Annotated in this window: 40 protein-coding genes (1 of these 40 running past the window's edge); 9 read left to right on the top strand and 31 right to left on the bottom strand. The window is 57.2% G+C overall.

What is annotated here, in order from left to right; genetic code table 11:
* Nucleotides 1-195 precede the first annotated feature (195 nt).
* Together BW950_RS12140 and BW950_RS12135 are read right to left on the bottom strand one after the other, a co-directional pair.
* Entirely contained in the window at nt 196-1,893 is a 1,698-nt protein-coding gene (locus tag BW950_RS12140; protein WP_076489565.1) for an SMP-30/gluconolactonase/LRE family protein, read from the bottom strand.
* Between the two features lie 45 nt (nt 1,894-1,938).
* Nucleotides 1,939-3,147 (bottom strand): class I SAM-dependent RNA methyltransferase, encoded by a 1,209-nt coding sequence (locus tag BW950_RS12135; protein ID WP_076489564.1) that lies wholly within the window; start codon nt 3,145-3,147, stop codon nt 1,939-1,941.
* A 105-nt stretch (nt 3,148-3,252) separates the two neighbouring features.
* On the opposite strand from BW950_RS12135, the gene BW950_RS12130 reads away from it, so the two are divergent.
* Nucleotides 3,253-3,924 (top strand): redox-sensing transcriptional repressor Rex, encoded by a 672-nt coding sequence (locus BW950_RS12130; protein ID WP_076489577.1) that lies wholly within the window; start codon nt 3,253-3,255, stop codon nt 3,922-3,924.
* A gap of 31 nt (nt 3,925-3,955) precedes the next feature.
* A complete protein-coding gene (locus tag BW950_RS12125) occupies nt 3,956-5,002 on the top strand; it encodes a class I SAM-dependent methyltransferase (protein ID WP_076489563.1) in 1,047 nt (348 codons plus the stop codon).
* Here the strand turns inward: BW950_RS12125 and tyrS are convergent.
* The 5 genes from tyrS to BW950_RS12100 all read right to left on the bottom strand — a co-directional run bounded on the left by tyrS (nt 4,975) and on the right by BW950_RS12100 (nt 11,645).
* Nucleotides 4,975-6,306, bottom strand: a complete 1,332-nt coding sequence (gene tyrS / locus BW950_RS12120) for a tyrosine--tRNA ligase (RefSeq protein WP_083943984.1) — start codon at nt 6,304-6,306, stop codon at nt 4,975-4,977. The genes BW950_RS12125 and tyrS overlap by 28 nt on opposite strands.
* Nucleotides 6,303-7,655 (bottom strand): glycine--tRNA ligase, encoded by a 1,353-nt coding sequence (locus BW950_RS12115; RefSeq protein WP_076489562.1) that lies wholly within the window; start codon nt 7,653-7,655, stop codon nt 6,303-6,305. Before BW950_RS12115 ends, tyrS begins: the two co-directional genes overlap by 4 nt.
* Before the next feature lie 185 nt (nt 7,656-7,840).
* A complete protein-coding gene (gltX, locus tag BW950_RS12110; protein WP_076489575.1) occupies nt 7,841-9,298 on the bottom strand; it encodes a glutamate--tRNA ligase in 1,458 nt (485 codons plus the stop codon).
* Nucleotides 9,299-9,401: 103 nt separating this feature from the next.
* A complete protein-coding gene (locus BW950_RS12105) occupies nt 9,402-10,670 on the bottom strand; it encodes a pyridoxal phosphate-dependent aminotransferase (protein ID WP_076489561.1) in 1,269 nt (422 codons plus the stop codon).
* Between the two features lie 30 nt (nt 10,671-10,700).
* Nucleotides 10,701-11,645: a hypothetical protein gene (locus tag BW950_RS12100; protein WP_143559234.1), complete on the bottom strand. Its 945-nt coding sequence runs from the start codon at nt 11,643-11,645 to the stop codon at nt 10,701-10,703.
* Between the two features lie 119 nt (nt 11,646-11,764).
* Between BW950_RS12100 and BW950_RS12095 the strand changes: the two genes are divergently transcribed.
* A complete protein-coding gene (locus BW950_RS12095) occupies nt 11,765-12,928 on the top strand; it encodes an HD-GYP domain-containing protein (RefSeq protein ID WP_076489559.1) in 1,164 nt (387 codons plus the stop codon).
* Between the two features lie 67 nt (nt 12,929-12,995).
* The gene (locus BW950_RS12090) at nt 12,996-14,669 is read left to right on the top strand and encodes a nucleoside kinase (protein WP_076489558.1); all 1,674 of its coding nucleotides are present in this window, start codon (nt 12,996-12,998) and stop codon (nt 14,667-14,669) included.
* On the opposite strand, the gene aat is transcribed toward BW950_RS12090, so the two are convergent.
* From aat to surE, 6 genes are read right to left on the bottom strand one after another with little or no spacing between them, the layout of a single operon-like run.
* On the bottom strand, nt 14,641-15,384 hold the full coding sequence (aat, locus tag BW950_RS12085; protein WP_076489557.1) for a leucyl/phenylalanyl-tRNA--protein transferase: 744 nt from the start codon (nt 15,382-15,384) through the stop codon (nt 14,641-14,643). The genes BW950_RS12090 and aat overlap by 29 nt on opposite strands.
* Complete coding sequence (clpA, locus tag BW950_RS12080) at nt 15,371-17,707, bottom strand: ATP-dependent Clp protease ATP-binding subunit ClpA (RefSeq protein ID WP_076489556.1); 2,337 nt, start codon at nt 17,705-17,707, stop codon at nt 15,371-15,373. Before clpA ends, aat begins: the two co-directional genes overlap by 14 nt.
* 6 nt (nt 17,708-17,713) lie before the next feature.
* On the bottom strand, nt 17,714-18,028 hold the full coding sequence (locus tag BW950_RS12075) for an ATP-dependent Clp protease adaptor ClpS (protein ID WP_076489555.1): 315 nt from the start codon (nt 18,026-18,028) through the stop codon (nt 17,714-17,716).
* Between the two features lie 33 nt (nt 18,029-18,061).
* Nucleotides 18,062-20,173 (bottom strand): hypothetical protein, encoded by a 2,112-nt coding sequence (locus tag BW950_RS12070; protein WP_076489554.1) that lies wholly within the window; start codon nt 20,171-20,173, stop codon nt 18,062-18,064.
* Nucleotides 20,170-20,838 carry a tetratricopeptide repeat protein gene (locus BW950_RS12065; RefSeq protein ID WP_076489553.1) on the bottom strand — a complete coding sequence of 223 codons (669 nt, stop codon included), beginning with the start codon at nt 20,836-20,838 and terminating at the stop codon, nt 20,170-20,172. The genes BW950_RS12070 and BW950_RS12065 overlap by 4 nt, the downstream gene beginning before the upstream one ends.
* A gap of 10 nt (nt 20,839-20,848) precedes the next feature.
* Nucleotides 20,849-21,595: a 5'/3'-nucleotidase SurE gene (gene surE / locus BW950_RS12060; protein ID WP_076489552.1), complete on the bottom strand. Its 747-nt coding sequence runs from the start codon at nt 21,593-21,595 to the stop codon at nt 20,849-20,851.
* Nucleotides 21,596-21,747: 152 nt separating this feature from the next.
* On the opposite strand from surE, the gene lnt (BW950_RS12055) reads away from it, so the two are divergent.
* Nucleotides 21,748-23,430 (top strand): apolipoprotein N-acyltransferase, encoded by a 1,683-nt coding sequence (lnt, locus tag BW950_RS12055; RefSeq protein ID WP_076489551.1) that lies wholly within the window; start codon nt 21,748-21,750, stop codon nt 23,428-23,430.
* A gap of 114 nt (nt 23,431-23,544) precedes the next feature.
* On the opposite strand, the gene BW950_RS12050 is transcribed toward lnt (BW950_RS12055), so the two are convergent.
* The 8 genes from BW950_RS12050 to rpsT all read right to left on the bottom strand — a co-directional run bounded on the left by BW950_RS12050 (nt 23,545) and on the right by rpsT (nt 29,462).
* Nucleotides 23,545-23,790, bottom strand: a complete 246-nt coding sequence (locus BW950_RS12050; RefSeq protein ID WP_076489550.1) for a type B 50S ribosomal protein L31 — start codon at nt 23,788-23,790, stop codon at nt 23,545-23,547.
* A 17-nt stretch (nt 23,791-23,807) separates the two neighbouring features.
* A complete protein-coding gene (gene rho, locus BW950_RS12045) occupies nt 23,808-25,373 on the bottom strand; it encodes a transcription termination factor Rho (protein WP_076489549.1) in 1,566 nt (521 codons plus the stop codon).
* Nucleotides 25,374-25,527: 154 nt separating this feature from the next.
* Nucleotides 25,528-25,971, bottom strand: a complete 444-nt coding sequence (locus BW950_RS12040; RefSeq protein WP_076489548.1) for a bactofilin family protein — start codon at nt 25,969-25,971, stop codon at nt 25,528-25,530.
* 33 nt (nt 25,972-26,004) lie between these two features.
* Complete coding sequence (locus tag BW950_RS12035) at nt 26,005-26,226, bottom strand: tetratricopeptide repeat protein (protein WP_076489547.1); 222 nt, start codon at nt 26,224-26,226, stop codon at nt 26,005-26,007.
* On the bottom strand, nt 26,223-26,966 hold the full coding sequence (locus BW950_RS12030; RefSeq protein WP_076489546.1) for a response regulator transcription factor: 744 nt from the start codon (nt 26,964-26,966) through the stop codon (nt 26,223-26,225). The genes BW950_RS12035 and BW950_RS12030 overlap by 4 nt, the downstream gene beginning before the upstream one ends.
* A gap of 31 nt (nt 26,967-26,997) precedes the next feature.
* Entirely contained in the window at nt 26,998-28,785 is a 1,788-nt protein-coding gene (lnt, locus tag BW950_RS12025) for an apolipoprotein N-acyltransferase (protein WP_076489574.1), read from the bottom strand.
* A gap of 90 nt (nt 28,786-28,875) precedes the next feature.
* Complete coding sequence (locus BW950_RS12020) at nt 28,876-29,178, bottom strand: HU family DNA-binding protein (protein WP_076489545.1); 303 nt, start codon at nt 29,176-29,178, stop codon at nt 28,876-28,878.
* Between the two features lie 17 nt (nt 29,179-29,195).
* Complete coding sequence (gene rpsT, locus BW950_RS12015) at nt 29,196-29,462, bottom strand: 30S ribosomal protein S20 (protein ID WP_200796830.1); 267 nt, start codon at nt 29,460-29,462, stop codon at nt 29,196-29,198.
* 115 nt (nt 29,463-29,577) lie between these two features.
* Between rpsT and BW950_RS12010 the strand changes: the two genes are divergently transcribed.
* From BW950_RS12010 to BW950_RS12000, 3 genes are read left to right on the top strand one after another with little or no spacing between them, the layout of a single operon-like run.
* Nucleotides 29,578-30,321 carry a lysophospholipid acyltransferase family protein gene (locus BW950_RS12010; protein ID WP_076489544.1) on the top strand — a complete coding sequence of 248 codons (744 nt, stop codon included), beginning with the start codon at nt 29,578-29,580 and terminating at the stop codon, nt 30,319-30,321.
* Nucleotides 30,318-32,060 carry an ABC transporter ATP-binding protein gene (locus BW950_RS12005; RefSeq protein WP_083943982.1) on the top strand — a complete coding sequence of 581 codons (1,743 nt, stop codon included), beginning with the start codon at nt 30,318-30,320 and terminating at the stop codon, nt 32,058-32,060. Before BW950_RS12010 ends, BW950_RS12005 begins: the two co-directional genes overlap by 4 nt.
* On the top strand, nt 32,057-34,186 hold the full coding sequence (locus BW950_RS12000) for an ABC transporter ATP-binding protein (protein ID WP_076489543.1): 2,130 nt from the start codon (nt 32,057-32,059) through the stop codon (nt 34,184-34,186). Before BW950_RS12005 ends, BW950_RS12000 begins: the two co-directional genes overlap by 4 nt.
* Here the strand turns inward: BW950_RS12000 and BW950_RS11995 are convergent.
* From BW950_RS11995 to BW950_RS11980, 4 genes are read right to left on the bottom strand one after another with little or no spacing between them, the layout of a single operon-like run.
* The gene (locus BW950_RS11995) at nt 34,104-35,024 is read right to left on the bottom strand and encodes a PSP1 domain-containing protein (protein ID WP_076489542.1); all 921 of its coding nucleotides are present in this window, start codon (nt 35,022-35,024) and stop codon (nt 34,104-34,106) included. The genes BW950_RS12000 and BW950_RS11995 overlap by 83 nt on opposite strands.
* A 53-nt stretch (nt 35,025-35,077) precedes the next feature.
* Nucleotides 35,078-35,599: a YaaR family protein gene (locus BW950_RS11990; RefSeq protein ID WP_076489541.1), complete on the bottom strand. Its 522-nt coding sequence runs from the start codon at nt 35,597-35,599 to the stop codon at nt 35,078-35,080.
* Nucleotides 35,600-35,606: 7 nt separating this feature from the next.
* Nucleotides 35,607-36,059, bottom strand: coding sequence for a bactofilin family protein (locus BW950_RS11985; protein WP_076489540.1), 453 nt, complete (start codon nt 36,057-36,059; stop codon nt 35,607-35,609).
* A 56-nt stretch (nt 36,060-36,115) separates the two neighbouring features.
* Complete coding sequence (locus BW950_RS11980; protein WP_076489539.1) at nt 36,116-37,111, bottom strand: M23 family metallopeptidase; 996 nt, start codon at nt 37,109-37,111, stop codon at nt 36,116-36,118.
* A gap of 218 nt (nt 37,112-37,329) precedes the next feature.
* Here BW950_RS11980 and BW950_RS11975 point away from each other — a divergent pair, with 218 nt between their 5' ends.
* Nucleotides 37,330-38,115 (top strand): TatD family hydrolase, encoded by a 786-nt coding sequence (locus BW950_RS11975; RefSeq protein ID WP_076489538.1) that lies wholly within the window; start codon nt 37,330-37,332, stop codon nt 38,113-38,115.
* A 190-nt stretch (nt 38,116-38,305) separates the two neighbouring features.
* Here the strand turns inward: BW950_RS11975 and BW950_RS11970 are convergent, their stop codons facing one another.
* From BW950_RS11970 to BW950_RS11945, 6 genes are all read right to left on the bottom strand, one after another.
* A complete protein-coding gene (locus BW950_RS11970) occupies nt 38,306-39,049 on the bottom strand; it encodes a TrmH family RNA methyltransferase (protein ID WP_076489537.1) in 744 nt (247 codons plus the stop codon).
* A 2-nt stretch (nt 39,050-39,051) separates the two neighbouring features.
* Complete coding sequence (locus BW950_RS11965; RefSeq protein ID WP_076489536.1) at nt 39,052-39,465, bottom strand: hypothetical protein; 414 nt, start codon at nt 39,463-39,465, stop codon at nt 39,052-39,054.
* A 115-nt stretch (nt 39,466-39,580) separates the two neighbouring features.
* The gene (gene dnaJ, locus BW950_RS11960) at nt 39,581-40,699 is read right to left on the bottom strand and encodes a molecular chaperone DnaJ (RefSeq protein WP_076489535.1); all 1,119 of its coding nucleotides are present in this window, start codon (nt 40,697-40,699) and stop codon (nt 39,581-39,583) included.
* Nucleotides 40,700-40,716: 17 nt separating this feature from the next.
* Nucleotides 40,717-42,663 (bottom strand): molecular chaperone DnaK, encoded by a 1,947-nt coding sequence (dnaK, locus tag BW950_RS11955; RefSeq protein WP_076489534.1) that lies wholly within the window; start codon nt 42,661-42,663, stop codon nt 40,717-40,719.
* A gap of 29 nt (nt 42,664-42,692) precedes the next feature.
* On the bottom strand, nt 42,693-43,400 hold the full coding sequence (gene grpE, locus BW950_RS11950; RefSeq protein ID WP_076489533.1) for a nucleotide exchange factor GrpE: 708 nt from the start codon (nt 43,398-43,400) through the stop codon (nt 42,693-42,695).
* Between the two features lie 91 nt (nt 43,401-43,491).
* On the bottom strand, nt 43,492-44,398 hold the 3' end of the coding sequence (locus tag BW950_RS11945) for a SpiroCoCo family coiled-coil protein (protein ID WP_076489532.1). The gene runs 2,978 nt beyond the window's last position; 907 of the gene's 3,885 nt are visible here — the last part of the coding sequence; the start codon falls outside the window, past its right edge — the gene reads right to left on this strand; its stop codon occupies nt 43,492-43,494.

The following is a 44,398-nucleotide window of genomic DNA, read 5'->3' as shown; positions in this document are numbered from 1 at the left end:
CTCAACTCATGGTTGGTTGCTCTCAGTCAGTGCACCGCATCACTGCCGTGCGAGGGTGAATCTATCAGCTCCCACTACTGCGCGTCAACTGCTTTCTCATCACTTTTTGAAAATTTCTTTTCTTCCTGTCCGGGGCTCGCTGCACCTGGTCCAGACATCTGCCATGCATCCCTGTTACAGCCTCCCTCTCCCGGATCATCCCTGGATCGATTCCAGAGCGAGGGCCGCCCTGTGAAGCAACCTCTCATTCTCAGGAGAAAGAAACACCCCATCGCGGCGGTCACTCAAGATATGAACAAGCTCGGCCAGCCCCGGCGCAAGAGTTTTCTGATCCCCTGCGGAAGAAGCGGAGAACCGGAGGTATCCTCGCTGAAGCGCCCCGAAATCATCGGCGCCGTAAAGCGCCAGCGCAGACATAGCCCGGGAAGCCACCCTCGCATCAGGATCATCCACAGCGGAGGCCAGAGCAGCTCTGCTGGGCCCATCGAGAAGACTTGCCAGAAGAGCCACAGCACGCAACCGGATCTCGGGAAAATCCCGCCCCCGACGAACTTCTTCAAGCGCTGTAATGGACATGCTCCGAAAGGTTGTCACGTGTCCCGATAGCCGGGCATCATCCAGGAGTTCCTGGCCAAGCGTAAAAAGTCGCTCCCGTTCGCCCCGCGCCCCCCCGGAGAAAACCGTTGAGGCCAATTGTGCAAGAGCTCCTCCGGCAGCACCCTCTGTGCTCCTCCAGGAGGGATGGCGCGGCATCTCCCTCACCTCTCCTGCCCCTGACCCTATGCGAAACACCTGTACCCGCCAATCCCGGTAGAGCACCACCAGCTGACCCAGCGAGGGCAGAAGGGTAATCTTTTCGGGACGGTGAGCAAGCTGAAAGGATGCATCCACCACACCCCGGGAGGTGAGCGTCAGAAGTCGGCGATCCTGATCGACCAGAAACGCCCGGCCTCGGTGAGAATCAAGGACAACCAGATCGGGATCAAGGAGATGGACCACCACAGACCCCCGAGACTCGCCCTCAGGACCCACTACCTGAAGCCGACCTCCCTCCAGATACCACAACCGACCTTCGTTGTCAAAACCAAGGAACCTGCTCCGTCCGGAAGAGGCGCGCCTCCATTTTTGCCGAATCACTTCCGGGTTCGGCCCATCGCTCTTCACCAGGGAAAGGGAACCATCGAAAGAGGAAGCTGCCATGAGAAGCCGTCCGCGGAAAACCGTTGCCGCAAAACTATCCAGAGGGAACGGAAAAGAGAAGAAAGAGGAGCCTCGTCCTGACTCGTCGAAGCGAAAAATGCGCCCGTTCTCCAGGGCAGCGAACAGAAACGGCCCCAAAGGGACCGCACCCGACAAGGACGCCGGCATGGAACGCATCCAGAGCAACTTTCCGGCAGCGCTTTTCTGAAATATCTCGCGATTCTCGCCAAAAACAAGAATATTCCCCGACGGATCCCGCCAGACAAAACGAGGAGCCTTTGCAAGGGAGGCCACGGGCCAGGTCAGGCCGCGTTCGAAAGACCCCCGCAGGACACGCCCGCGCGAATCAATCGCAAGAATCGTCCCTCCCGGCTCCTGAAAAAGATGCGTGGCTGATCGAAATCCCAGCCGCAGATCACGAACCATCTCACCCGTGCTGTCAAAGAGCCTCAGATGCCGATCCTCCGTCGACAGAGCCAGGGCATCGTTTCTGGAGGAGTCTCCGGGGCGGCGCGCTCCCGAGAGGTACCAGAAAGACCGAGGCTCGGCTGTCACCATTCCCGGAGCAACCATTTCCCAGGAAAACACCATGTGTTCATCCCAGCGAAAGCGCTCCTGCCCCTGCAGGCCTCCCGAAAAAAGAATCACCACACCGGAGAATACCAGCCCTGCACGAACAAGAAGGCGTCTCATGGCTACATATTGTATACCATTACCTGCAGAGGATCTGTGGGTCCCTCAGCTTTTCCCAAGCCGCAACTCGACAAACACTTCGATATGCGCTGTCTGGGGAAAGAAGTCAAGGATCGTTACATCCTGAATCATGTAGGTATCGGTCAGCTCTCCCAGATCCCTCGCCAGGGTTGAGCTGTTGCAACTCAAGTAGAAAAGGCGGGAAAAGCGCCCTTTCCGGAGCCATCGGCGCAACTCACCAGAAAGACCCGCCCTGGGGGGATCCAGTATGACCGCTACGGTGGCCGGATCGACATGAGCCAGAAATTTTCTGGTCGCCACAGCCCGTTCCGCGGTCTGGGGAATGACGCTGATCTGATGCGCCGCCAGACCCGCTCGCAGGAGATTTTCCTTAATGAATCGGGCATTTCTGCGGTCCGCTTCGACACAGAGCACGTTCCCGGCGAAGTCCCCTTCACCCGAGACAGCCAGCGCCCCCAGGACACCGGCGCCTGCGTAGAGGTCCACCAGGACACGGGGAGAATCTTTGGCAATTCGGGCACGCAGATCGTGAGCAAGACACTCCAGAAGATCCCGGTTCACCTGGAAGAAACTGGATGGGTCGAAGGAGAACGAGACTCCTCCCAGGGTACGTTGAGCTTCTTTCTTCTCCAGGGCAGTTATAACATCCCGGTCACCGGAAGCGCCCCGATCGGCCAGAGCCAGCGAAACCCGCCTCTCCGGCGGCAGGGCAACATCGCCCCGGGCCACCCCATCCAGAAAGCAATTGATTTCTGCAGCCGCCACGGGACAGTTCGAAACAGAAATGATCTCTCCCGACCGACGAGCCTTGAAGCCGGGCAATCCCCGGGAATTGGTATGGACCTGGACCCGCTCCCGGTAGCCCCAGGGCTCTCCGGACAGAACCGATATGACGCTCCTGTCAATCGAAAACTTGCCGATTCGGGCAAAGTCCTCGGCCACCACGTCCCGCTTCATTTCAAGCTGGTGATCATAGGAAGCATGCTGCCAATCGCAGCCACCACACCGGCCAGCCAGGGGGCACCGCGGCTCGCAGCGCGAAGGCGAGGGCTCAAGAACCTCCCGCAGAAGCCCCCAAAACTGTCGGGGCCGTTCCTGGGTGATCACAAAAGAGACCAGCTCTCCCGGCAAGACCCCCGAAACGAACCCCACTTTACCCTCAAGCCGAAGGAGGCCGTCTCCGCCGTGGACAACCTGTTCAACCCGGGCAATCTTCAGCTGATCGCCTCTCACCTGGCTGGAATCGGCACGTCCGGAAAAAATTTCGTCAGGTGTTTGTATTTTTTTATCGAAATGGGATATACTCGTTGCTCCATAGACAGGTTGCAGAGAGATTATATGAAGACTATGAAACTGGCAAGCATGCCCACCATCAAACGACTCCCGGGATACCTTCACGTGGTGGAAGCGGCCGCTCGGGAGGGTCACCCCTACATTTCCGGGACCACCATCGCCGAAGAACTGGAGCTGGAGCCGATCCAGGTACGAAAGGATCTGGCCGTGACAGGCATCATTGGCAAGCCCCGAATGGGATTCCCTGTTCCGGAGCTGATCAAGGCGATCAACGATTTCCTTGACTGGAACAGGAGCCATAACGCGATCGTGCTGGGAGCGGGGCATCTGGGCTCAGCTCTTTTGGGATACTCCGAATTCAGCCGCCACGGGCTCAACGCAATCGCCGCAATAGACACAGATCCTGCCGTAATCGGCACCGAGATCAACGGCATAACCATTGCGCCGGCGGACGAGATGGCCGCGATAATCAGAAATCACCACATCGAAGTGGCAGTTCTTACCGTTCCCTCCCAGCACGCCCAGGAGATTACCAATCAACTGGTAGAGTGCGGCATTCGTGCCATCTGGAATTTTACCAACTGCAAGATCAAAGTCCCCTCCAGGGTGATCGTGCAGCAAGAGGACCTCTCCAGCGGCTACGCCGTTCTCTCGGTAAAGCTCCGGGTACAACAAAACCAGGGGGATCAGGCTCCGGCAAAGGACGCGTCGGAATGATCCCGGCGCTCCTTACTGTACAAAGTTCTCTATGACAGACCACGAAAAAACACACGAGCAGAAGATTTTCCTGGCAAATCGCCTGAAAAAACGCTTTCGCCACCTCTGGAAATACGCAAAACGGGTCCAGACAACGGCCTTTCGCGTCTATCACCGGGACATTCCCGAGATTCCTCTGGAAATTGACTGGTACGACGGCCACTTGCACATCGCAGAATATCAGCGTCCCCACGACCGGGCGCCGGAAGAACACGATGAGTGGCTCCAGGAAATGGTGGACACGGCGGCGAGGACCCTGACAGTCCCGCCGGAACGGGTCTTCTTCAAACAGCGCGAACGCCAGCGCGGAAAGAGCCAGTACGAGCCCGTGGCCCGGCAGAACTACACCATCACTGTGGAGGAACAGGGCCTGCTCTTTCGGGTGAATCTCTCGGACTACCTCGACACAGGCCTCTTCCTGGACCACCGGATGCTCCGCATGCATGTGGCAAAGCGGTGTACCAACAAGCGGGTTCTGAATCTTTTTGCCTACACCGGAAGTTTCACTGCCTATGCCATCGCCGGCGGAGCCCGGTCAACCGTGACGGTTGACCTTTCCAGGACCTACCTGGATTGGGCAAAGGATAATTTGCGTCTTAACGGCCTCTTTACAGCAGGCCACGAGTTCAGGCGAGGCGACGTGATTCAGGAGATCGGACATCTTCGGAATGAAGGCCGTCGGTTCGACCTGATCATCCTGGACCCTCCCAGTTTTTCCAACTCAAAAAACATGGATGTCACCCTGGATATTCAACGGGATCACGTGCCGCTCATTATGGACTGCCTGTCCCTTCTGGACCCGGGGGGAGAACTTGTCTTCTCTACGAACAAGCGGAGGTTCCAGTTTAAGCGACAGGAACTGCAAGACCGGGGCGTGGAGATCAGCAGTCTGACAAAGCTGACCATGCCGGAAGATTTTCTTGGCACAAACATTCACCACGTCTGGAGCCTGAAGGGCGATGCCGGCCGGCTCAGCGGCAGGCCCGGACATCGCCACAAACCGGATCCTGATCAGGAGACCAGGCGAAAGCGGAAGTAGCGCTTCTTTCCCGCCCGGAGCAGAAGCTCCTGCTCGCCCTGGCTGCTCTCAAGAGCCCAGGAGGCGTCCACCCGGGATTCCACATCCCCGATTTTTCGATCGTTGATCACGGCGCCGCCCTGCTGGACCAGCCGTCTGGCCTCTCCCCGGGACGAGGCCAGGCCGGCCCGCACAAAGAGTTCCAGAACGCCAATCCCTTCAGAAAGCTCCTTCAGAGGAAGGTCTTCCCCGGGGATATCGGCTGCAGCACCGGCATCTCCCGACTGAAAGAGAGCCTGCGCCGCCTTGCGGGCCGCCTCGGCTTCGGCCTCGCCATGGACAAGAGCAGTCACCTCCAGGGCAAGCCGCTCCTTTGCGGCATTCAAAGCTGCTCCGGCCTCGCGGGTGAGCTCATCCACAACAGCCAGAGGCAAGAAGGTATACATCAACAGAAACTTTCGAACATCGGCATCGGCAACGTTCCGCCAATACTGGAAAAAATCATAGGGTGAGATAAGGGAAGGCTCCAGGAAAAGAGCCCCCTTCTCGGTTTTACCCATCTTCTTGCCGTCGCTCCGTGTAACCAGCGGGAACGTGAGTCCGCAGGCACGAGCCTCGCTTCCTTCCACGCGCCGAATGAGATCAACGCCAGCGACGATATTGCCCCACTGGTCGTCCCCCCCAATCTGGAGCTGGCAGTTCCTGGTCTGGAAGAGACGAAGAAAATCGTAACTCTGGAGAAGCTGGTAGTTGAACTCGATGAAGCTCAGACCGGTCTCAAGACGCATCTTGTAGGTTTCGAAGCTCAACATTCGGTTCACCGAGAAGTGACGCCCGATCTCCCGCAGGAAATCGATATAATTCAGGTTGGCAAGCCACTCGGCGTTGTCCACAAGATCGACAGGAAGCGACTTTTCCCGGGAGCCATCCCCTTCGGAACCTGCGGTAAAGGCCGAAGCAGCGCCCCTGCGGAGAAACCGGTCAATCTGGGAGCCGATTGACCGTGCGTTTTCGGCCACCTGCTCTACCCCGACAAGGCGACGCATCTCGATCTTTCCCGAAGGGTCACCAATGCGAGCCGTCCCGCCCCCCACGACCACGATCGCCTGATGACCAAACTCCAGAAGATGGGCCATGGCGTAGAGAGGAACCAGATGCCCTGCGTGAAGGCTGCTTCCCGTGGGGTCCACCCCTACATAGAAGGTCACCGGTTGCCGATCCAGGAGCTCTGCCAGGGCAGCCTCGTCGGTGCACTGGGCAAAAAAACCTCGCTCTTTCAGCCTTGCCAAGGCGCCTGGCTTCACCGAACCCGCTGCTTCGCTCACGTATCTGCTCTCCTGTAGGATTTGATCGCCTCCCGCAGCCGCTGGCCCAGTTCACCCAGAGAGACGCGCTCCTGCTCCATGGAGTCCCTGTGGCGGAGGGTTACCGTGCCCTGCTCCATCGTCTCGTAGTCGATCGTTACGCAGAAGGGCGTTCCGATTTCGTCCTGCCGGCGATAGCGACGACCGATTGCGCCTGATTGATCGTAGAAGGTAGAAAAATCTTCCCGCAGAGCCATCTCGATCTCCCGGGCTTTTTCTGCCAATCCGTCTTTCTTCACAAGCGGGAAAACCCCCACCTGTACGGGCGCGATCATGGGATGGAACCGCAAGACGGTGCGAACATCGTTTTCGCCAACTTCTTCTTCCTCATAGGCGTCGGAGAGGACCATCAGCACACTCCGGGTAAGTCCTGCCGAGGTTTCCACGATATAGGGGATATATCGCTCCTTGGTTTCCTCATCCAGGTAGTTGATTTCCTTCCCGCAGAACTCGCTGTGCCGGGCGAGATCGAAATCGGTCCGGTTATGAATACCCTCAAGCTCCTGCCATCCGAAGGGAAAGAGGTACTGGATATCAAAGGCGGCTTTGGCGTAATGGGCCAACTCGTCGGGGCCGTGCTCTTCGAAACGCAGATGATCCTGGCGAATGCCGAGCTTCTCGTAGTATTTGAGCCGCTCCGCCTTCCAGAACTCGAACCACCGGTCATCTTCCCCGGGTTTCACAAAATACTGCATTTCCATCTGCTCGAACTCCACCGTGCGAAAGATAAAGTTCTTGGTTACAATCTCGTTGCGGAAGGCCTTCCCTACCTGGGCAATGCCGAAGGGGATCTTCACCCGCGAGGTCTGGACGACGTTCTTGAAGTTCACATAGATACCCTGGGCTGTTTCGGGACGCAGATACACGGTACTTCCCGAATCGGAAGCGGGTCCCAGATGGGTTTTGAACATCAGATTGAACTCCCGGGGTTCCGAGAGGGGGTTGCCCTTGGGGCTGGTTTTTGTCTCCCGCTGTTCATCGGTGAGGTGGTCCCAGCGATAGCGTTCGTTTGTTACTGTGTCCTCCACCATGGTGTCGGAAAAACTGTCCACGTGGCCGCTGGCTTTCCACACCGTGGGATGCATCAGGATCGCTGCGTCAAGCCCCACTATGTTATCGTGAAGCTGGGTCATCTCGCGCCACCAGAACCGCTGAAGGCGGTTCTTTAGCTCAACCCCCAGAGGCCCGTAGTCCCAGGCCGAGGCAAGACCTCCATAGATCTCGGAGGAGGGAAAGATAAACCCTCTTCGCTTGCAGAGACTGACAATTTTTTCCATCGTCTTGGGATCTACGGTCGGCTCGTTACTCATGGCACTCAAACTCCTTCTTGTGATTCTTGCCAGGCAGCGTAGTGGCTACTGCCGCATCAAAATTTTCTGCATCGGGGAAGTTATATCACCTTTAATATCGATACAACACCCCTGTCATGGTTGTCGACGATCAGGAAAAGCTTCCTGGGCCTTAAGAAGCCCGAAAAAGCTTCCGGACCGGCCACCTAGGACAGCGCTGCTTCCAGCACCGTCCGGGCTCCGGCCAGACGCTTTCGGGCCCGCTCCAGCCCTAACTCCCGCAGCGATCCCACCAGCGGAGGAGAGACGGTTCCTCCCGTGAGAGCCACCCGCAAGGGCATGAGCAGATTTCCTACCTTCGTTCCAGCAGCATCGGCCGCTTTCCGGAAGGCCTCATCCAGTTTTTCCTGGTCCTCAAAACCCTCTTTCTCTACCACTGCCCATGCCTGGTCCAGCCACTCCAGGGCTTCCCGGGCCGAGGCTTTCTTCGGTGTCAATGCGTCTGCCTCCCAGGTGTCAACCTCCTGATAGAGGAACCGTGTGAGCGGAACCACATCCTGCAGAAGCTTCAACCGCTCCTGGATAAGAGGAATCAGCGCCAGGAGACGATCCCGGTCTGCCTCCGTGGCAGGGGTCGTGGCCCACCCCTCGGCCTGAAGCCAGGGAAGAAGTTCGTCCACCAGCCGATCCGGTGAGAGCTCTCGCAGGTACTGTCCGTTAAACCAGTCCAGCTTTCGGTAGTCAAAAACCGCAGGAGCCTTGTTTATTTTTTCTATTGCAAAGAGTTGTTCCAGATCACGGCAGGAAAAAAACTCCCGGGAATCGTCGTAGGACCAGCCCAGGAGGGTCACGTAGTTCATCACGGCCTCGGCAAGGTAGCCCTGGCGGCGAAACTCGATCACGCTGGTTGCCCCGTGGCGCTTGGAGAGTTTTGCCCCGTCCTTCCCCATCACCATGGGCAAGTGGGCAAAGCGGGGCGGCTCCCAGCCGAAGGCATCGTAGATGAGCAGGTGAATCGGCGTGGAGGGGACCCACTCCTGCGCCCGAAGGACATGGGTAATTTCCATCTGGTGATCGTCCACCACGTTAGCCAGGTGGTAGGTGGGGAAACCATCGGATTTCAGGAGGATTGGGTCCGGGGGGAGGTCCTTGTTTTTCCGCTTTATTCGCCCCAGCACCAGATCGTCGAACTCGGTCTTGCCCTCTTGCGGAACCAGGAGGCGCACCACGGGCTGAACCCCGGCGTCTTTGTAGCGCTGAAGGTCTTCAGGGGAAAGATTCCTGCCTTCAAAGGCATAGGGAGCCGCCCCCTGATCTCCCCGCTGGGCCGAAGTGTAATCCCGGTAGGCCCGCCCTGACGCAATCAGCTCTTCGGCGTACTTCTGGTACCGTTCCAGCCGCTGGGACTGAACGTAGGGGCCGAAATCACCCCCGTGATCGGGACTCTCGTCAGGTTCAATCCCGAGCCAGCTAAAGGTTTCATAGATGTCCCGGAGCGCATCTTCGTGAAAGCGGGTCTGATCGGTATCCTCGATCCGGAGAATAAAAGACCCACCCTTGCTCCGGGCAAAGAAATAATTAAACAAGGCGGTCCGGATACCGCCAATATGCTGCATCCCCGTCGGCGACGGGGCATAACGAACTCTCACCTGTTTTTCACTCATGACTGGGAGCGAGTATACCCCCCCGAGCAGGGTGGATTCAACCGCTCCCGGCCAACCGGGGGTGCCCCCTCCCGGACGGGACACGCCCGATCCGGCGACCCTTCTAGAGCTGCCGGTAGCTACTCAGAAAGTCACCGATCTCGTGTATGGCCTGGCGCAGATCCTCCCGATCGGGAAGAAAAACAATCCGGAAATGATCCGGTTCGGGCCAGTTAAAACCGGTTCCCTGGACCAGGAGAATTTTTTTTGCCACCAGAAGATCGTAGACAAACTGTCTGTCGTCGGTGATGTTAAACCGTTTGGTATCGATTTTGGGAAAGAGATAGAGCGCTCCCTTGGGTTTGACCGCCGTCAATCCCGGGATATCGCTGATGAGTTGCCACGCCACATCCCGCTGCTCTCGCAAGCGCCCGCCTGGCAGAATAAGATCGTTGATGCTTTGATAGCCTCCTAGAGCAGCTTGTATAGCGAACTGGGCAGGGGCGTTACTGCACAGGCGCATATTGGAGAGGATATCGAGCCCCTCGCGGTAATCCCTCATCATGGAGACGCGGCCGCTCAGAACCATCCACCCTGCCCGAAACCCTGCCGCACGGTACGCCTTGGACAAACCGTTCAGGGTAATGCAGGGGATATCACGACAGTACGTGGCAATCGAGACGTGCTCGTTATCGTCGTAGAGAATCTTGTCGTAGATCTCGTCGGCCAGAACCAGAAGCCCTTTCTCGGCGGCAATATCATGAAGTTCCTCGATCACACTGCGAGGATACACGGCCCCGGTGGGATTATTGGGGTTGATGATCACCAGAGCCCGGGTGCGGTCAGTGATTTTTGACCGGATATCTTTCAGATCGGGGTTCCAGTCGGACTGCTCGTCGCACCGGTAATGCACGGGCGTTCCCCCCGCCAGGTTCACCGCAGCGGTCCATAAGGGATAATCCGGTGCAGGGATCAGGACTTCATCGCCATCGTTGAGAAGAGCCTGCATGGTCATCACGATGAGCTCGCTCACGCCGTTCCCGATGTAGATATCCTCTACCTGGACATCCAGCATACCCCGGGCCTGGTAGTGTTGCATGACCGCTTTCCGGGCCGCAAAAATTCCTTTGCTGTCCACGTAGCCCTGGGCAGCCCGCAGGTTCAGAATCACATCGTGAACCAATTCGTCGGGGGCGTCGAAGCCGAAGGGGGCCGGGTTTCCAATATTCAGCTTGGTGACACGAAACCCCTCCTCCTCAAGCCGCTGAGCCTCTTCGAGAACGGGGCCCCGGATGTCATAACAGACGTTTTCAAGTTTTTTTGACTTATGAAGATTACGGGACAATCGAGCCCCGCCCGTCCCTGCTTTATTCTTTTCGGTATTTGACGACATAATTCTCTCCAGGCCGCAGCGTCGCGGACCTCAACCTCTCTCTACTGGTTTTTCGCGCTCTGCCGACCCATAGAGCCAACAGGCAACATCCTGAAGAAGCGTACCCAGAATGATCACATGGATCTCACCCTGGGAGGATTCGATCATCCTGTCCCATTTCTCACGGGGGAGGTTTTCCAGAAGATGCTCTCTTTGATCTCCTTCGGCATCCACCCCCGCTATCAGAGAATTCTCTAGCGAGTCATCCCGGGCAACCGGATCCTGCGCGTCGGAGGGGTTCTTTCCTGCTGAAGCATCCCCGGAATCGCCCTCGTAGGCGCTTAAAAGATAGAGCGAGAGAGCCTGAACGATTCCGGGAGAAGTCATACGCACGAGATTATCCAGAACAAGGCGAGCCTCGCCGGTTCGCCCCGTCATCAGCAGGCCGAAGGCATAGCACCACTCGATCCACCCTTCATCGGCGGTGAAACCCCGAGAGCCGCCGAGGAGGCCTTTTTTTTCTGTTGCCGGACGGAATTCCCGGAAGTAGAGCAGCACCTTTTCTCCGTCATTCGAAAGAAGATGAGGAATCCCGAAGCGCAAGGCGTTTCTGCGCACCAGGGAGGGACATTTTTTACGCAGGTCCTCCTCCAGCCTCTGGATTTCCTGGGGCTGGGATGATACCACGCAGGCGTTAACAAACAGTTTCACCGAAGAACGGCGAAACCAGGGACACCGGCGAAGACGCGCACCGAGAATCTCAGCGATCTCGGCCCACCGCTCCTGCTCCAGGGCCCCGAAAAACCGCCAGTTCGAGATGAAATACCCGTTCAGAAAACCAAGGGCCCCAATGAAGAGGAGCGCCATGTACCAATTTGATCTCCAGAACATTCGGGCCACATCGGGGCCCAAAAACAACAGAGGCATGATAAAAACCAGGAGGAAGGTGACTCCCACCACTACATTGAAAATAATGAAAACAGTTTTAAGCTTCACCCCACCCATCCATTTCACACCCCTTCACTTCAGGCTAAACTATTCACCCGATTTGCCGTTATAATACGTAAGGATAAAGTCTAATATGCGGCCGGAACAGGGTCAATGGTGAGGAGAAGATGAAAACAATCGCCACATCTCAGCTTTCCGAGGGGCTCTACATCACCAGAGAGGCCTTTCTTGATGAGAAATATATCCTCCTCTCTCCGGAAATACCTCTGGACGCATCCCTGCTTGAGCGGCTGGAGCAATGGCACTTTCAGGAGATCCAGAGCGAGGGAGAACTTGCGGAAACGCCCGCTCTCGGAAACGCCGGCCCGGTGGCAATGGAAGACGCCCCTCTTGCGGCAATCGATCACGGCCGGCGCGACGGCCGGGAGATGGGAAAAGCCCAAAAAAAATATGTCGCCCATCTGCATTTTGCCGAACAGCTTTTCGGCCACTACCTTCAAAACGGCATCCTTCAGACCAACCAGATCCACGAGAAAATCAAGCTCCTTCTGGAAGACCTGCGAAACCAGAAGCAATACCTTTTGCGCATACCCGAGCTGGGCGGCGTCACGGTAAACTACATTGTGGACCACGCCGTAAAAACAGCAATTGTCGCGATGGCCACGGGTTCCTCCATGAAGCTCCCCCCCCATCGGCTTATCGAACTTGGCACGGTGGGGCTCCTCCACGAGATCGGCATGATCCGACTCCCCAGCCAGCTCTACATGAGCAACCGGGAGCTGAATCCCCGCGAGAAAAAGGCGATCTCCACTCACCCCGTCCTGGGGTTCAAGATTCTGCGCCAATTCGATTTTCCTTTGCAAATTTGTCTGGGTGTCCTGGAATGCCGGGAAAACGTGGATGGCTCGGGATACCCCAGAAACCTTCCAGCCAACAAGATCTCGATCTACGGGAAGATCATGAACGCTGCCAGCACCTTTGCCGCCATGGCATCACCCCGTCCCTACCGGCCCGCCATCGACGGCCACACCATCATGAAAACCCTTTTGACGGGGGTGAATACCTCCTACGACAACACCGTTCTTCAGGCCATGATCGGAACATTTTCGCTCTTTCCCTACGGGACCTACGTGCAGCTTGCCTCGGGGCACCGGGCGATCGTCATTGACATCACGCCCGGCAAGGCACGAGCCCCGAAGGTACAGATCCTCACCGATCCAAAGGGAACGATCGTGCGGGAACAACCAGTAACGGAAACAGAAACCGAACAGTACGCCGTCACAGGCGTTCTCAGCCATCAAGAGGTAACGCGTCTCAAAAACGCTCTCTAGACCTGGCAATTCAGCGTTGCCCGACAGGTCATAATCACCCGGAAAATCACCCGAAAAAGGAGTTATAATGAACACCATCTCCATTGCTCTAGCCGGTTCTCCTGCCGTGACCCTTCCCCAGGGAACATCGGTAGAATCAGCATTGCTTCAGGCAGGCTACGTTCCGGATGAGGCTTCCCCGGTCATAGCAGCCTTTGTCAACAACGAAGTCCGGGCCCTCAGCTACCAGATTCATATCAACGCCACCGTGGCCCCTATTCTGCACGATGAACCCGAGGGACAGCGGGTCTACCGGCGCAGCCTCTGTTACGTCCTGGCTATCGCCGCGTCTCGAGCCTGCCAGGGTCGGCGGCTGCTCATCGGCCATGCCCTGGGAAACGCCTACTTCTATTCCTTTGACGGGGAAGCAGCCACCCCGGAACTGCTGGAGGCCCTGAAGAAGGAATTTTCCACGATCGTTGCCGACGACAAGCCGATAGAAAGAGGGGTAATCGCCTACACTGAAGCACTGACGTTCTTCAGGTCTCACCGCATGGAGGATGCAGCCCTTCTGGTGGAACGCCACAATTACAGCGAGGTGCCGGTGTATCGTTGCGGAGATTTCATGGACCTCTCCCACGGGCCTCTGGCTGCCCGTACGGGGGTGCTGCAACTCTACCGGATCGAGGCGTTTCACGACGGTTTCCTGCTGATCTTTCCCGGCTCACGCGCTCCCCGGGAGATTCAACCCGAACATCGCAGCGAGATGCTCTTCCAGATCTACCGGGAGTACAAGCAGTGGGGACGAATCCTGGGGATATCCTCGGTGGGGCAACTGAACCGCCTGACAGAGCAGGGCCAGGTCAAGGAGTTTATCCGCGTGGCCGAGGCACTCCATGACAAAAAGATCGCACAGATCGCCGACAGCCTTGCCGAGAGCATCCACGCCACGGGGGGCGCCGGCAAAGTCGCCCTCATCGCGGGCCCTTCCTCGTCGGGAAAGACGACTTTCACCAAAAAACTTGCGGTACAGCTTACCGTGGTGGGACTGGTACCGGTGGTGATTTCACTGGATGATTACTTTGTTCCCCGGGAGAAGACACCAAAAAACCCCGATGGCTCCTACAACTTTGAGCATATCGAGGCCATCGATATCGATCTGCTGAATCAGCACCTGCTGGCACTCTTTGCGGGGGATGAGATCGATGTACGAACCTTCAACTTCAAAACAGGTCAGCCCGAATACCGGGGGGCAAAACTCTCTCTCCCCGAGCGGGGAGTTCTCGTCATGGAAGGGATTCACGGGCTGAACGACGCCCTCACCCCGCGCATCCCCCGGGAGCAAAAATACAAAATCTATGTGTCGGCCCTGACTCAGCTCAATCTGGACGACCACAACCGAATTGCCACGACCGATAACCGCCTGATCCGGCGCATTGTGCGGGACCACCAGTTCCGCGGGCACAGCGCCACAGCCACGCTGGAGATGTGGCCCTCGGTGCGCCGGGGGGAGAGACAGAACATTTTTCCCTTCCAGGACTCAGCAGATTCCACGTTTAATACCGCTCTGGATTACGAGTTGGGGGTCCTGCGGAACCACGCTGAACCCCTGCTGCGCCAGGTCAAACCCACTGATTCGGTCTACCACGAGGCGGTTCGGCTGCAAACATTTCTGAAAAACTTCACCGTGATACCCCAAAAACTGGTGCCCCAGGAATCAATCCTCCGGGAGTTTATCGGGGAGAGCGGTTTTCATTACTAAGGGAAAGGCCCCGGGCAAGCGAGGAAGCGCCGTCACAGGAGCTCCAGCTTCTGCGGGGCGCCCCGCCCTGCCGCCCCCGAGCCTCCTTGAGGAAGGCCAGAAAGGTTTCCCGGGGCACCTGGCAGGCACCGAAGGATGCCAGATGAGCCGTTTCCATTTGGCAGTCGATGAACGAAACCGTCCACTGCGAAAGAAGTCCTGCCAGCGCAACCAGGGCGGCTTTGCTGGCATCACGCTCCCGGGAAAACATGGACTCTCCCGAAAAGCAGCCCCCCAGAGAGACCCCGTAGAGCCCCCCCACCAGGGCATCATCGTGCCAAACCTCAACAGAGTGGGCCCAGCCCAGACGATGGAGCTCTTCGTAGGCAGTCTGCATCTCCCCGGTGATCCAGGTTCCTTTCTCGTTCCGTCGGGGTTCTCCGCAGGCTGAGATCACCCCGGAGAAGTCCCGATCAAAGGATATTCGCCAGGGGGCATTCTTCAGGGTTCGGCCCAGGCGTTTTCCTGCATGAAAGGAATCGAGAAACAGCACGAACCGTGGGTTTGGCGAAAACCAGAGGATCGGCTCTTCCTCATACCAGGGGAACGCCCCCTGCTCGTAGGCCGAGAGCAAAAATCCCGGCGACAGGTTTCCTCCCACCGCAAGAAGCCCCCAGTGATCCGCCTCAGAGGGATCGGGAAAGCAAACCCGCCGGTGCTCGTCAAGGTACTCCATGAAGCTCCTCTTCAGGCGAATCTCCGCCAGGAAGAAGAGAAAAGCCGGAAAAATCTATCTCGATACAATCCTGACCAAGACCTACTCTGGCTTCTCCCCCCTGGGAAAGCGTGCCGAAGAGAACCTGATCAACAAAGGGCTCTTTCACCTGGGCCTCGACGATGCGGGAAATGTTTCTGGCACCGAACTCCTCGGAATAGCCCTGACCGGCGAGCCAGGCCACAGCCTCGTCGTCAACGGTGAGGGTCACCTGCCGCTCCTGAAGCTGTGCCGCAAAGAGACGAAGCTCCTTGCGGACGATCTCTTCCACCAGCACCTTGTCCAGCCGGGAGAAGAGAATGACCTGATCCAGACGGTTTCGGAACTCCGGCGAAAAAGTCTGGTCCACAGCCTCCTTCACGGCTGAGGCCGTTATGCTCCGTTCACCAAAGCCGATCAACGGGCGGCCAATTTCCCGGGCTCCCGCGTTGGATGTCATGATGAGAATAACATTGCGGAAATCGGCTTTTTTGCCGGCATTGTCTGTGAGGGTGGCGTAGTCCATAACCTGCAACAGAACATTGAAGATGTCCTGATGAGCCTTCTCGATCTCGTCCAGAAGAACCACCGCGTGGGGAGTTTTTCGGATAGCATCGGTAAGAAGCCCCCCCTCCTCGAAGCCTACGTACCCTGGCGGAGACCCGATCAACCGCGAGACAGCGTGTTTCTCCTGGTACTCGCTCATATCAAAGCGGTGGAGGACTATGCCCAGCTGATCCGCCAGCTGCCGGGCCAACTCGGTCTTGCCAACTCCCGTGGGCCCCACAAAGAGGAAAGTCGCCACAGGCTTGTCAGAACTGCGAAAACCCGCCCGGGAGCGCTTTACCGCGGATACCACGGAGTCTACGGCCTGATCCTGTCCGAAAATCTGTTCAAGCAAACGGGATGCCAAATCCTGAAGCTGCTGCCGCTCATCGCCCGAGACGGACCGAACCGGTATTCGAGCCATGCTGGAGACAACCTTCTCGATCACTTCCTCATCCACCTGGGCGGCTGGTGTCTGGTCTTCCCTGAAACGTTGCATCCGCAGGAAGGCCCCCGCCTCATCGAGAACATCAATAGCCTTGTCCGGGAGGAACCGCTCGTTGATATACTGTGCAGCCAGGCGCACCGCCGCCTCGATCGCCTCAGGAGTGTAGCGCACCTGGTGGTGTTCCTCGTAGCGGCTCTGGAGCCCCTGGAGGATCGCCACCGTCTCCGGGTGAGATGGTTCTTCCAGATCTATCCGCTGGAACCGGCGGGCCAGGGCGCGATCACGCTCGAAGAACTGCTTGTACTCGCTGAACGTTGTGGAACCAATGCACCGGAATGCCCCCGTCGAGAGAGGGGGCTTGAGCATATTCCCTGCGTCCATGGCGCCTCCGGAGACCGCTCCGGCCCCCACGATGGTATGGATCTCATCGATAAAGAGAATAGCTCGGGTTTCTTTTTCCAGCTCCTTGATAACAGCCTTCATTCTCTCTTCAAAATCACCACGATAGCGGGTTCCCGCGATCAGAGCCCCAAGATCGAGGGCAAAGAGACGGTAATCCTTGAGAAGATCCGGAACCTGACCATCGGCGATCCGCCAGGCCAGACCGTGGGCGAGGGCCGTTTTTCCTACACCGGGTTCGCCGATCAGAAGGGGGTTGTTCTTCATTCGCCGGCAGAGAACCTGAACCGACCGGTCAAGCACCTCGTCCCGCCCGATCAACGGCTCCAGACGTCCCTGGCGGGCCTCTTCCACCAGCTCCAGAGCGTACTGTTCAAGAGCCCGTTTCTGTTTCTTTCGGCGAGGGGTTTCTGCCTGGGTGAAAGGAGTTTCTTCAGGCTCTTCTTCTCGCGAATGAACCGGATCCTCCTCGTCATCTTCATCGTCCGGGGGGGCGCCATGGCTGATCACCTCAAGCAGAGCCAGGCGATGCACCCCGGCCCGGCGCAGGGCAAAACTGCTGTGGGATTGCTCCTCATCGTAGAGCGAAACCAGGAGATCGCCCAGATCGACCATGTCTTTTCCTGCAGCTTCGGTGTGAAAAACAGCCCGCTCGATCACCCGCTGGAATCCCAGGGATTGTTGCGGATCCTGCCCTTCTCCAACGGTGGACATCTCTTCGCGGAAATATATCTCCAGTAATTCCTGCATCTCCTCCAGGTGAGCGTCACTCTGGAGGAGAATCTTCCGGGAATAATCAAAAAAGAGCGCTGCATAGAGCAGATGCTCCGATGTAAGATACTCGTGAGAACGGTGTTTCGCCTCGTGATAGGCTGCGCTTAGCAGAGCCTGCAATTCTCGGTCAATGTCCATAACTCCTCAGGAGACCTCCTCGATTGTGCACTTTAGGGGATGCCCTTCCTGCTTTGCCAGGATGCGCGTTTGCTCCGCCTTGGTGGCGGCTATATCGTAGGAATAGATACCTACAATACCCTGCCCTTTCTTATGGACGTTCATCATGATCGCGTGGGATTCCACGGGAGATTTATGGAAGATACAGCGCAAGACCTCAACCACAAAATCCATGGTTGTATAGTTGTCATTATGAAGGACAACCCGATAGCGCTTTGGTTCCTGGACCAGCTCCCGGATTGCCTGATCTATTGCCCTGTCGGGTGATTCTGTTTTTCCCATACCGTTACAATTTAGTTCATAACGGGAGAAACGTCACCGGTCGGAGGGAGGGAAATAGCCCATCTCGTCACGACCACTGCGGACGAAGAGTCGTGCCTCGGCCGACACAGGCAGATAAACCCTGCCAAAATCGGAGTCAGCTTCGGATGTGTAGGTCAGCCAATAACGGCCGCTGGGATGATGCTGAAAATCACGGAGCATCGGAGCAAGCCCCTCGGGTTCGTACAGGTATCGCAGTGTTCCCCCTGTTTCTTCTACCAGAAAGCGGATCTCCGCAGCGGGGCTCCGGGACTCCAGGAGAACACAGTGGAAACGGATCGCGTTGTTGCGCAAAAAGGTAGCAACTTCCTGGAGACCATACTCGTCGAAGGCCGTGTCTGAAACCGAACCGTCTCCGACAAAAACGATGTTGCGACGCAATCCCCGCTCGAGAAGCGGAACCGCCGCCAGACGCAAGGCACTGTCCAGGGCGAGATTTCCCCCGACGGCATCACTTTTCCAGGAGTGCAATCCCTCCCGGGCACGCCTGAGGAAACGAGCCTCCGTGGCAGGCCTGGTCAGGAGAAGTTCGGGTGAGCTTCCGGCAATGTATAGTCCCAGGGGATCTCCCGCAGGCAGAAGAGCAAGAAGGTCCGATAGGGCCTGAAGGGAATCGTCCCAGAGATCCTCCTCCGCCAGCGGCTGGAGGATGACCGAGAGGTCCAGATCCCGCAGAGATGAGCCTGTCGCCTCGACCCGCAGATCCTGCCGGGGAACAGCCCGTTCAGAGATAACGAAGTTCTCCCGCGAGAGCCCCACCAGTGGCCGCCCGGCACGATCATGGACCGCCACCAGCAAGGCCACGCGAGGAAAGTTCCCCGCCAGAACCTGCTCTATCTGTACATCCAGACCACTGTAGAGGGTCCCTTCCGGCTCAAAAAGAGCAACTTCGCTCCCATCGATATCTCCCACCAGGATTCGGCCGTTGGCATCGACAGCAACGGGACCAACTCGCTTGCGCTCGGCGTCATCAATTACCGTTACAACATTCCGCTGGAGAGGATCAAAGAGCAATACCTGCCTGCCTGCCGCGACGAGAAGTCGTGATTCGTCGTACCAGGCAAGCCCCTCCACTCCCCCGCCAGCCACACCGGAAGGAGAAAAGTCTTCATCCTCCAGGGGAAGGGGGATTCGCTCAAGATGGTTCCCTGCTGTATCAAAGACAACCAGAGCTGCGCCCTCGGTGTCCCGATCGGCCACATAGACCCGCCCATCCCGGAGGGCGATTCCCGCAGGATAGTGCAGCCCCGAAAAGGTGTTTCCCGAAGGGCCTCCGAAAGACAGGAGATACTCTCCCTCCGGAGAAAAGACGCTCACCCGTCGCCGACCCCAGTCTGTAACATAGACGTGGCCATCCCCGTCCAGGGCCAGGTACTGAGGCCCCACCATTTGTCCTTCGCCAAGCCCTCTTTCGCCGAACTGCCCGATCCGGTTCCCCCGTTCATCCAGGATCGCCACTCGATGGGCCCCGAACTCGGTAACAAAGAGCTTCCCCTGGTGCCACTGCACATCGAAGGGACGGTTCAGGGATTGGAACCCTCCGCGAAAACGGCGCACCAGCCGCCCGTTGGGTGAGATTTTCAGGATCTCCTGGGTAGCCAGGGAGACAAGATAAAGGTTTCCTTCAAGATCGGTGGCTGCTCCGGTGGGGCGCTGAAAGAACGGGACATCCCCCCCGCCGGTTCGGGGCCCCTCGCCCCCCCGGATAAGGTGAGATCGCGAGAACCGGGGGTCGCTATCTTCAAAGGGAGCAATTCCGCGACGATATTGGAGCACCTCCAGGCGGGACAGGAGGTAAGCCCCCGCCGCATCGCGGTCTGCAAGGAGATCCCATTCGTTCACGGCAGCGTCTTCAAAGCCGCTGCGGAAAAAAGCCCGACCAAGCCACTCCCGGGCAAGAGGATCCTCGGGCTTGAAGGCCAGAGCCCGTGTGAAGGCTACTATGGCATCGCTGAAACGGGTTGCATGGTAGGCCTCTACTCCCCAGCGGAACTCTTCCTGTGCCCGCGCTGCATCCATATCGATCGCTTCGGCCCGGAGCCCTCCCAGAAGAAAGACCACGACCCCTGCCAGGGCCACAGGCAGCATTCTTCCGCGGGGCATCATATTTTCACCCCCGCAGAACGGAGCAGATCCTTATAGTGATCCACGATCTCTCTCATACCTCGGGAGAGACGCACTGCCCGTTCGTAGAGCTCCTTGGCTTGCTGCAGGTTTCCCGATCGACGATAGACCATGGCCAAAGAGTCCAGATAGGCCGGGTTTTCAGGATAACGCTGAAGAGCCCGAAGGCAGTATTCCCGGGCGGTCTCGATCTGAATGTTGTTCTCCGCCAGAATGAACCCCAGCGAGTTCAAGGCGTTGGCGTTCTCGGGATCGATCCGAAGGGCCTTCTCCAGATGAGCGATCGCCGGAGCCGTTTTACCTTGGGCGTAGATGGCGTAGGCCAGGGCAGCGTACACTTTTGCAGATTCGTACCCGTCCTCCAGGAGACGGTTCAACTCGAACTCCGCCAGGCGGTATCGCCCCGTTACTGCGTAGGCGTAGCCCATAATCATTCGGGCTTGATAGATATGGAGGAATCCAATATCAGACCCGACCACCTGCTCCAGGTATAAAAGAGCTTCGTCGTACTTCCCCAGGTGAGTATAACACAATCCCAAATAGTAACTCAGGAGCGACTCCTGAGCCGGTTCCACGGCGATTTCCAGGAAATGATCCAGCGCGGCGCGATACTTTCCTTGCTGGTAGAGGCGTATCCCCTCGTTCATGGCCCCTCGTTCACGACCCTTTGATCAGTCCGCTTGCCCGGTAGTGGCGTTCGGCCTCATGATTTACCGGATTCAGCATGATGGGACTTACTGAAAGGTTCCCCTGCTCAACGGCATACCAATCTGTTCCCGGCTCCAGTTCCCGCTGTTCGGGACGGCCATCCACAAAGTAATACGTGCCTCCCCGAGGAGGCTCGAAGGGCAGGAGTCTATCCTGATAGAGCCGCACCGCCGGTGTGGTTATCTCCACGGAACGGTAGGAGGTAAGGTTCGGGACGTTTATGTTGATAAAATGGCCGTCATCCCAGAGATTCATCAACTCGGAAAGGTGGCTGACAAGAAACTCGCAGACCGGATCGAAGTGGAATGGCTGATGAAAACTGTTCAGGGACACGGCGATTCCCGGGATGCCCTTGTACGCCGCCTGTCTCGCCCCGGCGCAAGTTCCGGAATAGACGATATCCGACCCCAGATTTGCTCCGATGTTTATACCAGACACGACCAGGTCCGGCATGACAGGAATGGCTCCCAGAGTGGCAAGGATGACACAATCGGCGGGGGTACCACTGATCGCGAAGGAGCGCTCCCCCACCTGGGTACAGCGAATGGGTTCCGAGAGGGTAATGCTGTTGGAAAAGCCGCTCCTCTCCCCATCGGGGGCCACAACCCAGACGTCGTGGTTCTCCGAGAACACATCCTCCAGCGCCTTCAGGCCGGGACTAAGAATGCCATCGTCGTTGGTTAGTAGAACAGTCACACCGGAACTGTAGCACCGGCGCAGTCCTGTGTCAAAGCCTGAATCTTCGAACTGCTCTTTGAGATCGGCCCGGAGGGAGATATCTTCTGAGAGTTCCCACCAGGAAGAGCGGCTCCATACACATTTTTTCCTTCTTTCGCTATGCTGAAGGGGTGAATCTTCTACTGACACTTTTTTCGGCGGCCCTGCTCACGCTGGCGCTCCCGAACGAGCTTTTTGTCTGGGGCAGTCCGTTCCTGGGCCTGGTGGCGCTGATTCCGGTCTTTCTTGCCCTCTACCGGAGCAGCTCCCGCAACAAAGCGGCTCTCCTGGGCGTCGTCTTTGGCGCAGCGAGTACCGCCGGGGCCAACTACTGGCTTGCCTTCTTTGGCGAGTTCTCCATCTGGACTCTGGGTGGAGCCATGGCGGGTTACGCAGGGTATAACTATCTGCTTTTCACCTTTCTCTTCGATGCGATCCACCGGGGGTCGCCCCGGCCCCGATCGATCCCGGGAGAGAGAGCCCTGGCAGGAGAGGGGCTCCTCCCAGGGGAGAGCTGGCACAGACCGCTTCATCTGGCGCTTCTCTGGACCGGTTACGAGTTTCTCAAATCAGTTGGCTTCCTGGGATATCCCTGGGGGCTCATCGCCTACCCTCTCTCGCTCTGGACCGGCCTGGCACAAAGCGCAGAACTGGTTGGCCCCTGGGGGCTCTCCTTTCTTGCAGCCTGGATAAATGCAATTGGCGCGGAATTGCTGTTGCAATACCGGAGTGAGGGGGTCCTGGTTGCCCTGGCAAAGCGCCTGCGGGCCAGACCATTTCTGACCAGACCCCTGGACCACCACGTGGTCGCTGCGGGAGCACTCGTGCTGGTTCTGGGGGGATTCGGCCACTATCGACTGGCCACCCTGGGCCCTGACGATCATCATCGGAGCGTTCACATCCTCCTGGTGCAACAAAATATCGACAGCTGGCAACCGGGGCTTTTTTCTGAAGCGCTCCTGCAGGCTCAGGATCTTACCCTGGAGGCGCTCCAGGAACATCAGCAAACATCCCCGGAGGCTGTTGATTTTGTCTTGTGGAGCGAAACGGCCCTGCGCCGTCCCTACCGGCAAGATGACTCGTTCTACGAGGAGGTGCCCGATCAACTTCCCTTCCGCGAGTTCCTTCGGCGCCTGGATATTCCCTTGCTTACAGGAGCTCCTGCGGCAGCAGGGGAAGGACAAGAACCAGAGGACTATCACAACAGCGCTATTCTGATCTCTCCCGAGGGGACTCTTCTGGCCTCCTACGGAAAGCAACAACTTGTGCCCTTTGCCGAATCAATCCCGTTCTGGCACGTTCCGGCGGTCCAGCGTTTTTTTCGAACCGTGGTGGGACTCTACGGCACATGGGTTCCTGGAGGAAGCAGTGCCCCCGTCAAGATTCCCGCAGGAGACACGATCCTTCTGGCGGGGTTACCGATCTGTTTTGAAGATGCCTTCGGGTGGGTTCCGCGAGAGATGGTCCTTGAGGGAGCCGAGATCCTGATTAATCTGACCAATAATTCCTGGAGCCGCCAGGATTCTGCCCAGACCCAGCATTACCTGGCAGCCCGGTTGCGCACGATCGAACTGCGCAGACCCCTTGTCAGGGGGACCAACAGCGGCCTCACAGCAGTGATAAACCGGCGAGGAGAAATGGCGCAGGCCATGCCCATGTTCGAGAGCAACGCCGCTGTCTTCTCCGTCCCCATCCCCCCCGGGGAGTGGACTCTCTACCAGGCGATCGGTGATCTCCTGGGAAAAGCTGCCGTGGCCTGCGCTGCGCTGGTCCTGTTCCTCCGGGAAAAATCGGGAAAACCCGAAAGGCAATAGGCTGCCAGAAAAAAAAGCGGAGCTCCAGAGAACTCCGCTTTCCACACCCGGCCTGGCAGGCTCGGGATAGTTCCCGGCAATATCACCCCACACAGGGTAACGCCGGGTAAACCATCAGCTCTTGATGTTGTACATCTTCCGGAACCGCTCGACACGCCCAGCCGTATCAACCAGCTTCTGCTTTCCTGTGTAAAAGGGATGAGAAGCGCTGGAGATTTCCACCTCGTAGAGGGGATATTCCTGGCCATCGTCATACTTCACAGTCTGGTTTGTCTGTACCGTGGAACGGGTAAGGAACATTGTTCCACTGGCGGTGTCCTTGAAGACAACATCTCGGTAATTAGGGTGTATATCTCTCATTGAATCCTCCGAAAATCTCAATCAGCACCTGATGTATTCATCGACTGAAGGAAGTCGCTATTATTCTTGGTTTTGTTCATCCTGTCAATGAGCAACTCCAGGACTTCCAGGTCATCCATGGGACTTATCACTTTACGCAGAACCCACATTTTCCGGAGCTCTTCCTCGGTAAGGAGAAGGTCTTCCCGACGGGTGCCGGATTTCTTCACGTTTATCGCAGGGAAAATACGCCGGTCTGCCAGGCGCCGGTCCAGGATAATCTCCATGTTACCCGTGCCCTTGAACTCCTCAAAAATGACCTCGTCCATGCGGCTGCCCGTCTCGATCAAGGCTGTGGCAACCACCGTGAGGCTTCCGCCATCCTCGATGTTCCGGGCCGCTCCAAAGAAGCGTTTTGGCTTATGCAGGGCGTTGGAGTCGACACCTCCCGAGAGAATCTTTCCCGAGGTCGGCACGGTCTGGTTGTAAGCCCGGGCAAGACGGGTTATCGAGTCCAGAAGGATAACCACATCCTTTCCGTGTTCGACCAGACGCCGGCTTTTCTCCAGAACCATCTCGGCAACCTGGACATGACGCTGGGCCTGCTCATCGAAGGTTGAGGCAATCACCTCGGCCTTTACGTTGCGCTGCATGTCCGTCACCTCTTCGGGACGTTCATCGATCAGCAAAACAATAAGGTATGCTTCGGGATGGTTCTCTGTGATCGCGTTGGCGATCTTTTGCAGCAACACCGTCTTTCCCGTTCGGGGAGGAGAAACGATCAGTCCTCGCTGGCCCTTTCCGATGGGACAAAAGAGGTTGATCATGCGCGTTGAGCTGTCACCCGACCGGGTTTCCATATCGAGGCGTGCGTCGGGATAGAGGGGGGTCAGGTTGTCAAAAGGTATCCTGGTCTGGGCAACCGAGGGGTGGTCAAAGTTCACCGTTTCCACACGGAGCATGGCAAAGAACCGCTCACCCTCTTTTGGAGGGCGTATCTGACCGTATACGGTGTCCCCGGTCTTCAGGTTAAAGAGGCGAATCTGCGACGGCGATATGTAGATATCGTCGGGACCGGAAAGGTACGAGTGCTGAGGACTGCGAAGGAAACCGTATCCGTCGGGGAGAATCTCCAGGGACCCATAGGCAAAAATTGTCCCGTTCCGTTCGGTATGAGCCTTCAGGATGGCAAAGATAACCTCCTGCTTTTTCAAGGCAGGCAAATTATCGGGAGCTATTCCCATTTCCTCAGCCAGATCGCGAAGGAGCTTCATGTTCATCATGGTGAGCTCATTTATGCTCAGGCTCTTCTCGTCGCGGGGATGAGAGAAATCGACGTTCCCTTCATTGCCTTGTCCGTTTGTCCCCGAAGGCATCCGGCCGTTTTGTCCGGCGTCACCGGAATCACGCCCTGCGGCCCGATCTCCACCGGTGTCACCATCTTTCACGAGGGCTACTCGGACCCGCTTTTTCTTTACAGGAGGGCGCCGTGGTGCCCGCACCTTGGGTGATTCCGATTTTGACTGATTCCGAGATTGCTCAAGATCGTCACCGTTTGTTTCTTCTCTGGGAGAAAGTGCTTGCTGTTCGTCGTTATCTGACATGGATGACTCCATTTATACAATTTACCAAAGAGGCAGGTTAACTTGCAGAATACAGAAAGAACTCAGAAATCTTTGTGCTATACTGATTTTTCCACTTGTTTGTAGAACCAAAACTATACTCATTCCAAAAAATGGTGTCAACCCGGCGGGGAGATCACCCTTTTTTCTGTTGCGAAATCGGCTCGATCACCGGTATCGCCTGCTTCCGGAGCTGCTCCAGAGACCCGGAAAAGACATCAAGAGAATCGCTGTTCCGAACCATTTCACAGCGCCCCTCAAAGACAACACCCTCGGCGATGCGGACCTTCCCCGCCCGGACATTCCCGTAGACCACACACCCGGGAAGCATCTCGATCTCTGCTGTAGCCTCGATGTTTCCGTGCACCGTCCCGCCAACGATAATGTTTTTTGCGCGAACGTCGGCGCGAACCGAAGCCTCGGCAGCGATATAAAGAAATCCCTGGGCCTCGATCTCACCCTCATACTCCCCGAAAAGCGTAACCGACTCCTTGAATCGAAGCGTTCCGGCAAAGCGGGTGCCCTTTCCAAGACGGCTTACCGTCTCCTGTATGGATCTGGGATCAATATGATGAGCCATGGTGCTTCCTTTGCTTACTGGTCGTGCCTGTCGTTACTTGCTGGTCATGACGAAGACTCCGTCCCAGTCTTCCGGAGGAGGATTGTCCTCGTAGAGAAGACACCTCTCCAGGTACACTCGGGAAGGCCCGTCTTCGGGATCAACCTCCAGAGCCTGGGAAAAGAAATCCTTCGCGGCAGAAAACTCCATAAGCTTATAAAGCTTTCTGCCCCGCGAGAAGAGATCCAAAACGCGCTGCTTCTCCTCAGTGATCATTTCACCTTCCTGGCGGGAACTCCCTGAACAGCCATAGCCGCGTGTTTGCGGAACTTGCTCTCCAGGTCTTCCAGAGATATCTCCTTCGACTTCAGCTCGTCCCCTTGGGTCTGCAATTCCTGAACTTCATCCTCCAGGCCCTCCACAGTAGCCAAAGCCTCGGCTGTCTGAGCCAAGACCAGCTCCACAAAGGACCGGACCGTCTCGGGATTTGTCACATCGAGTGCTTTGGCAGCATCGTTCAGACCCTGAATCGGGTTCTTGATGTGTCGCGTAAAATAGGCGAGCGAGTTATTCAGGGAATCAACCAGGGCGAGTCGTCGCTCCCGCCGGGCAACCTGGCGCGAGAGTTCCCTCTGACGAAGAACTGCCTGGATTCGCGCAAGGACTTCGGAAAAATTGTAAGGCTTTGTAATGTAGTCTTCAATACCGAGCTCAAACCCCTCAATTTTGTCCTCTACCTCGTCCATGGCAGAAAACATGATGATCGGTGTGGCCGATACCTCGGCGTAATCAGGATTCTGCTTTACCAGCCGGGTTACCTCCCAACCGGTTCGGCCAGGCAGGATATTGTCCAGCAGCACCAGATCCGGCTTCTCCCGAAGGATCTGTTCCAGGGCCTCGTCACCGTCCCCGGCAGTTACAACGGTGTAGCCCAAACGGGAAAGCATCACCTCAAAAAAATCAACGTTTATGTGCTCGTCATCAACTACCAGGATTTTCGGTGTATTCTGCGCCATGGCTCATTGTCCTACGTTCATCTGCGATTTGTCAATCTTGCTGTAGCCGGCCGCGCTCTGACCGCAGGCGCTTCCGGTGCAGCCAGAAGGAGGCCCCCATCGCCGGAGGAGTCAGAGCAAGGAAGACCCAGGCAAGCCAATCACCCCAGGCGGTGTAGAGAGTTGTCCGTTCGTAATATACAGGAACATCTCCCGCCAGAAACCCCTCCACGAAGGGAGGATAGAGATCCAGGAGCACTCCATTGGGATCAATAATGGCGGTCATACCGCCGTTGGTACTACGTACCATGCTGCGCCTGTTCTCCACAGCCCGAAAAACCGCCATTCCCATGTGCTGCATCGCCGAGGGCTCCGAGTAGGACCAGAGATCGTTGGTCAGATTGACGATCACCTGGGCCCCCTCCCGGACAATCTCCCGTGAAAGATACCCAAAGGTATCTTCAAAGCAGATGGGGGTGGCAAAGCGGACCCCATCACTCTCGAAGACCGTCCACTCCTGCCCCTGCTCCCAGAAGTTCGTATTGCTTTCTACCAGCATGCGGTGCATCCAGGGCAACCGGTCCTGGTAAGGAAAATGTTCCGTGAAGGGGACCAGATGTATTTTTCGATACGTTCCGAGGAGCTCGCCGCCGGGAGCAAAATGCAAGACGGCGTTGTAATCCTGCCGCTCCATCTCCCCCCGGGGTGTGCGAACCAGCTGCCCGTCGCTATTCCCTATCACGAAGGGAACGCTCTGGCGAGACAGGTACCGCCGCAACTCCCGCACCAGCTCGTAGCGTTGCTGATCCTGGCGATAGCGGGTATGAAAGTCGATGGAAGGGACAAAGGAGGTCTCCGACCAGACCACGATCTCCGGATCAGCTTCGGCGATTGCCCGGTCGCTCTGGCGGAGAAGAATTTCCAGGCTCTCCTCGTAGACACGAAACCCGCCTACCCAGGGATCGACATTTTGCTGGATCAAGGCGACCTTCCACTGTCGCACGCCGTCGTAGTTCACTGGCGAGAAGATGCCATAGACTAGGGAAACCACCATCAAGAGCGCGTAACAGAGCAACTCGGGACGACGGGCTCGTCCAGCCCGGACAAGACTGCGGGAGAGCGAGAAGCGAAGACGATGCCAGCCAGGAAGCCCGGCACCATCACCCGCACCCCCCTTCCGGACAGAAAAATCCCGAAAACACTGGGCAAGAAAAAACGAGGGCATCACCACCAGAAGGGAGACGATCCAGACCCCCCCCAGATCGGCGATCTGAATAAGCAGCGGTGCGGGAAAGAGGGCGTACCCCATAATGCCGTAGGCATAGCCGAGAAACCCCTGGGTTCGCAGATACTCATAGGAAAGCCACAGCAGGGTCTGGAGAAGAAAGGTCATTCTCCCTCCCCAGCGGTCGGCTACCCAGAGGGCAGGAAAGAGAAGAAAGAAATACCCGGCATAGATAACGGGAACGATAAAGATTGCCAGGGGATGAAACGTGGCAAGCCAGTAATTAAAAAGCGCGTAGGCGAGAAAGCCGTAGAATACCCCATAGAGTGGCGTGAGCCACCATTTCATTCGGTGGACGGCAACGGCCACAGGGACCAACGCTACAAAGGCAAGGGGATACGCGCCGAAGCGGACAAGAACGTTGGGAAAAGCCGCCGCAAAGAGGACCGCCCCCAGAACCAGAAGCCCGGTAATCTGACCATGATGCTTCCAGGCGACGGCATCCTTTTTTGGGGAGGCGCCTCTCGAGAGAGCGCTTTTTGAGGAAGAACCTTTCGAAGCGCCCCCCCTCAAGCCGGGGCCTGCCGGGCGGGAGGTTTTCTTTTTCTTTGGCACGATGTTTCTACCCACAAGAGAAGTGCTAAAATTTGCAAGGTGTTGGCGAACCCCGTCAAGAACCGCTGGTCGCAGCCAGCGACGGTACAATCAGCTCCTGAGAGGCCAGCTCGCCTCTTTCAACTCTTTCCCCGGACGAAAGATTACAACGCCGTGGTTTTTTACCGCCACGGGCTCCCCCGTTTTCGGGTTCCTCGCGTGCTGGCGCCCTTTCCGGGTGCGGATTTCGAACGTTCCAAAGCCACGGAACTCTATCACCTTGTCGCTCACCAGGGCAGTCTTTACCTCCCCGAAAAACGCATCAATGATTGAGTGAATATCTTTTTTGCTTACATCCACCGTCTCGCTTATCCGCTCGACGATTTCTGCCTTGGTGACCTTGGAATCCGCCACAACCGCCCCCCTGCCGCTTAGGCCTGGAGACTGTTTACTTTGCGTGCAAGGCGGGATTTTTTCCGTGCCGCCGTGTTTGCGTGGTACACACCTTTGCCGGCAGCGGTATCAACGAGCTTGGCGAAATCCCGCAAGGCCCCCTCTGCTGCTGCCTGATCATTCTGCTCAACTGCGTCCAGAACCCGCTTTACGCTTGTCCGAACCCGACTCCGTACACTCTTGTTCAATATGCGCCGCTTTTCGCTCTGACGATAGCGTTTTGCGGCGGAACCCTTTGCGATCAAATGATGTATCCTCCGGATAAAATTGGGTAATCTAGGAGACCGTAGCAAATATCGGAGGGACCTGTCAACTTCAACCTTAACATAGCAGCTCCTTTCCTTGTAGAATGATCCCCCGATGGCCACTATTCTACTTCTTGTACTTGTCTTTGCCCGCCTGCTCTGGTGGGATCTGGGTGACAAAATTCGTATTTGCCTGAGCTGGAACCTCGCCAGGCGGCACATTGACCGCCACGTCTCGGAAAGGGCACGCAAACTCTTTTCTTTGGCCCGTTTCACCTTAGGCTTGAAAATGGATCTGGATTTCGATGATTCCAGGCTACCCGATCAGATGATCCTTCTGGCTAACCACCAAAGCGTGATGGATATCGTGATCATTATGGCTGCCTTCCGCCACCACTCGGTGAAGTTCGTCGCCAAAGGCGAACTTCGGCGCTGGTGCCCCACCGTTTCGCGAGTTCTCCGGATTCAGCGTCACGCCCTGATCCCGCGCAAGGGAGACTACTCCCTGGCAATGAAAGAGATCGACCGCATGGCAGGATCACTCCGGGGCCGGGAATGCCCGGTAATTTTCCCCGAGGGAACCCGATCCCGCGATGGAAACCTTCTGCCGTTCCAGAGTGGAGCGGTCCGGCGCATTCATAACCGGGCACCCCTGCCGCTGGTAGCCCTCGCTCTTGAGGGAGGCGGCCGCTTCTCCCGGGTTCAGGATGTCCTGACCATGCCCCGAGGCCACCGCTACCGCATCACTGTGGCAAAGGTTTTTCCGCCGGCTCAGGGAAAGAGAGAGATCCTCGCCCAGGTTGAAGAATCCCGGCACGCCATCGATCAGATCCTGCGGAACTGGCGGAGCCAGGATTGATCAAGGAGTTCAGAACCCTCACCCCCCTGTTGCGACGCTATCGCAGGGCCTACGCGGCAGGAGTTCTTTCTCTCCTGATCACCAGCGGCGCCCAGTTGCTGATCCCCTTCTACGTGGGAAGTTCAATCGACCTGCTCCTCGATGGCGGGGGAGCAGGTGCAGTCGCGCGACCCATGGGGCTTCTTCTGATCACCGCCATAATAATCGCCATCACCCGGTTCGGTTGGCGCTTTTTCATTCACGGCAGCAGCCGCCGAATCGAGGCAGAACTCCGGGAAAACCTCTATCAACAGCTTTTATTGCTTTCACCGGAGTTCTACAACCGAACGAAGACGGGCGATATTATGGCACGGGCCACAAACGATATGAGAGCCATTCGCATGGCCACGGGCATAGCCCTGGTAGCCTTTATCGATGGACTTTTCATGACCGTGGCCATTTTGGCGATCCTCTTCAGCCGGAACCCCCGGCTCGCCCTGGTCACAATCATCCCCCTCCCGATCATCACGGGTCTCATCATTTTCCTGGGAGAGCGTATTGGAAAAGGATTTCGCGCCGTCCAGGAAGGATTCTCCCATCTAAGCGATCAGACCCAGGAAGTTCTCAGCGGCATTCGTGTCGTTAAAGCTTTTGGGAAGGAGCCCTTCTTCCTCTCCCGTTTTGCCGATGCGAACGATCGATACCAGCAGCAAAACATGAACCTTGTCAAAATCTGGGGGCTCTTTTTCCCTCTGGTAAGCTTTCTCTCGGGCATGACCCTCCTGATCCTGCTCTGGTTCGGAGGAGAGGCTCTTCTTGAAGGGTCTCTCACGGCGGGCGACTTCGTGGCAACCCTGGGATACCTGCAAATGCTGACCTGGCCCATGCTTGGGGCAGGCTTTACGGTAAACATGCTCCAGCGTGGAGCGGCCTCGCTCTCCCGGATCAACGAAATTCTCCACACCACGCCAGACATCGCATCTCCGCCGGGAGGACGATCGACCTGCCCCGAGGGGTCACTCTCGGTGCGAAACCTCTCCTTTTCCTTTCCCGATCAGGAATCACCCGCACTCCAGGAAATCTCCCTGGAGCTACCTGCGGGCGGAATACTCGGCATACTGGGTCGCACAGGAAGCGGAAAGTCCACACTCATAAGCCTCTTCCCGCGCCTGCTCTCCCCTCCTGAGGGAACGGTCTTTCTCGACGGGACCGACGTGACGCAGTACGACCTGAACACCCTTCGGGGTTCTTTCGGGATCGTCCCCCAACGGACGTTTCTCTTCTCGGCGACGGTGCGCGAGAATATCCGCTTTGCCCGACCCCATGCATCGGATGCAGCGATCCGCCATGTGGAAGAGCTGGCCGCCCTGGATCAGGATATCGGCGAATTCCCCCAGGGGTGGGACACCCTGGTGGGAGAACGAGGAGTAACTCTCTCAGGGGGGCAACGCCAACGGATCGCCATAGCCCGGGCCCTCCTGCCCGACCCCCCGATTCTTGTTTTGGACGATTCCCTCTCGGCGGTGGATACCCGCACGGAGGAGCGACTCCTTCAGCGGATACTCCAGGAACGTCAGGGGAAAACCACCATTATTGTCTCCAACCGCATCTCCACCCTCAAGTTTGCCCGGGAAATCCTCGTCCTCGAGGATGGGCAAGTTTCGAACCGGGGGTCTCACCAGGAACTTCTGGCCATCCCCGGCTTATACCGGGATATCGCACGGCTCCAGCAACTTGAACATATCGGGGAAGGCCCATGATTCACCACCAGGACGAGACGATAATCGCCAGCTACGACTTTGGATTAATCCGGCGGATTGCCCGCTACGCAGCACCCTTTCGGGGCCTCATAGCCGCTACCCTGGTCTGCCTCGTGGTGGCTACGGCGGGGGAGGTCCTTCTGCCGGTGATCATTCAGAGGACGATCGATCACCATATCATGGAGCACTGGAACCGCCTGGACGAATCAGCGCTGGGGCAGATCGCTTCACCCGGAGAAACCCGCACCATAAACGGAGCGATCTATCTGCGGGAAGATCGCCTTGACAGGATACCCCGGGCAATCCGCGATGATTTACGCGAACAGGGCCTTCTCTCCCGGGAATCCTTCACCCTTATTCCCAAAGACGTGGCGAAAGAACACCCGGAGATTCTGGAGGCCCTGGGCCCTTCCCTGCGAGACAGCGATCACCGATGGATATCCTTCCCCCGCAGTGCTCTGGAGCCCCTCTCGGCCCGGGAACGCCGGGCACTCCTTCAGCACCAGATCCAGGGCCTTCACCGCCAGGGCCTGCTCTTCCTGGGCGTATTGCTGGCAGTCCTCGTCGGCGCATTTGGCCAGGTCTACCTCACAGCCTTCACAGGCCAACTGGTGATGAAAAAACTTCGCCATGACCTCTTCAGCCATACCCTGGCGCAGCACCTGGGGTTCCTGGGAGATCAACCTGTGGGCCGCCTGGTCACGCGCATTACGAACGACGTCGAGACGATCAACGATCTCTTCACCTCTGTCCTGGCGGAACTGGCGCGCAACGTGAGCCTTATGTTCGCCGTGGTGGTGACCATGTTTGCCCTCAACCCCCGTCTGGCCACAATAACACTGGTCAGCATGGTTCCGGTTCTCTTCATCACCGATATCATTCGACGGAAGGCCAGGGAAGCCTACCGGGCGGTACGCCATGCCGTGAGCGACCTGAACGCCTACCTCTCGGAACACGTTTCAGGGATGGAGATTGTCCAGATCTTTGTCCAGCAAAAACGAAGCAACCAGGAGTTCACCCGGAAAAACGAGACCCTCACAAAGGCGAATCTCGCGGAGATGCAGGTCTTTGCCGTGTTCCGCCCTCTGGTGGATTTCATGTCCAGCACGTCCCTGGCAGTGGTGATCTTCTTTGGAGCAACTCTTCTCCAGGCCGAGATCGTCTCCCTGGGTGTTCTGATCGCCTTCACAAATTTGATCCGGCGATTTTACATGCCCGTCATGACCATATCGGAGCAGTTTACGCTACTTCAAAGCGCCATGGCGGGAAGCGAGCGGGTCTTTGATCTTCTTGATCAGGACCAGCGGATTCCCGATACCGGCAACAGCCCTCTTCCGGTACAGTCCGTTTCCGGGGCTGTAGAGTTCAGGGATGTCCACTTCTCCTACCGGCCGGGCGAACCCATCCTGAAAGGTGTTTCCTTCAGGGCACGCCCGGGAGAATTAATCGCTCTGGTGGGCTCCACAGGGTCGGGCAAGACGACTGTCATCAACCTTCTGACTCGTCTCTGGGATGTGACCGGGGGATCGGTCCAGCTCGAGGGACGGGATGTGCGGGATTACCGTCTGGCGGAGCTCCGACAGGCCGTGCAGCAGATACAACAGGATGTTTTTCTCTTTAATGACACGATCCGCAACAACATCACCCTTGGGAAGGATGTCGCCGACGAAAAAGTACTGGAGGCCTGCCGAGCCGTGCAAGTAGCGGCCTTTATCGAGGGGTTACCCCAGGGCCTCGATACGCCTCTCACCGAGGGGGGGAGCAACATCTCCGCCGGGCAACGCCAACTCCTGGCCTTTGCCCGTGTCCTGATACACGATCCACCCGTGCTGGTCCTGGACGAGGCGACCTCCAGCATCGATAGCGAGACCGAGAAAAAACTTCAGCAGGCCGTTGATACGATCACCCGGGGACGGACATCCCTGGTTGTAGCCCACCGCCTTTCGACGATTCAACACGCCCATCGTATCCTGGTGCTCTCCCGGGGCGAGCTTGTCGAGTCAGGAACCCACCAGGAACTTCTGGATCGGGACGGACTCTACGCTACACTCCATCGATTTCAATTTGACCATCCATCTCATCAGCAGAGAGGGCCTGCGCCGCCTCGGGACACCCCTCAGGATTAAGGACCCACTCCACGGAACGTCGACGATCTTTTTTCTTGCCCTGGGGAACACTCTGACGGTGCAAGGAACAAACAGGAACGGTGAGATGCTGCCCTTCGGTCCCGGAAAGCCGGACCTGGCCATTGAGAATGTTGATCTCCTGGACCTTGAGAACCGCCTCGTCAAGCTCCACCAGCGCCCCTTCCCGGGGATATTTTCGGCGCTCTTCTTGATAAAACTGGTGCTCGTAGGAGAGACAGCACAGAAGACGGCCACAGGGGCCGGAGACTTTCATGGAGTTCAGGGAATAATTCTGATCCTTGGCCATGCGGATCGACACCGGCGGAAGCTTGTCTGATATGCCGTTGCAACAGAGCCGACGCCCGCAGATGCCCATCCCTCCGATTATTCTCGTCTCATCGCGCACGCCAATCTGACGCAACTCAACCCGCACCTGAAAGATTCCCACCAGGTCGCGGACGAGCATCCGGAAATCGACCCGGTGGTCGGAGACAAAGAAAAAGAGCAACTTTGACTTATCCAGGGTATAATGGGCGCTCACAACATGCATATCGAGCTTATGGGATTCAACCCGTTCCGCACAGGTTCTGGCTGCGTCCCTGGCCTGCAAATCCTGCTCACGATAACTTTCAAGATCCCGCTCCTGGGCAACTCGTACCGCCTTGAAGCAATCCTTGTACTTTTTCCGCGTTCCTTCCTGGACCGTCCCCAGGACAACACCGAGATCTATTCCGTAACGCCCCTCGTAGACAATCCTGGTTTTTGGTTCTACGGGAAGATCCCCACAATCGCAGAGATCGGTTTCGCGACTGTGCATATTTCGCACGACGTAATCCATCGAATACTCCTCACATTTTCCTGCGCTACTCACGGCCGGACCCTTGACCGGTGTCACTGAAAGAGATCGACCAGCATTCCCTCGATCTCCTCAAGACGAGAGAGGATCTCGAGTTGCTGAGACTGGGTCCGCTGGAGCCCCTCCAGAAGCCGCTCCACGGAACGATTGATCTCTGTAATTAGATAATATCGTTTGCGGGAAATCAACCCCGGACCGGATTCGTGGATCTCAACACTATTGGCCTGAGCAAGAACTTTGCCGACAAAGCGGCGAACAGCCTCCCGATATTGCTGCACGGCCGAATAGGTCCGTTCGTCGAGAAGCCGTTGCCCCGCCAGATGAACCGCATCGAAGAGTTCTTCCGTGGGGGCGTCGACCCCGGGCAACCCCGCAAGCGGATGAGAACCTCCTGCCTGGTCGACTTCGGAGGCCGGAGGTTGCTCCAGCCCCCGTGCGGCCTCGGCCGCCAAGTGCCGATCAAAGGACTGTTCCCCAACCTCTCCCTTTCCGGAAGAAGCGGTTCCACGCAGACGGCGCCGGGAAGAGACCGGTTGCTTTGGCCGAATCGGTTCCATAGGCCTGTCAGAGGTTTCCCACGGGAAGACGGCGACGCCCGGAGCGACGCTTTCTTCGGTGAGAACCTGCCTCGGAGACGGTCTTTTCGCCAGCCGGCACGGTCTGACGGGGATCTTTCTGCTCGACTCCGCGAAGGTGCACAGCCCCGTCCAGGATAACCCCTGAATCCGCGATAAGGCGGGGAGCAAAAATGTTCCCGAGAACCATGGCGGTCTCCAGAAGGATCACTTTCTCACTGGCGTAGATGGTACCACGAAAGACACCGCCGATTACCACGGTAGCCGCATCGATTGTGCAATCTGCCCTGCCCCCGCGACCGACGATGACTCTTCCCGAGGTCTTTACGCCTCCGCTGAAATCGCCATCGATTCGCAGGAGTCCCGAGACATCAATCTGCCCCTTGAAAAAGGTGCCTGCGCCGACGATGGAGTTTACCAGAGTTGATTCAGTTACCGCCATGTCTCCTGCCTTTCCCCGCGAGCTCTTCCACCGTCATCATAATGTTCTCCAGCTGATCACATTCTCCGGCGATCAAGGCGGCTTCGTATCTTGAGGAACGCCGCAGGATCAACCACATCGGTACCGATTTTCACGACAAAGTCCAGGCCGGGCTCTGGTGAAAGACCGCTGTTTCCCACAGAACCGATCTCCTCTCCCTGAAGGAGGTCTTGCCCCTCCCGAACGGCTACCCTCTGAAGGTGGGAATAGCGCGTCCGAAAGCCGTATTTATGACGAAGATAGACGTAGAGTCCGTATTCCGGATCGTAGCCCATCTCTACAACTCGACCGTTGGCGCTGGCTACCACAGGACTTCCCGGAGGAGCAGCAATGACCGTGCCCTTATGAATATACCAGGCGCCGGTTATGGGATGAATGTTCGGACCGAACTCTCGCAGAACCCGGCCAACTCCGCCCCCCACGGGCCAGAGGTTGGGAATATCCGATAACAGTTCTTCCCGGGATCGAAGAACCCGCTGAATTTCCCGCAGGGGTTCCAGAGAATCGCCCAGCCGCTCCGACAAGTTCCGTAAATCCTGGATTTCCCGGGCTCTGTCGTCGGCCACCACCTGCAAATCCGAGAACTCTGCCAGATCCCCCCGGGTGACGCCCGAGGTCTGAGCGGCATCGTGTCGTTCCACTCCCAGGCTGTTCAGGGTGTCGACCATCTCCTCATCGAAGGCATGGGCCACGCGAAGCACTTTCTGGATCTCCCGTATTGTTGTTTCCAGATCAACCTGGCTTTGGGAGATCTCTTCTGCCTGGGATTCCACCATTGCCCCGGTGCCGATACGGACACTGGAAAGATAGAGAAAAGAGGCAACCAGGAACAGGCCCGCCAGCAAAAGAGTACCCAGAGAGACAAGAGATATTTGAAAGTTGAAGACGCTCCGCTCCGAGTGAGGGATAAGCATGATCGTAAAACGTTGCGTCAGGATTTTCCGGAAACGCCAACCTCCCTTTCCGGGGCCCCTCTGGATTCGGCGGTTTTTTCGGCTGGTATCGTGTGCCATGCAAATATGTTCCGTTGCGCTACGGTACCACAGGGGCCCGGTACCGTCAATCTTGCCACCTGTCCGCCGGCACGGCCGCCCCGAGCCTCTCGGGGTTATGGATTTCTGCCAGGATCCGCCGGAAGAGGTTTTTTTCCGGCAGCTTGACCTTGCCCGCTGCCGGTGCTATGGTTGCCGTGTCCATCAGGACAAATATCTTTTTTTTTTAGGTACCCAGTATGAGATTATTTGATACTCATGCTCACATCGGGTTGATCGATGAAGACCCGATAGAGCAATTGATCGTAGTACAGGAAGCTCGCCACGAAGAGATTGAGGGAATTCTCAGTATCTGTAATAACGTGCGTGATTTTTTCGGCATCTACGAAAATCTGAAAACAGCCTCAAATGTTTACTTTGCCGTGGGGGTCTCTCCCTCGGAAGTGACGAATCCAGGCCGTGACTGGGAATCGCAGATCGAGAAAGGGCTGGAGCTTCCCCGCGTTGTTGCGGTGGGAGAAACTGGCCTGGACTATTACCGCAGGTTCGGCAACAAGGATTCCCAGATCGAGCTCTTTGTGCAGCAACTGGAGCTGGCCGATCGTCTGGACAAACCTGTGGTGGTCCACAACCGGGATGCGGGGAACGATGTCCTGGAGATCCTCCAGCAGAAAATTCCCTCTCGCGGAGCGGTCCTTCACTGTTTCTCGGAAAACTGGAGCTACGCCCAGAAAGCGCTGGAGTTGCCAATATACATCTCGTTTGCCGGGAACGTGACATATCGGAACGCCCGGAACCTCCATGAGACCGCAAAAAACATGCCTCTGGAACGGATGCTCATTGAGAGTGAGAGCCCCTTTATGGTGCCCGCCTCCCACCGGGGAGAGCGAAACCGCCCCTCTTACCTCCCGGAAACAGCACGCTTTCTGGCAGACCTTCGAGGAATATCGGAAGAAGAGCTCTCGGAAGCCCTGTACCAGAACAGCTGCCGCTTTTTCGGAATCGATCCTGCCCAGGGCCGCTGAGGCCTGAAGGCGATCCCTTCTCCGGGAACCCTGTTGCGGGCCGGGGAAGGGGTTCCTTGATCCCTCACAGTTTCTGATCTGTCACATCTGAGGGTATATCTCCCTTCTCATCAGCTATTCAGCTATGGCTTCTCGTAGTGATCCTGTAGCAGGGGAGGGATCCCCCCGAGGCGGGTGTCCAGCGAAGAATCTATTCAGGCTGGACCGTTCGGAAATACTCGTAGGTAAGAATCCCGGCAGCCACGGAGACGTTGAAGGAATCCACTGTTGTTCCTCCAGGGGCGCGGTCAGGGATGCTGACCGTCAGATCAGAAAGAGCCGCTGCGCCCGGGGAGACGCCCTTCCCTTCAGCTCCGAGAAGGAGAACGGCCGCAGAATCGAAGGGAACCTCCGGCAGGGGCGTTCCCCCCGCATCGGCGGCATAGACCCACCATCCGGCACGCTTGCACTCTCTCAAGGCGGAGGCAAGATTGGGAACGACCGCCACGGGAACTTCGTCCGAGGCTCCTGCGGAACTACGCCGCACCCCATCGCTGTCCAGGACGCTTCGGCGCGCTGGAACAATCACCAGCGGAACACCCATGAGATAGGCCGTGCGCAAAATTGCTCCCACATTATGGGGATCTGTCACATGGTCCAGCGCCAGGATAGGCCCGGTGCTTCCCGGCGGGGTGCGCCGAAGCCAATCCTTGAGCGAAACCACGCTGCTCCGGGAAGGGCTCTCGCCGAGTTCCAGGGCCGCTCCCCTTGCGGAGGAACCTGCCCGCTTGCGCAACCACTCCCCCGAGACAGTTTTTACCCCCACCCCCCGAGATCGCGCCAGTCGCTGAAGATCGCCATTCCGGCCACGCAGATCGGTAAGATAGAGAACTGCCCCGGGCGCTTCGCGCTGGAGAGTCGCCTCAATAGCATGACGGCTGGTAATCCAGGACATATTCAGTTCTCTCCGTATCGGCGGACCAGATCCACCTGGCCGTCATGATTGGTATCCCGATCGAAACCTTTTACGTGAACACCATCGTCCATAAAGACCCACAAATCGATGTTGCCATCAAAGTTGGTATCAATCTCCTGCCGCTTTAGCAACCCCTGGGAGTAAAAATAAAAATTATCCATGATTCCATCGTGATTGTGATCCACTGCCTCGTACTTTTTCTCACCCGAGTCATCAAGTCGCAAGGCATAGTCGGTGACACCGTCGTTGTTCCGGTCTCCCAATATCCATCCTGAGCCATAGTCCTCTGGAAGCCAGAGAGGAAACTCACCATCACCAGCAGAGAGAAAGCCCGAAGCAATGACAAGGAAAAAAATTGCCAGGACCGCCACCAAAAGACTTTTTCTATACTTCACTGTGCCCCCTGGTGCGCATTATCGGACGTTTCCTCGGGGCGGTTGAGCGCCCCCGCCGCCAGACGGGGGGCACACCCTCGCTCGGGCGGGCTTGCAAAGACCTCGCCCCGAAACGCTAGAGCTCTTTCAGGGGAATCGGTTCGGGCTGGAGCTCTTCTCCTTCAAGGCGGGAAAACTCGCGGAGGAGTTCCTTTGCCTTGCTGGACATCCGTGCAGGCACAACAACGCGCAACTTGATATACATATCCCCTCGCCGGTTGGCACTGTTGGGAACGGGGATACCCTCGTTGCGCAGACGAAGGATCTTTCCATCCTGGGTTCCTGCAGGAACCTTAACTTTTACGCGTTTTCCGTCCAGAGTCGAGACCTTGAGTTCGGCCCCCAGAGCTGCCTGGGTGATGCTGACAGGAACAGCACAATAGAGATCATAGTTATCTCGCTCGAAGTGTTTATGAGGCTGGATATGGATCACCACGTGAAGATCGCCAGCCTCCCCACCGCCCCGGGGCGCATCGCCCTGACTGGGGATGGTAATCCTCTGACCGTGAGACACGCCAGCCGGTATGGTCACCTTGATCCGCTGCCGCTTTTTCTTGACGCCCGATCCGGCGCAACTGCTGCAGGGTTCTTCAATGACCGTTCCTGCTCCCTGGCAGGACGGGCACACCGAAGCGACAGAGAAAAAGCCGCTGCTTCGCCGGACTTGCCCCGCACCTCCACAGGTGGGGCAGGTCTTGCGCCCGCTTCCCGCCGAAGCCCCCGAGCCATTACAGACATCGCAAGATGCCTCGCGTTCGTAGAGAATCTCTGCCTTTGTTCCGAAAGCCGCATCGGTAAAGGGAATCTGGAGGTCGTAACGAAGGTCAGCCCCACGGGACCGCCCCCGGCCGGAAGAACGCCCACGGCCTCCTCCTCCGAAAAAGGAACCGAAGATGTCCGAAAAATCACCAAAGACATCCTCGAAATCCCGGGAGGAAGAGAACCCTTGAGGCCCTCCTCCGCCAAGGCCATCCACACCGGCAAAACCGAACTGGTCGTAGGCCTGTCGCTTTTCAGGGTTTGCCAAGACCTCGTAGGCCTCGGCAGCTTCCTTGAAGCGCTCCTCGGCCCCGGCATCCCCGGGGTTTCTGTCGGGATGGTTCTGAACGGCAATCTTGCGATAGGCTTTCTTCAAATCTTCTACCGAGGCGTCCCGGCTTATGCCGAGCACCTCGTAGTAGTCACGTTTTGCCACAGACCGCTCCGCTTGAATCAGCTTTTGGGATCGTCATCGTCGACAACTTCGTAGTCAACGTCCTCGACGTTATCGGAGGATGTACTGGAAGATCCACCGGAAGCACCATCACCCGCAGCTTCGGCCCCTTCACCGGCAGCTCCGGCATCGGCCTGGCCTGCTTTATAGGCCTCTTCTGCAAGCTTGTAGGCGGCCTGCTTCAGCTCCTCGATCTTTGCCTTGGTAGCCTCTACATCGTCACCGTCCACCACATCTTTCAGGGCCTGAATCGCCTGCTGGATTGTATCCTTGTCCTCCTGGGATACCTTGTCCCCGAAATCGCCAAGGGATTTTTCGGTGGAATAGATCAGGCTGTCGGCTTCGTTTTTGGCGTCGATCTTCTCTTTCAGCTTTCGGTCCTGCTCGGCATTCTCTTCAGCGTCCTTCACCATCCGATCAATTTCATCTTCCGAGAGACCACTGGAAGACTCGATACGGATCTTCTGCTCCTTGTTGGTAGCAGTATCCTTGGCCGAGACATGGAGAATGCCGTTAGCGTCGATATCGAAGGCAACTTCAACCTGGGGAACTCCCCGGGGTGCCGGAGGGATACCCACCAGATCAAAACGCCCCAAGGTCCGGTTCTGACTTGCCATTTCCCGCTCACCCTGGAGGACATGAATCGACACGGCCGTCTGGTTATCTGCAGCGGTGGAGAAGATCTGACTCTTCTTTGTGGGAATGGTGGTATTTCGCTCGATCAGTTTTGTAAAGACACCACCCAGCGTCTCGATACCCAGCGAGAGAGGCGTCACATCCAGAAGGATCATGTCCTTCACATCTCCGCCCAGAATTCCTCCCTGGATTGCTGCACCCATGGCAACGACCTCGTCGGGGTTTACACCTTTATGGGGATCCCGCTTGAAGATTTCTTTCACGATCTGCTGGACCGCAGGTATCCGCGTTGAGCCGCCAACCAGGATCACCTCGTCGATGTCCTCCGGCGAGAGGCCGGCATCCTTCAGGGCCTGCACGCAGGGACCTTTTGTTCGCTGCACCAGGTCAGCAGCCATCTTTTCGAAGGCGGCTCTGTTCAGCGTGTACTGGAGGTGCTTCGGTCCGCTCGCGTCGGCGGTGATGAAGGGGAGGTTTATGTCAGTGCTCTGGGTGCTGGAGAGCTCACGCTTTGCCTTCTCGGCTGCCTCCTTGAGCCTCTGGAGGGCCATGCGGTCCTTGCTCAGGTCGATCCCCTGCTCGCTCTTGAACTGATCCACGAGCCAGTCGATGATCTTTTGATCGAAGTCATCCCCACCCAGGTGGGTATCTCCGTTGGTGCTCTTGACCTCGAAGACTCCATCTCCGAGTTCAAGAATGGAAATATCGAAGGTTCCCCCGCCAAGATCGTAGACAGCAATTTTTTCTTCTTTGGCCTTGTCGCCAAAGCCGTAGGCCAGGGCAGCCGCAGTGGGCTCGTTTACGATCCGTTTCACATCAAGGCCAGCGATCTTTCCGGCATCTTTTGTTGCCTGACGCTGGGAATCGTTAAAATATGCCGGGACGGTGATAACCGCCTCGGTCACGGTCTCGCCCAGGTAGTCCTCGGCGGTCTCTTTCATCTTCTGGAGGATCGCTGCCGAGATCTCCGGCGGAGAGAGATGTTTTCCGTTCACATCGATCCGGACGCCGTCGTTAGCGTCTTTCTGGACATGGTAGGAGACCATGCCGATCTCTCCCGACACCTCGCTGTAGCGACGCCCCATGAAGCGCTTGATCGAGAAGATGGTGTTTTCCGGGTTGGTAACCATCTGGTTTTTGGCAGGCTGCCCCACGAGGCGTTCCAGGGAATCACCTTTTTTTGTGAAAGCCACCATGGATGGCGTTGTTCGCTGGCCCTCAGCGTTCTGCAGGACCTCAGCCTCCCCGCCCTCAATCACTGCTACACAGGAGTTGGTCGTACCCAAGTCAATTCCAATAATCTTGCCCATACACGTATTCTCCTCAAGAGTTCTAAAAATCAGCCTTTACCCGGCGTCGAAACTTTCACCCTGGCTGCCCGCAACACCCGATCATGAAGCATATACCCTTTTTGGTACTCCTCCAGGACCATCGATGTCTCGTCCTCATCGCGAGGCTCTGCGGTTACCGCCTCATGCTTCTGCGGATCAAACTCCTGACCCTCCGAGTCAAGCCGCTTCAAACCCCACTTCCGCTCAAGCATGTTGACAAGTTGCTTCTCTATGAGCACAACTCCATCGTGAAAGGCATCGTAATCACGGGATTCCTCCGCCGAGGCAATCGCTCTTTCAAAATCATCAATGACCGCTGTCAAGTCAAGCAACAACTGCTGGTTTGCAAAACTGACGGCGTCTTCCTTGTCACGAATCATCCGTTTCCGGTAATTCTCCGTGTCAGCCTGCTTTCGCAGATACTGATTCTTTAGTTCAGAGTTTTCTTTCTGAAGCTCTTCCAGTTGCTTTTTCAGTTCCGCTGTTTCCTTTGCGTTCTGATCCGCTTTCGGATCTGCTTCCTGAGCTGCTTCCTGAGGGGCATCGCCCTTCCCGTCGGCACTGTGGAGGTCTTCCCCGACAGGTCGTTCTGCGGAAGAGGCATCCCCGGAAGAAGGTTGCGTCTCCTGCTGCGACGGATTTCCTGTAGTCTCTCCGGCCTCCTGAAGAGGTTCCTCCTGAAGGTCTTGAGCGCGCAGGCTCTCCTGATCTGACATATTTCTTCCTCTGGTGTGTTCTATTGATTAGGGGAGAAGATACAATTTGAAAAGGGTACCGTCAAGTTTTCTCCACCTCTCCCGCGGCGATCTAGCGCCGCCCCGAGAGTTCCAGAATCAGCTCCACCTCACCTTTACTCATTTTGGTGGCCCGGGCGATTTCATCGACCTTCCACCCCTGGTGGGCCAGCTTCTGCACCGTTTCGCGGGCGCTCAGCGAAGGAGCCCCTCCACCGGGCGAGGTCGACTTCTTGCCCTCTTCTCTCATGAGGCTGCCCAGGAGCTTCACCTGCTCACCTGCATCGCGACGGATTTCCTCGAGCCGGGTCTCGGTGCGGGCAAGCCACTCCCGGGCAGTTTTCAGCTCGTCCATTCGCCGCTCGACATCGGCCAGCGTTTCGTTGAGGGAGGCCAGATTCTCCACGGCTTTTTCCGTTTCTTTGTGGTGAGAGGCGACCTGTTTTAGCTGCCCCGAGAGCTTGGCGATAAAGCCAGGGAACTGTTCTACCCGTTCCGTGAGGGTCGAGAGCTGGCCCCGGAGATCATCCAGGGATGCCCGGCTCTCTTCGAGACCATCGGTAGTCTCGTCGATCAGCGAACGCCGCCGCTCCAGGCGGTCAAACCTGGTTTCTACTTCCTGCTGCAGCTCGTCCAGGCTCCTGACACGGGCCGTGATCTCCTGAAGCTGATCGTCGCTGTTGCTGACCTGCTCAATCTTTGTCTCCACCGACTGGGCAAGGCTAATGAGCCGACGGTAGTCCTCCTCAAGGAGGTCGATCCGTCGCTTGTCGGCGGCAAAGCGCGCCATTTTCTCGTTCACCTCGCCGGACATTTTGCGGATCTTTCCGAACTGCCCCTCAATGTCCCGAACCTCTCCGCGCATTCCTTCCACACGGAGGATCTCGTTTTTCAGCTCCTCGATGTCATCCTGAAGCTGTGTTTTCAGTGAATCAGCCCGTTCAAAAATACCCGTTTGTTCGATAAAGCCGCGTTGCCGC

The organism is Alkalispirochaeta americana, assembly GCF_900156105.1.
Classification (GTDB): Bacteria; Spirochaetota; Spirochaetia; order DSM-27196; family Alkalispirochaetaceae; genus Alkalispirochaeta; species Alkalispirochaeta americana.
Note: the sequence above shows the minus strand (reverse complement) of the source record. Positions and strands in the feature narration are given on the sequence as shown.

Coding starts and splice junctions, on each gene's coding strand:
- BW950_RS12090 (WP_076489558.1), top strand. CDS start 12,996: ATGAACACCATCTCCATTGCTCTAGCCGGTTCTCCTGCCGTGACCCTT.
- BW950_RS11985 (WP_076489540.1), bottom strand. CDS start 36,059: ATGGCGGTAACTGAATCAACTCTGGTAAACTCCATCGTCGGCGCAGGC.
- BW950_RS12130 (WP_076489577.1), top strand. CDS start 3,253: ATGAAGACTATGAAACTGGCAAGCATGCCCACCATCAAACGACTCCCG.
- BW950_RS12010 (WP_076489544.1), top strand. CDS start 29,578: ATGGCCACTATTCTACTTCTTGTACTTGTCTTTGCCCGCCTGCTCTGG.
- grpE (WP_076489533.1), bottom strand. CDS start 43,400: ATGTCAGATCAGGAGAGCCTGCGCGCTCAAGACCTTCAGGAGGAACCT.
- BW950_RS12095 (WP_076489559.1), top strand. CDS start 11,765: ATGAAAACAATCGCCACATCTCAGCTTTCCGAGGGGCTCTACATCACC.
- BW950_RS12000 (WP_076489543.1), top strand. CDS start 32,057: ATGATTCACCACCAGGACGAGACGATAATCGCCAGCTACGACTTTGGA.
- BW950_RS12105 (WP_076489561.1), bottom strand. CDS start 10,670: ATGTCGTCAAATACCGAAAAGAATAAAGCAGGGACGGGCGGGGCTCGA.
- BW950_RS12065 (WP_076489553.1), bottom strand. CDS start 20,838: ATGAACGAGGGGATACGCCTCTACCAGCAAGGAAAGTATCGCGCCGCG.
- rho (WP_076489549.1), bottom strand. CDS start 25,373: ATGTCAGATAACGACGAACAGCAAGCACTTTCTCCCAGAGAAGAAACA.
- BW950_RS11990 (WP_076489541.1), bottom strand. CDS start 35,599: ATGGAACCGATTCGGCCAAAGCAACCGGTCTCTTCCCGGCGCCGTCTG.
- BW950_RS11995 (WP_076489542.1), bottom strand. CDS start 35,024: ATGGATTACGTCGTGCGAAATATGCACAGTCGCGAAACCGATCTCTGC.
- BW950_RS11980 (WP_076489539.1), bottom strand. CDS start 37,111: ATGGCACACGATACCAGCCGAAAAAACCGCCGAATCCAGAGGGGCCCC.
- clpA (WP_076489556.1), bottom strand. CDS start 17,707: ATGGACATTGACCGAGAATTGCAGGCTCTGCTAAGCGCAGCCTATCAC.
- aat (WP_076489557.1), bottom strand. CDS start 15,384: ATGGAGTACCTTGACGAGCACCGGCGGGTTTGCTTTCCCGATCCCTCT.
- BW950_RS12125 (WP_076489563.1), top strand. CDS start 3,956: ATGACAGACCACGAAAAAACACACGAGCAGAAGATTTTCCTGGCAAAT.
- dnaK (WP_076489534.1), bottom strand. CDS start 42,663: ATGGGCAAGATTATTGGAATTGACTTGGGTACGACCAACTCCTGTGTA.
- BW950_RS11970 (WP_076489537.1), bottom strand. CDS start 39,049: ATGTCCTGGATTACCAGCCGTCATGCTATTGAGGCGACTCTCCAGCGC.
- BW950_RS12035 (WP_076489547.1), bottom strand. CDS start 26,226: ATGATCACTGAGGAGAAGCAGCGCGTTTTGGATCTCTTCTCGCGGGGC.
- BW950_RS12030 (WP_076489546.1), bottom strand. CDS start 26,966: ATGGCGCAGAATACACCGAAAATCCTGGTAGTTGATGACGAGCACATA.
- BW950_RS12075 (WP_076489555.1), bottom strand. CDS start 18,028: ATGGGAAAAACAGAATCACCCGACAGGGCAATAGATCAGGCAATCCGG.
- BW950_RS12040 (WP_076489548.1), bottom strand. CDS start 25,971: ATGGCTCATCATATTGATCCCAGATCCATACAGGAGACGGTAAGCCGT.
- gltX (WP_076489575.1), bottom strand. CDS start 9,298: ATGAGTGAAAAACAGGTGAGAGTTCGTTATGCCCCGTCGCCGACGGGG.
- BW950_RS12050 (WP_076489550.1), bottom strand. CDS start 23,790: ATGAGAGATATACACCCTAATTACCGAGATGTTGTCTTCAAGGACACC.
- BW950_RS12140 (WP_076489565.1), bottom strand. CDS start 1,893: ATGAGACGCCTTCTTGTTCGTGCAGGGCTGGTATTCTCCGGTGTGGTG.
- BW950_RS12070 (WP_076489554.1), bottom strand. CDS start 20,173: ATGATGCCCCGCGGAAGAATGCTGCCTGTGGCCCTGGCAGGGGTCGTG.
- BW950_RS11975 (WP_076489538.1), top strand. CDS start 37,330: ATGAGATTATTTGATACTCATGCTCACATCGGGTTGATCGATGAAGAC.
- BW950_RS12115 (WP_076489562.1), bottom strand. CDS start 7,655: ATGAGTAACGAGCCGACCGTAGATCCCAAGACGATGGAAAAAATTGTC.